Source organism: Pseudomonas sp. S3(2024), assembly GCF_036861315.1.
Taxonomy (GTDB): domain Bacteria; phylum Pseudomonadota; class Gammaproteobacteria; order Pseudomonadales; family Pseudomonadaceae; genus Aquipseudomonas; species Aquipseudomonas putida_A.
This window is the reverse complement of sequence record NZ_JAZAQQ010000012.1, coordinates 57,672-113,837: the sequence shown is the minus strand read 5'-3', so window position 1 is coordinate 113,837 and position 56,166 is coordinate 57,672. Positions and strand designations below refer to the sequence as shown.

Genomic DNA, 56,166 nt, shown 5'->3' with positions numbered 1-56,166 from the left:
GTCAGGGTCAAGGTTGTATCTGAAGGTTCATGACGATAAACGCCATTGATCGTGGACATGTGCAGCATCCTTGCTTGTGTTTGCGAAGAAATCTGGCGCTGGCTGCGCCTCATGCGTGGCGAACGAAGTCGCCCGGCAGGCTGCTGACCACGCCGTCATAGGTAACGCGCACGCAGTGCCCCTGCAGTTCATGAGTGCCGCGACTTGGCGAGAACAGGGTCAGGGCGAAATAACCGTGATCCTGGTTATTGGCAATCAGCGTGACCACGGTTGGCGGCTGGTAGCCGTTGAGGCTGGCATAACGGCCACTGACAATGCCGTAGTTGATGCCTTGGTGATGCAACGTGCCGCCGAAGACCCCGGTGCGGTCATCGGAATCGACAATGGTCAGAGAGGGCCCATCGAGGGTGTTGGAATAAAGCGCGTTTTGCATGTAAGCGTCCTGCTCGAATGATTGAGTTCACCTCGAGCTTAGAATCAGACGCCAGCAAACGCTGTCATCCACAGGAAACACAACCAACATGAAAATGACTTATTTCATGTAAGAAAAAAGCCGCCAGGCTCAATAGCATGACGGCTTTTTTGTGACACAAAATTACTGTTTAACAAACTCTCCAGCCAGGCCAACAACATCACCATCAAAGTTGGTACGCGAACCCACCGCACGAACTTTTGAGTAGTTGTGATCCGGCGAGAACAGCGTCCAGGATTGATAACCGGTGCCGTCATTCAGAGCCGCGAAGGTGATGATCGTAGGCTGCCCGGTGCTGTTCTGGAAATGGTAATGCCCGTAAGCGATGTCGTAGTTCACGCCGTTCTGACTGAACTTGCCGCTGAAGGTGCCGCTGGAATCGTTGCCATCGGTAATCGTCAGTTTGGCGCCAGCGTTAGCGTTTACATAATTGCCATTAATGCTCGACATAACGTGATTTCCTTTATCGTTGGATAAGTGTCTTCCGATGAGAGCAAGTTCCCTCCTGGAAACTCACGACACTCAGGATGGTTGGCCATTCACTTATTGTCCACGCGACTTTTCAACGAAATTGCAATAAGCAGTATTCAAACCGCACATAACTTATCGCCATTCATTCGAGCATTAATTCCTTTTCAACTAACGACTGGCACTGGTCTGCTGCACTGCCGATGTCGGGGCAATCACGGCGGTCTCGGAGCGCGGCGTACCCTTCGGCACCCAGTCGTAACTCACGGGCAACGCCCGATAGACCCAGTTGCTGATCGCGTCGCTGCCCGGTGCTTTACCCAGATAAGGACTGACGTATTCCCAGACGTTTTCGCCGCCGGCCGTAACCTGGAAAAAGCGCCCGTTCATGCCTTCGTCGATCAGCGTATTGCCGTTGGGCAAACGTCGCGCGCTGCTGATGAACGAGCTATAGAACGCCCACCCCGGCTGCTTCGAATTCGCCGCGCTGTACTGCCAGACGATTTCATTTTTCTGCGGGTCGATTTCCAGCACTCGCGAGCCGGAAATAAGCCCGAGGGTGACGTTCGGATACCCCGCCGAACCCTGGTTGTCGAACACCAGCAGGTTGCCCGCACCGGGCAGCCCGGCAGGGATGATGTGCGCGTCGTGCTGGCCGACAAATTGATCCACCGGACGCGGCAGTTTCTGTGCGGTTTTCGGGTTGATCAGCGGCAGGTTCGGGCCGAGGCGCCAGACCACTTTGCCGCTGTGTTTGTCGATGATCGCGATGAAGTTGGCGTTGCGTGAATCGAGCAACAGGTTATCTGGATTGAAGCGCTTGTCCCCGGCATCGAACCACTTGTTCGGCCCGACCACGCTGAGGTTGTTGATGTGCAGGTAATCCGGGTTGTCGCTGGCGCGCACCAGCTTCAGTTGCTCCTGGGTGAAGCCGAATTCGTTGAGGTGTTCCGAGGCCAGCCACTGCCATTTCACCTGCCCGTCGGGGCTGACTTCGTAGATCGCATCGTCGATCACCTCGGGCACTTTGAAGCCTTTGACCTTGTGCACCTTGTTCGCCAGCACCACGGTGTTGCCGTTGCTCAGGCGCCGCTGATCATGGTGTTGCTGCGCTGCGCCGCCGGGCGCCTTGTCGCCCCACTGCCAGACCACTTTGCCGTTCCAGTCCAGCTCGCCGACGCTCTGATTGCCCAGGCCGTTACCGGCGGAGCCGAGCTTGCCCGGATCCTTGTCGCTCAGTTGCAACAGCACATGCCCGCGCTCGCCGCCGACCAGTTGCGGGTCGATGATCGCCGACGGAAACCCCGCCTGCGGCCAGGTTTTCACCTCGTTGCCGTTCATGTCGATCAGGTGCGTCTGCTTGTCGGCACCACTGAAGATCACGTACTGATTGAACGCCTTGTCCGGGTCGTAACGGGTGACGCCGGTCGGGTACACGCTGGGTGCGGCGAACACCGTGGTACTCAACGCTGCGCCGGATAACAACAGCGCTAAAGCGGTTTTGCCTGGCAACATGATGCAGCTCCTTGAATGACAGATCAGAAGTCGTAGCGACCGGTAACGCCAAGGGTGCGCGGCGTACCGAGCAGGCCTTCATAACCGCCGTTGCCGCCGGTCCACAGGGTCGTGTAGTAGGTCTTGTCGAAGGCGTTTTTCAGCCACAGCGAAACGTCCCACTGGCCCTGATTGAAATCGCCGCGCAGACCGGTGGACAGGTTGACCACCGCGTAGCTCGGGATCTGCCCGTAATCGGAATCCTCGACCGTGCCCACCGCTTTGGAGCGGAACGCGTAACTGCCGGTGACGTAGGGTTGCAGACCGTTGGCCAGATTCCATTCGTATTTGCCGTTGGCGTTGCCGATCCATTTCGACGCGCCGACCACCTGGTGGCCGCTGAGGTCGCAAGAGGCCGGTGCGCCCGGTGCCTGGCTGACTTCCGGCGGGCACGGTGCATCTTTGTACGAGAGGTAGCTGACGTCGTTGTACGAGCCGTTGAAGTTCAGGGTCAGGCCGCGCAACGGGATCACCGTGCTTTCAAATTCGACGCCGCGCGAGCGCACCGAGCCGGCGTTGGTCAGGTATTGCACGCGGTTGAGGTCGTCGTAGGCGTTGGTCTGATAGGCGTTGACCTGAGTCCAGAAAACGTTGGCGTTGAGCTGCAGACGCCGGTCCCACAAGGTGCTTTTGAAACCGAGTTCGGCGTTGTTCGCGCGTTCGGTGCCGATCAGCAGCGAGTCGGCGCCGGCGGTTGGCGCCGAACCCACTGCGAGGTTCACCCCACCGGATTTTTCGCCGTGGGACAGCGTGGCGTAACCGAGCAGATCATCGGTGATGCGATAGCTGAGGTTGAGCAATCCGGAGGGGCTTGAGCTGTACTGATTGAGATCGCCGGAATCGTAGGCGCCAGTGCGTCCGCGGCGTGCCGTGGCCGCTGCACCGGTGACAGTGGCGCCACCGACCGGCGCATCGCGGGTGACCCAGGCGTTCTTCTCTTCATAGGTGCCACGCACCCCGGCAGTGAAGTCCAGGCGCTCGGTGAGGTGCCAGGTGCCTTGGGCGAACAGGGCGAAGCTGTCGGTCTTGATGTGGCCGTTGCCGACGCTGCCGACGTTGGCCAGGGCACCGCGTGGCGTGCCGTTCCAGATGTCGGCCTGCGGGCCGTAATAGGCGAAGGATTTGTTGTCCAGATCCGAGCCGAAGTAGTAAGCGCCCACCACGTAATCGAAGAACTCGCCCTTGGGCGAGGCCAGGCGAAATTCCTGCGAGTACTGTTTGTCTTCGACCGAAACCCCGGCATTGTAGGTCGCCGCGACGTTGAGACCGTCGTCGTTGGCCGGGGTGAAATTCCAGAAGCGATAGGAGCTGATCGAGGTCAGGGTGAAATCGCTCGGCAGCGTCCAGTTGGCCTCCACCGACGTGCCGCCCTGATGCACGGTGACGTGCTGGTCGTTGTCCAGATTGACCTTGCGGTGCGAGCCGTTGACCAGCGTCGCGCCGGCGGCATTGGCCCGCGATTGGTAGAGGTTGACGCCGTTGATGGTCGGCCCGGTGTTGTACAGCACGCGGGTGCCGGCGCTGGAGTCCTCTTCGTTGTAATCGCCGATCCAGCGCAGATTGAAATCTTCGTTGGGCTTGAACAGCAACTGCGCGCGGAAGCCATCGCGCGAGCCACCGTTCAGGTCATGGCCGTTGTATTCGTTCTTGATGTCGCCGTCGCTGCGGGTGCGATAGGCCGAAAAGCGTCCGGCCAGTTGATCGTTGAGCGGCCCGGAAATGGTGCCCTTGGTCTGGAAGTAGCCGTCCTCGCCGAACGAGGTTTCGATGCTGCGCTCAGGGGTGAAGGTCGGCGCGCGGGTGCTGATGTTGATCACCCCGGCGGTGGTGTTCTTGCCGAACAGCGTGCCCTGCGGCCCGCGCAGGACTTCGAGCTGTTCGATGTCCATCAGGTCGAACACCGCCATCCCCGGACGGCCCAGATACACGTTATCGATGTACAGACCGACGCTGCCTTCCAGGCCGTCGCTCGCCGGGTTGTTGCCCAGTCCACGAATCGACACGCTGGACTGGCGCGCGTGCATGTAGGCGACGTTGACGCTCGGCACCAGTTGCTGCAAATCCTGAATCCGGTAGACCCGCTGCGTCTCCAGATTCTGCCCGCTGACCACGCTCATCGGCGTCGGCACGTCTTGCGAACTTTCTTCGCGCCGGCGCGTGGTGACGGTCACGGTTTCCAGCTGCGAGCTGTTGGCCGCCGGTTTGCCGGCCGGCGCCGGTGGCGGTGCTTCGGCCTCGGCGGCGTAGCTGTGAGTCCAGCTGGCGCTCCCCGCCAGCAACAGGGCCAGAGGCAGGCGTTTGAGCCGTCGTGGCGTTAAGGGTGACGCAAGGTTCAACGGACTCATGGCGCGGCTCCTGGTCAAAAAACACACAGACATCTTCAGTACTGCATATTCTTTTCAGTTATTTATTTATGGATTTACAAATATTTACTGCATAAGAGATTGCCTTTATAAGGAGTCGACCTAATGCATATCCAATGCATTTCCCGGATATTTTTTATGTGAAAAATGCATATCGACTTGCGCCAACTTCGACACTTCATCGCCCTCGCCGAACAACGCAGCTTCGTCGCCGGCGCGCAGGCGGTGAACCTGTCGCAGTCGGCGTTCAGCCGCAGCATTCAGGCGCTGGAACACAGCGTCGGCTGTCAGCTGGTCGATCGTGGGCGCAAGGACCTGCCGCCGACCAAACAGGGTCAGGTACTGCTCGAACATGCACGCCGACTGGTCAGCGGCGCACAGCAGATGGCCAACGAGATCAGTCAGTTCAATGGTCTGGAAGCCGGCGAGCTGCGCTTCGGTTGCGGCCCGGCGCCGGCAGCCGGATTGATCCCGCGCGCGATCGGCGCGTTCATCGGGCGCTACCCGAAAGCGCGGGTGCAATTTCAGGTCGATGACTGGCAGAGCCTGAGCAAACGCCTGCTCAATGAGGAATTCGAATTCTTCGTCGCCGACACCCGGCACTTCGAAGCCGATCCGGATTACCTGACGTATCGCTTGCGGCCGCGCAAATGGCATTTCTGTTGCCGTGCCGGGCATCCGTTAGCGGCACTTGAACGGGTTTCGGCCGAACAATTGATGAGCTATCCACTGGCGGTGAGCATTCGTCCGCCGAACTTGCGCAAGGTCATCGTCGACCTCAGCGGTCGCCCGGATTTCACGCCAAATGTGGAATGCGAAAACAGCTCGAGCCTGCTCAGCGTGGTGCTGCGTTCGGATGCGATCGGCATTGTCGGGGCGTATTCCGATGCGCTGCATCAGGCCAAGGGTGAGCTGGTATGTTTGCGGATCGACGGCCTGGCGGATGATCTGGAGGAGCTGTACACGCGCTACGGGATTGTCAGTCGCGCGGGGTATCGGTTGTCGCCGCTGGCCGAGGCGATGATTGAGCAGATCAAGGCAATTGATGCGGTGGATGAGGAGGTGTGTTCGCTGGAGAATTTTGCAGTCTGATCCACCGCCTTCGCGAGCAAGCCCGCTCCCACATTTGGAACGCGTACTCCTGTGGGAGTGGGCTTGCTCGCGAAGGCATCGCCACAGGCACCGATGCATCCACTGCATAAAACCCATTCCCCAAATGCACTTGCCGAACACCCCCGCCGAAAGCGAAAACCCTCGCCTGTCTTTCTGACCGATGAACCCCATGTCCAACCCGCAAAACCCTGTGCGCAATGTGCTGTACATCATGTGCGATCAGCTGCGCCGCGATTACCTGTCCTGCTACGGTCATCCGCATCTGCACACGCCGAACATCGATCGCCTGGCCGCCGCAGGCGTGCGCTTCAGCCGTGCCTACACCCAGGGCACGATCTGCGGCCCGTCGCGGATGTCGGCCTACACCGGGCGCTACGTCAGCAGCCATCAGGTCGCATGGAACGCCGTGCCGTTGCCGCTGGAAGAACTGACGATCGGCGATTACCTGCGCCCTCACGGCATTCGCACCGCGCTGGTCGGCAAGACCCACGCCACGGCCAATGTCGACGCCTTGCAGCGTCTGGCAATCAACCCGGACAGCGCGCAGGCCGAGGTGCTCAACGAGGTCGGTTTCGAGCCGTACTTTCGCCACGACGGGATCTTCCCCGACGACCCACTGTTCGACGACAAGCGCGAATCCGCGCCCTACACCCATTACCTGCGCGAGCAGGGCTTCGACGGGCGCAACCCCTGGCACGACTGGGCCAACGCCGCCGAAGGCGAGAACGGCGAAATCCTCAGCGGCTGGCAGATGCGTCATGCGCATTTGCCAGCGCGAATTCCCGAGCAGTTCTCAGAGACTGTCTACACTACAAATCGAGCCATCGACTTCATCACCGAGCAAGGTGAGAAATCCTGGTGTTTACACCTCTCCTACATCAAACCGCACTGGCCCTACATCGTACCGGCGCCATACCACGCCTTGTACAGTACGAAATCGATTCTCGAACCGGTCCGCGCGACGCCCTCCGAAGCGAGCAAACACCCCGTATACGCGGCGTTTCGCCAGCATGAGGAAAGCCTCAACTTCTCCCGTGATTCAGTACGATTGAATGTAATCCCCACCTACATGGGCCTGATCAAGCAAGTGGATGATCAGCTCGGGCGGCTGTTCGATTTTCTGCAGAGCAACGGTCGTTGGGATGACACCTTGATCGTGTTCACCAGCGATCACGGCGACTTTCTCGGCGACCACTGGCTGGGCGAGAAGGAGTTTTTGCTGGAACAGGCAGTGGGCGTGCCCCTGATCGTGCGCGACCCGCGCGCCGCGGCGGACATCACTCGGGGCACGGTGGATGAGCGGCTGGCGGAAACCATTGATGCCTTGCCAACGTTTCTCCAGGCGCTGGGCCTTGCGGGCGCCGAGCATCGGCTGGAAGGACACTCGCTGATCCCGCTGTTGCACGGGGAAAATCCCGACTGGCGCCGCTACGCCATCAGCGAATACGACTACGCCTTTCAGGCCCCGGCACGCGAGCGACTTGGCCAGCCGATCGACCGTTGCCGCATGACCATGGTGCGCAGCGAGCGCTGGAAATACCTGGCGTACGACGGCTTCCGGCCGCAGTTGTTTGATCTGCTGAATGATCCGCAGGAGCTGCGCGATCTGGGTGAGGATCCGGCCTACGCGGCGGTGCGCGAGGAGCATGCGGGGTATCTGTTCGAGTGGGTGCGCGGCTTGAAGCGGCGGACCACGATCAGTCATCAGGAGATTGATTTGCGCGGGCAGCGGTTTCGCTATGGCGAGCCGGAGACCGAGAAAGTCGTGCAGATTGGCGTTTGGTGAATCAAAAGCTTCGCGAGCAAGCCCGCTCCCACAGGGCCATATGTTGTTCACATCCATCGTGTTCAACACACCTCCACTGTGGGAGCGGGCTTGCTCGCGAAGAGGCCCGATCAGACGCCGCCGATATCAAGTCCTTTGATTGTTTGACTGCGCTGCCCATTCACCCCAACCGGCACTTCACCCTTGAGCGTCACCCGCCGCACGATGCGATCCTGAGTGCCGTAATCATCAATCGCATAATGCTGAGTCGAACGGTTATCCCAGATCGCCACATCACCCGCCTTCCAGCGCCAGCGCACGGTGTTTTCCTGACGGATCACATGGCTCTGCAACAGGCCAAACAAATGTGCCGAATCGGCTTGCGAATAACCCTTGATGCGTTTGACGAAGTGCCCCAGCAACAAACTTTTCTCGCCGCTGATCGGATGCACACGCACCACCGGATGCTCGGTCTCGTAGACGGTCGAGGTGAAGACCTTGCGATAGCGCTCCAACTTCTCCGCCGACACGTCCGGCTTGGCCCCGGCGTAGTCGTATTCGTTGCTATGTACGGCGACCAGTTTGTCCGCCAGCTCGCGCAGTTCGCTCGGCAGTTCGTTGTAGGCGGTCGCGGTGTTGGCCCACAGGGTGTCGCCACCGAAGGCCGGCGCCACCACCGAGCGCAGGATCGAGGCTTTCGGGTAGGCGTCGACGAAGGTCACGTCGGTGTGCCAGGAGTTGGCGCGCTGGCCCTCGGCCCCGTCCAGCTCCAGCAGATACCGCGTGCCCTCACGCACCGGTACGGTCGGATGCGCCACCGGCTCGCCGAGCAGATGGGCGAAGGCTTCCTGGCGCTGATCGTCGAGCTGGGTCTGCTCGCGGAAAAACACCACCTTGTACTGGATCAGCGCTTGCTGAATGGCTTCGACCGTGGCGGCGTCCAGTTCACCGGACAGGTGCACGCCACGAATCTCGGCGCCGATACGGCCGGCCACCGGATGGATTTCCAGCGCGTGGACAGCAGGTTTTACAGCGAGTGCGGCATTGCTCATGGGTAGACCCTCATCGACTGCTTGCGGTTGGGCGACAGCGAAACATGGCTCTATCTATATTCCATTTACATCTAATAGATATTCACATGCTTCGTTGACGGAATAAGAGCTTGCATTTAAAACCTCAAGCAACCCTCGTCGCAAATGCCTTCGAGCTATTTTTAGGATGCCGGGAAAGCATATGGATCTTCGCCAGTTGCGCTACTTCATCGCCCTCAACGAACACCGCAGTTTTGTCCGTGCGGCGGACGCGATGGGCATCACTCAACCGGCGTTCAGCCGCAGCATTCAAGGGCTGGAGCAAGAATTCGGCTGCGTGCTGGTGGATCGCGGCAACAAGGATCTGCGCCCGACACCCGAAGGCCAGGTGGTGCTGCAACACGCCCTGACCCTGGTGCAGGGCGCGGCGTTGCTCAGCGCTGAAGTGACGCAAATGACCAAGCTTGATGCCGGGGAGCTGCACTTTGGTTGCGGCCCGGCGCCAGCGGTGAAACTGGTCCCGGATGCGGTGGCGCAATTCATCAACGCGCACCCGAAAGTACGCACCTGTTTTCAGGTGGATAACTGGGAAAAGCTCAGCCGCGCGCTGAGCCGCGAAGAGATCGAATTCTTCATCGCCGACATCCGCCATTTCGAGGCCGATCCAAACTTCCAGACCCAGGCCCTTACGCCCAAGCGCGGGGTGTTTTTCTGCCGGCCCGGGCACCCGCTGCTGGCCAAGGAGAGCTTGTCGACCAACGACATGTTCGACTACCCGCTGGCGACCACATTGATCCCGCCGGGGATTCGCAAACTGCTGGCGAACCTCAGCGGCCGGATCGATTTTTCCCCGACCATCGAGACCGAGCATTTCCCGGCGCTGGTGAAAGTGGTGCTGCAATCGAATGCCATCGGCATCGGTACGGAAGAGGCGTTTTACGAGGACATTGCTCAGGGTTCGCTGGCGCTGTTGCACTGGCGCAATCTGCCGCAGAACCTGGAGAGCATGAACGCGCGCTGCGGGATTGTCAGTCGCACAGGATTTCGCTTGTCGCCGGCAGCAAGAGCGATGATCGAGACATTGGTGGCGGTGGATAAGCAGGAAGTCTGCGTCGCGGTTTGAGGACGCCTTCGCGAGCAAGCCCGCTCCCACGGTGAATTGTGGTGAACACAGATTTTGTATTCACGCCGATCCACTGTGGGAGCGGGCTTGCTCGCGAAGAGGCCCGTCCAGACACTGGAGATTCAGAGCTTGGCCGCCGCCAGTTCAGGCGCCACCCAATCACTGACCTTGAACGGCTTGCGAATCAGCTTCTGCTGCGCCGCCAGGTCTACCGAGTCCTGCAATTTGCCGAGGAACACCGGGTCCAGCGTCGACGGGAACACTTCGCTGAGTTTCTGATCCGCCAGGTCCTGGGTCAGGATCACCGGTGGATAACTTGCCAGCCCCGACACCAGTTGCACGTAGGCAGCCTTGTTGCTGTCCTGAGTCAACCACTCCACCGCCTGCTGCTGCGCCTTGAGCAGTTTGGCCACGACCTCCGGGTGCCCGTCGACAAACTTGCCGGTGCCGACCAGCACCGATTGCACACTACCGGCACCACCCAGATCCTTGGTGTTCAGCGGCAACTCCGCCAGCCCCTTGGCTTGCAGCGCCGTCAGCCCTGAGCTGCCCCACGACGCGTCGATCTGTTTCGCCGCCAGTGCCGCGACCGCGCCGCTGAAGTCGAGATTGATCACTTTCAGGTCCTTCTCGCTCAAGCCCTGACTGGCCAGCGCCGCATCAAACGACAGCTGCGTGGCGGTGCCACGGAAGATCGCCACGCGCTTGCCTTTCAGATCCTGCAGTGTCTTTATCCCCGACCCCGGCACCACGCCCAGATACTGTTTCACGCCGCGCGCACTGGCGCTGAGCAAACGCGTGTCGAGGCCATTGGACTTGCCGATGATCGCCGCGAGGTCGCCCAGATATGCCAGATCGACCTGACCGTTGGCAAACGCCTCGTTGATCACCGGCCCGGCACCCTTGAAGAAGCTCCACTGAATCTTGATGCCCTGATCGGCGAAGGCTTTTTCGAAGATCTGCTGGTCACGCAGCACGTCCACCACACCGCCGCCGCTGTGCTGGGTGCCGGCGCTCAGGTCAGGCACGGCGATCCTGATTTCCTTGAGTTCGTCAGCCTGCGCGTTAAACGCCAGCAGGCCCGCCAGTGCCGGAATGGCAAACAGACTGAAGACTCGTTTGAAGGGAAGGTTCATGGGTTCGGCTCCTTGATCACGACAGGCGTTGAGGAGCCGAAAGTAGGCCGAAGCATGACCTTCGCTTAAATACTATAAATGCACATTTTTATAGCCTTTAGCGCTAAGCGTGAAATCACGCGGGCTGCAGCGGCGTATGCATTAACAGCATCGAAAATATTCTTCGAATGCATTGGATGCGCGTCGCGCTGCAAGCCTTAAATGGTCTTGCTTATCTCTCAATAGAATTGATTTAAATTTTTATAGATCGATTTTGCATATACCGCTAGCCAATTGTGGGAGCGGGCTTGCTCGCGAAGAGGCCGTGTCATTCACCATCATCGGTGCCTGACACTCCGTCTTCGTGAGCCAGCCCACTCCCACACAGGCACAGCGGTTCGCCATGCAACCCGACAACGGAGGTCACCCATGGCCCGTGATTCCCTGCTCAGCCTGCCGCTGCCCGCGCCACCTCTGAAAAGCCGGCGCGCGTGGCCGAGCCTCAACCAACGTCTGTTGCCATGGCTGTTGCCGATCAGCCTGTTCGCTCTGTGGTGGCTGGCCGCACGCAATCAATGGATGAGCGAGCAGATCCTGCCGGCGCCATCGCTGGTGTGGAACAGCGCCATCGAGCTGTCCCAGGGCGAGTTGTGGAGTCATTTGTGGATCAGCCTGCAACGTCTGCTCTGGGGCTTGCTGGCAGGGATCTCAGCGGGTGCGCTGCTGGGTGCCGCGCTGGGCTTCAGCCGTCGCCTCGAACGCCTGGTCTTCCCGACGTTCGCCGGTCTGGCACAGGTACCGACGCTGGCGTGGATTCCGCTGTTCATGGTGTTTTTCGGCATCGGCGAAGTGCTGAAACTGGTGGTGCTGATCAAGGCCATCGTGGTGCCGGTGACCCTGCACACCCTGGTCGGCGTTCGTGATGCGCAACCGAAACTGCGCGAAGCCGCCGCCGTACTGCGCCTGCCGTCGTACTTGCTGATCCGGCGTCTGGTGTTGCCTGCCGCACTGCCGGCGTTCATGGCCGGCGTGCGTCTGGCCCTGGCCGCAGGCTGGACTTCATTGCTGGCGGTGGAGCTGTTGGCGTCCAGCGAAGGCATCGGCTACCTGATGGTCTGGGCACGGCAACTGTTCATGCTCGACATCGTGTTCGTGTGCATCGTGGTCATCGGTGTGCTCGGTGTAGCGATGGATCGCGGCATCGGTTTTCTCGACCGCAAACTGGTGCACTGGCCGCACCCGGCGACTGCGGAAATCCGCCGTGGCCCGCACTATCAAGGCTGGCAGAGGCTGCAACCGTGGCTGTTGCCCCTGAGCCTGATTGGCGTCTGGCAAGTGGCGAGCGATCAGCAGTGGGTCGATGCGAACATCCTGGTCAGCCCGCTGGCGGTACTGGAAACGACCAGGAACGGTCTGCTCGACGGCACGCTGATCAGCGGCATGGCCTTGAGCCTCGGTCGTACCCTTGGCGGGTTGCTGCTGGGCGGCGGACTCGGTTTCGCCCTCGGCCTGTTGCTGGGTCTGTCGCGCACCAGCGAACGGCTGCTCGGCCCGACTCTCGCCGCCATTCGCCAGATCGCGATTTTCGCCTGGGTGCCGCTGCTCACCGCGTGGTTCGGATTGGGTGAATTGGCGAAGTGGGTGTTCGTCGCCCTCGCCGCGTTTTTCCCGCTGTTCATCGCCACCCAGCGCAGCGTCGCCAACCTCTCGCCACAACTCAACGAAGCCGCGCAGGTGCTGCGCCTGAGCCTCGGCCAGCGCCTGCGTCGTCTGGTGCTGCCGGGTGCGGCGCCGGGGATTTTCGCCGGGCTGCGCCTGAGTCTGATCTACGCCTGGCTCGGCACCATCGGCGCCGAATATTTCATGCCGTCCAACGGCGGCATCGGCAGCCAGATGATCGGCGCCCAACAACTGCTGCGCATGGACCTGATCATGGCCGGGATGCTGCTGGTCGGCCTCACCGGCGCCCTGCTCAACCTCATCGGCCAACGCCTGGAAATTCGCGCTACTCGCTGGAGACACGCATGAACGCACCGATTGTCAGCTTCACCCATGTAGGCAAATCCTTCGACGTTGACGGTTTCGAACTGGAGGCGATTCGCGAATTCAACCTCGACATCGCCGAGGGCGAATTTGTCGCCATCGTCGGGTCCAGCGGTTGCGGCAAATCCACCTTGCTGCGTTTGCTGGTGGGTCTGGATACGCAGTTTCGCGGGCAGATCAGCGTCGATGGCAAAGCCGTCAACGGCATCGGCGGCGAGCGCGGCATCGTGTTTCAGGAGCATCGGCTGTTCCCGTGGCTGACCGTGGCCGACAACATCGGTCTGGGCCTGGTCAACGAGCCGCTGAGCACCGCCGAAAAGCAGCAGCGCATCAACGATTTCATCGATCTGGTCGGCCTGCGCGATTTCACCCGCGCCTATCCGCACCAGCTCTCCGGCGGCATGGCCCAGCGCGTGGCGATTGCCCGTGGACTGGTCGCCAGCCCACGGATTCTGCTGCTCGACGAACCCTTCGGCGCACTCGATGCGCTGACCCGCCAGCAGATGCAGGACGAACTGCTGGCGATCCGCGACCGGGCGAAAATCACCACGATCCTCGTCACCCACGACGTCGAAGAAGCGATCTTTCTCGCCGATCGCGTGGTGGTGATGGAGCCGCGTCCGGGACGGATCAAGCAAGTGGTCGACATCGCCTTGCCGCACCCGCGTCAGCGCAGCAGTTTCGACTTCCATCAGCTGCGCGAAGAGCTGCTGCACGAACTGACCAGTGACGACCATTACCAACCGAGCCTGCCGGTCCAGATCCGCGATCTGCCGCTGTCGTTCATTGCCTGCTGAGAGGAGCTTTTCGATGCCGCAACGCCCCAACTTTCTGGTGATTCTGGCCGACGATCTCGGCTTCTCCGACATCGGCGCCTTCGGTGGCGAAATCGCCACGCCGAACCTCGATGCCCTGGCCAATAACGGCCTGCGCCTGACCGATTTCCACACCGCTCCGACCTGCTCGCCAACCCGCTCGATGCTGCTGACCGGCACCGACCACCACATCGCCGGCATCGGCACCATGGCCGAAGCGCTGACCCCGGAGCTGATCGGCAAACCGGGTTACGAAGGCTACCTCAACGACCGCGTTGTGGCCCTGCCCGAGCTGCTGCGCGAGGCCGGTTACCAGACGTTGATGAGCGGCAAATGGCACCTCGGCCTGACCGCTGAACTGGCGCCGCAGGCCCGCGGTTTCGAACGTTCGTTCTCGCTGCTACCGGGTGCGGCCAACCACTATGGTTTCGAGCCGACCTACGATGAACACACCCCTGGCCTGCTGAAATCGACTCCGGCGCTGTACATCGAAGACGACACCTTTATCGATGAGCTGCCCAAGGATTTCTACTCGTCGGACGCCTTCGGCGACAAGCTGCTGCAGTACCTCAAGGAGCGCGATCAGAGCCGGCCGTTCTTCGCTTACCTGCCCTTCTCCGCACCGCACTGGCCGTTGCAGGCACCGGCCGAGGTGGTCGAAAAATACCGTGGCCGCTACGACGCCGGTCCCGAAGTCTTGCGTCTGGAGCGCCTGGAAAAACTCAAGGCGCTGGGCCTGATCGAGCCGGATGTCGAGCCGCATCCACTGATTCAACTGAATGCGCAATGGGCTGCGCTGAGCGCTGAGCAGCGACAGATTTCTGCGCGGGCCATGGAGGTCTACGCGGCCATGGTCGAGCGCATGGACTGGAACATCGGCCGGGTGGTCGATTACCTGCGCCAGCAGGGCCAACTCGATAACACCTTCATCCTGTTCATGTCCGATAACGGCGCCGAAGGCGCGCTGCTGGAAGCGTTCCCCAAGTTCGGCCCGGAACTGCTGACTTACCTCAATCAGCATTACGACAACAGCCTCGACAACATCGGCCGCGCCAATTCCTACGTCTGGTACGGGCCGAGCTGGGCGCAGGTGGCGACGGCGCCGTCACGGCTGTTCAAGGCGTTCACCACCGAAGGCGGGATTCGCGTACCGGCGCTGCTGCACTATCCGCAATTGCCAATCAAAGGGCAGATCAGCCACGGCTTCGGCACGGTGATGGACATCACCCCGACGATTCTCGATCTGGCCGGCGTGCGCCATCCTTGCAAGCAATGGCACGGCAAACCGGTGGCGCCGCTGCGCGGTAAATCGTGGCTGGGCTTTTTGTCTGGCGAGACGGCGCAGGTGCATGACGAGCACACCGTCACCGGTTGGGAATTGTTTGGCCGCCGAGCGATTCGCCAAGGGTCGTGGAAAGCCGTGTGGATCCCCGGGCCGGTGGGGCCGGCGACCTGGCAGCTGTATGACCTGAGCAGCGATCCGGGGGAAATTCATGATCTGGCGTCGAGTCAGCCGGACAAGCTCAACAGCTTGATCGGGCATTGGCAGAAATATGTGGAGGAGACCGGGGTAATTTTGAGTGCTTCGCCGTTTCAGCCGGATTGAGGTTGCCTGATTCGGTGCCTTCGCGAGCAAGCCCGCTCCCACAGTTGAAATGCGTTCCCCTGTGGGAGCGGGCTTGCTCGCGAAGAGGCCCGCAAATTCACCATCAAGCCTGAGCCGTACGCGCCTCCTCCGCTACCACTTCATCCCGACGAACAAACCGGTTCGCCCGCCCAAACGTGCCGAAATCATTGAACCGCACGCCCATCTCGCGCATCACCTTGTGCGCCACCGGCACGGTCAGCTGCCGGATGTAAAACGGTTCCTTCACCACAAAATGGTGAATCCCGTGGCTGCTGCCGAAGTTGAAGCAGAATGCCTGCAACGGCCACAGCCACCATGGGTTCAACACCTGGCATTGCTGCAGCACGTTGCCCGCCTCGATGTCGCCGTAGTAATGCATGTTCGAGCTGATGAAGTGCAGGCAAAAGGTGCGCAGCACGTTCGGACCGATGATCACCACTGCCGCGATATCGATCACCTGCATCACCGACAGCGTGGTCGCCGACCATTCAATCGGCGAACCCATGAGGTAGGCGATGCCATTCGCCGCATGAAAACCGAGAAACACATACCACGCGCCCCAATGCACCAGCGCCAGTGGCGCATAGACTTTCAGCGTGCGCTTGATGATGTTGATTTTGTGCGCCCAGGTCTTGGCCCTTAGCATGCGGATGAACGCCGACATCACGTTGTCACCGACCATCAGCAACCGCGCAAAACTCCACGGTTCGCCGTTGGTGATCGCGCGTTCTTCCATATCGGTTTCGGTGCCGGAGACCTTGTGGTGATTGAGGTGCAGATGGCGGCGGATCCACGGGTTGATCGTGCTCGGCCGCGCCAGCCACACCAGGCCCATCATCAGGTTGTGCGGCACGCGCTGCTTGCGGAAATACATGCTGTGGATCAGGTCGTGCTCCAGCTCGTGAGTCAGGGAGGCGAAAAACGCGTTGAACAACAGGCATACCCACCACGCCATGTGGCCAGTGATGTACAGCGCCGCCGAGCCGATCATCCCGGCCAGGGCGAAGGCCAGAATGCCCGCGCCGAGGGCGTCTTGGTGTTGCAAAATCGGATAGCGCTGACGCAACTCGACGCCCTTGGCCAGCACCACTTCGCGAATATGCGCTGATCGCTGGGCAGCATTGTGTCGCTGGGGACTTGCAGAAGTACGGTCCATGCTTCCATCCTCTGGTTATTGATGTTCGCATCCTGCCTTGCGAAAGCTGTATTGATGGTAGCCGTGAACGCCAACCTGTTGACCGGAAGCGCCAATCAGCATGAAGGAACCGACCTCGCTCGCCAGCTGGACCCGTGCCTTGCGCAAGCAACTCGATGCGCTGGGGCTGGACAGTCTCGGCCTGTGCCAACAGGCCGGGCTCGATCCGCAGTTGATGGACGACCCGAACGCGCGTTATCCGTTGTCCGGCACCACGCGCCTGTGGCAACTGGCAGTACAGTTCAGCGGCGATCCGGCGATCGGCCTGCGAGTGTCGCGGTTCGTCAGCCCGACCACGTTCCATGCGCTGGGTTACGCGCTGGTGGCCAGCGGCAGCCTGCGTGAGGTATTCGAGCGCATCGTGCGTTATCACCCGGTGGTCAGCGATGCACTGGAACTGGAGCTGAGCCGCAGCGATGACCGCTATCTGTTTCGCCTGAAAATTCCGTCAGGCAATCCGGCGCCGGCCTTCGAAGCCATCGATGCCTTTGCCGCGATCTACGTGCGTACCTGCCGCAATCGCCTGGGTCGCGATTACGCGCCGCTGGCGGTGTACCTGCGCCGACCGGAACCGTCCGATGCGCATCAGTGGCACAAGGTGTTCCGCGCCCCGGTGCATTTCTCCTGCGCCGAAGATCGCCTGGAGTTCGCCCTCGCCGACTTCGACAGCCACCTCGACGACGCCAACCCGGAACTGGCCGAACACAACGAAACCGTGCTCAAGCGCACCCTGGCCCAGCTCCAACCGCTGACCTGGGAGCGCAAGGTGCGCGACGCCATCGAAGAGCAACTGCCCGAAGGCGAACCCAGCGCCGAACGCATCGCCCAGGCCTTGCACCTGAGCTTGCGCAGCCTGCAACGGCACTTGGCGGATGAGGGCTGTCGCTTCGACACGCTGCTCAACGAGAGCCGCGAAAACCTCGCGCTGCTGCACCTGCGCGATCCGCAGTGTTCGTTGAGTGAAGTCAGTTACCTGCTGGGGTTTGCCGACACCAGCAGCTTCAGCCGCGCGTTCAAGCGCTGGACGGGGATGACGCCGGGGCAGTTTCGCGATCAGTTGCGCTGACCATCAGCCCTTGACCAAGCTGCGTTGCAGGCCGGATGTCCACTGTTCGATCATCGCCTCGCCTACTTCGGCAAACTCGGGGTACTTGCGGCTGTGTCTGGCCATTTCCTCGATCGCCATCTGCATGCCGTGAGCCACTTGTTGCAGTAATTCGTTGCAACGCGCCTCGGTCAGGTTGCATGCCGTACGACCGAACCGCACCAGCATCTTGTACTTGGGCCAGGCTTTTGAACCGCCCAGCAGCAGCGCCATGCTGTCGCTCTTGATATAAACCGACGTTGTGATGATGTCGTATGCCGGCGCGAGCCTGACGGATGACTGCTCTGCACAATCTTCGTAAAGCACGCCGAAGTTCTTCAGATGCGCATCACCGTTTTTCAGCCCCGCAGACAACGCGACAATCTTGAAAAACGCTTCCAGGGCAGAGCCCAGCAACTGCGGCGAAACGAATGCCTTGATCTGCCGCGCGGCACCTTCATAGGAACCGTCGTATTTGGCTTTCGACGGCCACCCGTTCAGTACACAGAAATCCTCGAAACCGAGGTACCCCGAATCGCTCAGGTCAAAACGCTCGACCACCAGAAATTTGCCGCGCTCGCTGAGCTCGAATGTTGGCACTTCGAGGCCGCAGTGCTGTGCCGCCCGCATACAGAAATATTCATTGGTTGCCAGCTGCGGATACTCTTCGGCGCGAAAGGCCTTGACCAGATGAGTCGCCCCCCGATGGGTCAGGCGATCAATCGCGGCGGCGCTGTCACGCACCAGCACTTTGGGCTGCACGCCTGACACTCCGGAATACTGACCGTAGGTCTGTAACAGATCTTCGAACAGCCCCTGAGCACCATCGTGCACCAGCAGATCGCTGAGGGATGTTGCCGGAGGCTGATCAGTCGCCGGTGTGCTGGCAATTGCCAGACGGCCGAGCTGATGGGGGCCGACGATAGCCAACAAAGCAAAATCATCGAAGCCACGCACGGCTTTACTGAAGCGCCGCATCAACTCCTCACGCAGCGCGCCTTCGGGCAAGTTCATCTCGAAGACAGGGTGAATGCCATGTTCCCAGCCATAGCTGTCCAGGCGAGTGGGCATCGTCAGCGATACCGCATTGTCGGCGCTGGCATCTTCGCGATAACTGAACACGCTGTCGTCGGGAATCTGCCCGCGCCCCAGCGTCCCGACCACCTGCTCACCTACACGGATTTGCAACCTGTCCGGCGTTTCAGTCATGGAAATTCACTTTTTGCAGAGCGTCGAGGGTTGGGCGATTGGACTTGCGGGGAACAGCAACCAGCTCGTAACCGAAGCCATTGAGTATCGCCTCAACCTTGCGCAGGCCGATTTCGGAGACCGTGTTGTTTTCGATCCCCGAGATGGTGGCGCGGCTCATGCCGTATTGTTGAGCCAGTGCCTGCTGAGAGAGTTTGCGCGCCTTGCGCAAGCTTCTGATCACTTCGCCGATCTGTTCCATTGCGCAAACCTGCACTGTTTACGATGCATTTATAGATAAATCAATGAAATGCATCACATGTGATGCACTAGTTACCAAACTCTAGCTGAGTTTCAGAATACTTGCACGGCGCATCATTGGCTCAGGACAAAACCCAACTCAAACACTGTGCCACTCGCATCATTGCTCACCCTGACCCGCCCGCCATGCAACAGCATGATCGACTGCACGATCGCCAGCCCCAGCCCACCGGAATCCCCAGGCTGCGCCCGTGAAGGGTCGACGCGATAGAAGCGGTCGAACAGTTTGCCCAGATGTTCTGGCGCGATCACCGGGCCGTGGTTATGTACCTGTAACCAGCACACGCCCGGCTCATCGTGGCGGCGCAGGCTGATCAGTGTGCCTTCATCGGCATGACGCACCGCGTTGGCCAGCAGATTACCGAGGGCACGTTGCAGCAGTTGCTGGTCGGCCACCAGTTCGCCGTGCAGCGCATTTTCCAGACGGATATTGCGGTCGTCCGCCAGCGCTTCGAAGTAATCGCACAATTCATTGCCGACCTCGTGCAATTCCAGCGTGCGCAAGTCGAGCGCGAGCTCCGCCTGTTCGGCGCGGGCGAGGAACATCAGGTTCTCGGCCATGCGTTTGAGGCGTTCGAACTCTTCCATGTTCGACGCCAGCAGCTCCTGATACTCCGCCGTGCTGCGCGGGTGGTTCAGCGCCTGGCCGTTGCTGGCGAGCAAGGTGTGCAGCGGTGTGCGGATCTCGTGCGCCAGATCGGCAGAAAACTGCGACAGCCGCTGCACGCTGTCGTCCAGCCGCGCGAGCATGCCGTTGAGCGCCTGCACCGGTTCGAGCAGTTCGGCGGGGGTGCCACTGGCGGGCAGACGCTGGTCGAGGCTGCGCAGATCAATGCCACGCACCGCCGCGCTTAACTGGCGCAACGGTTGCAGACCACGGCGCAGCAAAACCAGGCCCAGCGCGAACGCCAGCAACGCGCCAAGCCCGACGGCCAGGTACAGGCGCAAGCGATAACTGGCGAGCATCTGTTCACGTTCGGTCAGTACCTTGCCGGCGATCACCGTCAGCGGTTCGCCGTTCGGCCCTTGGGCTTCACCGGACAACAGCGCCAGCTCGGCGCCGTCAGGCGCCTGCCAGGTCAGCACATCGCGACGCTGCGGCGTTTGCTCGCGTGCGATTGCGTTCAATGGCGGCAGCTCGCGCTGGCGCGGGTTGATCGCAATCACGTTCGAGCCATCGGCACGCCGCACCAGCAGCAGGCTGTCGAGGTTACCGAGCATGTTCTGGTACAGCCGTGGCCGCGCCTGCAAGGCGCCGAGGCTGTCACTGTCGGCGAGCAAGGCGCGCACCTGCTCCAGACGGCCGAGCAACGCGAGGTCGTCGCGGTAGGCGATTTCCGAGTCGAGCGAGCGGTAGAGAAACACACCGATCGCACTCAACACCAACGCGCAAACCACGGCGAACGCCAGCGCCAGACGCCAGGCGATCGACCTAGACCGCATCGTCGGGCGCCTCCAGCTGATAGCCGACCCCGCGCACGGTGTGGATCAGTTTCGGCATGTACGGGTCATCGACTTTCGCCCGCAAGCGGCGCACTGCAACTTCGACCATGTTGGTGTCGCTGTCGAAATTCAGGTTCCACACCTGCGAGGCGATCAGCGTGCGCGACAGCACTTCGCCCTGACGGCTGGCGAGCAATTGCAGCAGGGCAAATTCCTTGTTGGTCAGGGCAATGCGCTGACCGCCGCGACTGACCCGACGCCGCAGCACGTCGATTTCCAGATCGGCGATGCTGTAGGACTCGGCCTCGCGCAGCGGCCCGCGGCGCAGCAGGGTGCGCACTCGCGCGAGCAATTCGGCGAAGGCGAAGGGTTTGAGCAGGTAATCATCGGCGCCGAGTTCGAGGCCGCGCACGCGGTCTTCGATGGCGTCCTTGGCGGTGAGGAACAGCACCGGCGTGGCGCCGCGCTGGCGGATCAGTTGCAGCAGCTGCCAGCCATTGAGGCCCGGCAGCATCACGTCGAGGATGATCAGGTCATATTCCTGCTGCTCGATGAAATAGCGCCCATCGAGACCATTGAGCGCCACGTCCACGGCAAAACCCGACTCGCCCAGGCCCTTGGCCAGGAAATTCGCGGTTTTGGCTTCATCTTCTACGACCAGCAAACGCATGGCACACCTCGATTGATCAGGCACACAGGCTAGGCGCCTTCGGCCCGATTGCCCATTACAAACTTGTAATCCGACTGACGGGGTTCTGACGAAGAGCGGCGGCTAAGGTGATGTCCTTCGCTTTCGGAGCCTGTTCATGACCGTCAAATACCTTGCAGCCAGCCTTGCCCTCGGCCTCAGCGCCAGCGCCAGCGCTTTCGCCAGCGCCGAGCTGCCACGCCACGCTGACCTCGATCTGAAAACCGCACGCCTGCTGGCCGACACCGCGTTGAGCAATTGCACCGCCACGGTATCGGTGCTCGACCGTGGCGGCAACTTGCTGGTAACCCTGCGCGGCGACGGCATCGGCCCGCACAACATCGCTGCCAGCCAGCGCAAAGCCTACACCGCGCTGTCGACGAAAACCCCGACCCGGCTGTTCGCCGAGCGCGCCCGCAGCAATCCGGAAACCGCCAACCTCAACACCCTCGATGAGCTGCTGTTGCTCGGCGGCGGGATCCCGTTATTCGCCGGCAATGAGTTGGTCGGCGCCATGGGCGTGGCCGGTTCCGGCGGCGGCGAGCAGGACGAAAGCTGTGCGATCAAGGCCGCCGAAAAAGCCGGCCTGACCCTTACCCGTTCCCAATAAGGAGACTGACCATGACCACCCTGCGCATGACCTTCGCCGCACTCGGCCTGAGCACCCTATCCAGCCTTGCGTTGGCCGCCGGCAATCCACTGAGCGTGCACGTGCTCAACCTGGAAAACGGCCTGCCCTCGCCGGGCGTCAATGTGACGCTGGAAAAACACGTTGGCCAGAACTGGCAGCCACTGGCCCAGGGCACCACCAACGAACAGGGACGCATCGCCGAACTGTTTCCGGCCAAACAGCCTTTCGAAGCGGGCGAATACCGGGTGGTGTTCAAGACCGGCGAGTATTTCGAAAAGAACAAGCGCGAGACGTTTTTCCCGGAGATCCCGGTGATTTTCCAGGTGAAGCAGACTGACCAGCACTACCACATCCCGCTGCTGCTCAGCCCCTACGGTTTCTCGACCTATCGCGGCTCGTAAAAACAACAGCGATCATATGTGGGAGCGGGCTTGCTCGCGAAAGCGATGTGTCAGTGCATGATGTGCTGGCTGACACGACGCCTTCGCGAGCAAGCCCGCTCCCACAGGGATGGCAGTGTTCTTTAGAGTGTGGCCAGCGCGCGCAATCGCTCGGCATCGAGAATCTCGATCTCGCCATACCCCAACCCGATAATCCCCTGCCCCTGCAGATCCTTGAGGATCTGGTTGGTGGTCTGCCGTGACAGCGACAGCATCGACGCCAGCTGCTCCTGCGGCAGTTGCAGCACCCGGCGTGGCGCATCGATTTCACCGTAGCCCTCGGCGATCATCAGCAAGCGATGCGCCAGGCGTGCCGGGGCCGGCAGCAGGCTCAACTGTTCGAGATTGATAAAGGTCAGGCGCAGTTTGTGGCTCATCAGCAATGCCAGATGGCGCCAGTACACCGGCTGTTCGTCGAGGATTTTCAGCAGCGTGGCCTGCGGGATATTCAGCAGGCTGCACGGCCCGACCGCATACGCATCATGAGTGCGTGGCTGGCCGTCGAACAGGCAGATTTCGCCGAACCAGTGCGGCGCCTCCACCAGGCTCAGCAACGCCTCCTTGCCCTGCTCGCTCACCGCGCCGATTCGGATCGCGCCGTCGAGCACCGCGTACAGGCCGCAGGGCGGATCACCGCGCTGGAACAGGCGCTGCCCCGCCGTCAGCCGCCGCTCCCGGGCCGCCGCCAACAGACTATCCTGAAAGGATGCCGGCAGATGACTGAACCATTGCCCGGTCAGCAGCCGTGAACGCTTATCCATGATCACTCCCAATTGTCGCCTGCCTGACAGAGCGAACGCCGAACCCGAGGCATGCTGCACGCACCCTACAGGAGGAACAACAATGAAAAGCCTCGTCGACCATCTCAGTCAATACGCCGCCTACCACCGCGACCCGCGCAACATCGCCAGCCACTTTATCGGCATTCCGCTGATCGTGGTGGCGGTGGCGGTGTTGCTGTCGCGACCAGAATGGTCACTGGGCGGCTTGTGGATCTCTCCGGCGGTGCTGCTAGCGCTGGCGTCGGCGTGGTTCTACCTGCGCCTGGAACTGAAGCTCGGCGTGCTGATGAGCCTGTTGATGGGCCTGTCGGTCTGGGCCGGGCATGCGCTGGCGCAGCAGAGCACCATGGTCTGGCTGAGCAGCGGGCTGGCGATGTTTGTGATTGGCTGGGTGATCCAGTTTGTCGGGCACCACTATGAGGGGCGCAAACCGGCGTTCGTCGATGACGTGAGCGGGCTGATTGTCGGGCCGCTGTTTGTCGTGGCCGAAGTGGCGTTCCTGCTCGGCATGCGCCATGAGTTGAAAGAGCAGATCGAGGCGCGGGCGGGGGTGGTGCGGGTCAATCCGAATCGTGCGGCTGTGTAGAGCGCTTTCGCGAGCAGGCTCGCTCCCACAATGGAATGTATTTCCCTGTGGGGGCGAGCCTGCTCGCGAAGCTTTTGATCTTAAAGACTGGCGACTTTCTGCCAGACCTTCGGCTTGAAGAACAGCGTTTCACCCTTGGCCAGTCCGATCAGGCTGTCGTGATCCTTCACCACTTCGGCCTCGATCAAATCGGTCTGCCCTTCCACCTTCAACGTCACCCGCGTGGTCGCGCCCAATGGGCGAATATCACGCACTTCAGCGGCATGGTGATCTTCCAGCTCATGTCTGGACAACGACACTTCGTGCGGACGGAACAGCACATGGTTGTCATCGCTGAGCAACAAGCGGTTCGAGTCGCCGAGGAAGTGATAAACGAAATCGCTGGCCGGGTTTTCGTAGACGTCGCCCGGTGAGCCGATCTGCTCGATCACGCCCTTGTTCATCACCACGATGCGGTCGGCGACTTCCATCGCTTCTTCCTGGTCGTGGGTCACGAACACCGAGGTCAGGTTGATGTCTTCGTGCAGGCGTGCGAGCCAGCGGCGCAGTTCTTTACGCACCTTGGCGTCGAGAGCGCCGAACGGCTCGTCGAGCAGCAGCACCTTCGGTTCAACCGCCAACGCGCGCGCGAGGGCGATACGCTGACGCTGACCACCGGACAGTTGTTCCGGGTAGCGATCCGACAACCAGTCCAGCTGCACCATGTTCAGCAGTTCGTGGACCTTGGTCGCGATCTGGCTTTCACTCGGGCGCTGGTTTTTCGGTTTCATGCGCAGGCCGAACGCGACGTTGTCGAATACCGTCATGTGCCGGAACAGCGCGTAGTGCTGGAACACGAAACCGACGTTGCGATCACGCACGTCGTGGCCGGAGACGTCTTCGCCGTGAAACACGATGTTGCCCTGATCCGGGGTTTCCAGGCCGGCGATGATCCGCAGCAGCGTGGTCTTGCCACAACCGGACGGGCCAAGCAGCGCCACCAGTTCACCGCTGTGAATGTCCAGGCTGATGTTGTCCAGCGCCTTGAACGCATTGAAATTCTTGCTGACGTTACGCACTTCGATCGACATGAATTATTCCTCCGCGGCGCTGGCGCGCAGGCGGTTGATACGGTTTTCGCTCCACTGCTTGAGCAGCAGGATGAAGAGCGCCAAGATCAGCAACAGGCTCGCCACGGCGAACGCGGCCACGTGGTTGTATTCGTTGTAGAGGATCTCGACGTGCAGCGGCAAGGTGTTGGTCACCCCGCGAATGTGCCCGGAAACCACCGACACCGCACCGAACTCACCCATGGCCCGCGCGGTACACAGCACCACGCCATAGATCAGGCCCCATTTGATGTTGGGGACGGTGACATGCCAGAACATCTGCCAGCCATTAGCGCCGAGCAGCCGCGCGGCTTCTTCTTCCTGCGTGCCTTGTTCCTGCATCAGCGGAATCAGCTCACGGGCCACGAACGGCACGGTGACGAAGATCGTCGCCAGCACGATGCCCGGCAGAGCGAAGACGATCTGAATGTCGTGATCCTGCAGCCACGGGCCGAACAGGCCCTGAGCGCCGAACATCAGCACGTAGACCAGACCGGCGATCACCGGCGACACCGAGAACGGCAGGTCGATCAGCGTCACCAGCATGCTCTTGCCGCGGAACGAATACTTGCTCACGCACCATGCGGCGCTGACCCCGAACACCAGGTTCAGCGGCACCGAAATCAGCACGGCGATCACCGTGAGTTTCAGCGCCGACAAGGCGTCCGGTTCAAAGATCGCCGTGAAGAATGCGCCGAGGCCGTTCTTCAAACCTTGCGACACCACGATGAACAGCGGCAGTACCAGAAACAGGAAAAAGATCAGCCAGCCGAGACCGATCAGCACGCGCCGCGAAGTAGCGCTGCCACGGCGGGCAGCGTTGGCCGAGGACGCGGCCGCAATAGACGATTGGGACATGGTTCGCGCCTCCTTATGGGGTTTCGATGCGCCGCTGCAGCAAGTTGATCAGCAGCAACAGGACGAAGGAAACCACCAGCATCAGCACGCCGATGGAAGTGGCGCCGGTGTAATCGTACTGGTCGAGTTTGACCATGATCAGCAGCGGCAGGATCTCGGTTTTCATCGGCATGTTGCCAGCGATGAAAATCACCGAGCCGTACTCACCGACACCGCGGGCAAACGCCAGGGCAAAACCGGTCAGCCAGGCGGGCAACAGCGCTGGCAAGAGGATATGGCGGAACACCTGCAAAGGTTTCGCACCGAGGCAGGCAGCGGCCTCTTCGACTTCACGGGGAATGTCAGCCAGCACCGGTTGCACCGTGCGCACCACGAACGGCAGGGTGACGAAAGTCAGCGCCAGGGTGATACCCAAGGGGGTGTAGGCGATCTTGAACCCGAGGTCGGCGGCGAACTGGCCGACCAGACCGGTCGGGGTGTACAGCGCGGTCAGGGCGATACCGGCCACCGCCGTCGGCAGGGCAAACGGCAGGTCGATCATCGCGTCGATCACCTTACGCCCGGGGAAGGTGTAGCGCACCAGCACCCAGGCCAATAGCGTACCGATGATGCCGTTGATGATCGCCGCACACAGCGCGGTGCCGAAGCTCAGCTTCAACGCTGCCAGCACGCGTGGCGCGGTGATGATCGTCCAGAACTGATCCCAGGTGAGTTGGGCGGCGTGGACGAACATCGCCGCCAGCGGGATAAGCACAATCAGGCTGAGGTACACCAAGGTGTAACCCAGCGTCAGCCCGAAGCCGGGTATGACGGGGGAGATACGACGCGACATAAAAGTCCTTGGTTGAAAACGCATCAATGTGGGAGCGGGCCTGCTCGCGAAGAGGGAGTATCAGTCAACATCCCTGTCGCCTGAAATACCGCCTTCGCGAGCAGGCTCGCTCCCACATGTTTTGTGCCTGAACTTCAGGCTCGTTTCGAGTGAGATTACTGCGCCTGATAGATCTGGTCGAACACGCCACCGTCGTTGAAGAATTTCGGCTGGGCGGATTTCCAACCGCCGAAGTCCTTGTCGATGGTCACCAGTTCCAGTTTCGGGAACTGCTGGGCGTACTTCGCCGCCACGTCCTTGTCGCGTGGACGGTAGAAGTTCTTCGCGGCGATCTCCTGACCGGCCGGGCTGTACAGGTGCTTCAAGTAGGCTTCGGCGATCTGTTCGTTGCCCTTCTTCTCGGCGTTCTTGTCGACCACCGCCACCGGTGGTTCGGCAAGGATCGACAACGACGGCACAACGATGTCGAACTTGTCAGCGCCGCCGTCTTCTTTCAGCGCCAGGAACGCTTCGTTTTCCCAGGCCAGCAACACGTCACCCTGACCGTTGTTGACGAAGGTGATGGTCGAGCCACGAGCGCCGGTGTCCAGTACCGGAACGTGCTTGAACAGGGTCTGCACGTACTCTTTGGCTTTTTCTTCGCTGCCGCCGTTGGCTTTCAGGCCGTAGGCCCACGCGGCGAGGAAGTTCCAGCGCGCACCGCCGGAGGTTTTCGGGTTCGGGGTAATTACCGAGACGTCGTTCTTGACCAGGTCGCCCCAGTCCTTGATGCCTTTCGGGTTGCCCTTGCGCACCAGGAACACGATGGTCGAGGTGTACGGGGTGCTGGCGTCCGGCAGACGCTTCTGCCAGTCGGCCGGCAGGGTCTTGCCGAGCTTGGCGATTTCGTCGATGTCGCCGGCCAGCGCCAGGGTCACGACGTCGGCGCGCAGACCGTCGATCACCGCGCGGCCCTGCTTGCCCGAACCGCCGTGGGATTGCTGGATTTTCACGGTGTCGCCGGCATGATCCTTCTGCCAGAACTTGATGAATTCGGCGTTGTAGTCCTGATACAGCTCGCGCGTCGGGTCGTACGACACATTGAGCAGTTCGTAATCCTTGGCAACCGCGGAACCGGCAAACACAGCACTGGCCAGCGCGGCCAAAGCGTAACGGCGAATCGACGACATGGTGAAAGCTCCTGGAATTCTTGGTGGTGGCTTTTTCTTATGTGTTGCTGGAATCGGGTTGCTCATTCAAAGATCGCCGCCTGCGCCAGCGCTTGCGCACAGCCCCCTGCAAAAGCTGGCGCAGGCTGCGATCTTTTTCAGCTCGGCTTGTTACCCGGCTGCTGCAAACGGAATTTCTCTTTGCGTTCGATCTGCACGACCTGGGCGTTGTGCACAGTGATCTCCACCGCGCCAAACCGCAGATCGCGCAGGGCGCTCTGGATTTCACGCAAGATGGTGGTTTCGTCCTGACCGTCAACGCTGCGAAGGGATGCGCTCATGGTGCTGCTCCTTTGAATGGGATGTGCCTGGCAGTGGGCGGCACTGCGTTCGGCGTGGGAGCAATATAAGAGAGGCGCAGATATTCTTAAAAAGACTATTTAAGAATGTTTATATAACTAGAAAACATTATCTGACGGGGCAAGGGTTTGCGCGGTGTTCACCGTGTTTGAAGCCTTTATGAAACCTTGTGGTGAGGGGATTCATCCCCGATGGACTGCGTAGCAGTCCCTGTTTTTTAGGGCCGCTGCGCGACCCATCAGGGATGAATCCCCTCACCACAGGTTTTGTGTCAGCCATAACAGGACTGCTAACCGATAACAGGTGCTTTGGTCCAATCAATCTCCCCCGCCGGCACCGGCCGCCCAAACCAGTACCCCTGCCCCAGATCACATTCCTGCTCCAGCAGAAACGCCGCCTGCTCGGCCTGCTCGATGCCTTCGGCATGCACCTGCATGCCCATGCTGCGGGCCAGGGCGATGATCACCCGGACAATCGCCGCGTCGTCCTCGTCCCATGGCAGGCCGGCGACAAAACCCTGATCGATTTTGAGCTTCTGCACCGGCAAGCGCTTGAGCCGCAACAGCGACGAGTACCCGGTGCCAAAGTCATCGATGGCCAGGCGAATGCCCAATTCACGCAAGCGATGCATCTGCTCCAGCGCCACTTCCGGATCATCCATCACCGCGCTTTCGGTAACCTCCAGCTCCAGATACGCCGGATCCAGCCCGGTCTCGTGCAGTACCTGCGCCACCTGCTGATACAGCTCGCGCCGGGCAAACAGGCGTGACGACACATTCACCGCAACAAACGACAGCACAACCCCGGCCTGCTGCCACTGGCACATCTGCAAACACGCCTGGCGCATCACCCAGGCGTCGATTTCGGCGATCAGCCCGGTGCGCTCGGCAATCGGGATGAATTCCGCCGGCGACACCAGCCCCCGCTGCGGATGCTGCCAGCGCACCAGCGCTTCGACGCCGATCAGCCGACTGCTGTGCAAATCGTGAACCGGTTGGTAATAGACGCGCAGCTCCTGCTGCTCCAGCGCGCGGCGTAGCTCGAAGGCGATCTCCACCCGTTGCTGCGCATGCGCGGTCAGTTCTTCGGTGTACAACGCGTAACCGTTGCGTCCGCTGCTCTTGGCCTTGAACAGCGCGGCGTCGGCATTGCGCAGCAATTGATCGGCACTCAATGCATCACTGGGGAACAGGCTGATACCGATACTGGCGTTGATGAACAGCTGATGCCGCTCGATGCTGAACGGCTCCTTCAGCGCATCGAGAATGCGCTGGGCCAGCGCCGCTGCCTGAACCAGTTGTGGACAACTTTCCGCCAGCACCGCGAATTCGTCACCGCCGAGCCGTGCCAGGGTGATTCCGGGGCCGAACAGGTCCTGCAGGCGCGCCGCCACCGCTTTGAGCAGGCGATCGCCGACGTTGTGCCCGAGGCTGTCGTTGATCATCTTGAAGTGATCCAGATCGATCATCAGCAGGGCGCAGCCACGCTTGTGGATCTGCGCCGAGGCCAGCGCCTGCTCGGCGCGGTCGCTGAACAACAGGCGATTGGGCAGGTCGGTCAGCGGATCGTGGTGGGCAAGGTGCTTGAGTTCGTGTTCGGAGTCCTTGATCGCACTGATGTCGGAAAATACCGCCACGTAGTGACTGAGCCGGCCCTGATCATCGTGAATCACGCGGATGGTCTGCCACTGTGGATAAATCTCGCCGCTCTTGCGCCGGTTCCAGATCTCACCGCTCCATTCGCCCTCGCTCTCCAGCGTGGCGAACATCGCCTGGTAAAAGCCCGGCGGATGGTGGCCGGACTTGAACAGGCTTGGCTGATGGCCGAGAACTTCGTCGTACTGGTAGCCGGTGATTTCCATGAACGCACGGTTGACGTGCACGATCAGGCCCTGACGGTTGGTGACCAGCACCCCTTCGCGGGTGCAATCGAACACGGCTGCCGCCTGACGCAAGCGTTCACGGTCAGACTGACGCTCGCGTAGCCGCGCACCAATGCCGAGAAATTCGCACAATCTGGCCCGTGCCAGGAAAATCAGGCCAGCGCTGACGGCAGCCCAGACGTAACCGTTGATCAGTTGCCATCGCTGCAGATCGACAGACTCATCAAAGAAACTGTTCAATAAGTAACCAGTTCCCTGCAGCCAGACCACGGCAAGCAACAGGTAAAGCAGCGCTGCACGCAAGGCATCGCGGTAAGTGGCAGGCATTCGGCTGTCCATGTCCCTACAAAAAAGGTTGGAATTATAGGTCAAGAAACATCCAGCGACTCTTATCTGAAAGGGCGACTGGTTTTATCTGTGTGCTTGGTGATAATGCAACGGCTGTTTTTATCTTTATCGAGGGCCCTATAGCCTATGTGGTACGAAGGTTTTCTTGGCTTGTCGGCCTGGTCTCTGGTCGCGGTCACCCTGCTGATGACCCACGTGACAATTGTCGCCGTCACGGTCTATCTGCACCGTTATTCGGCCCATCGCTCGCTCGAGCTGAATGCCGGCCTGAAACACTTTTTCCGTTTCTGGCTGTGGCTGACCACGGCGCAGAACACCCGCGAGTGGACTGCCATCCACCGCAAACACCACGCCAAATGCGAAACCGAAGATGACCCGCACAGCCCGGTCATCAAGGGTCTGTCCACCGTGCTGCGCAAAGGCGCCGAGCTGTATCGCGCCGAAGCCGAGAACCCGGAGACCCTGCGCATCTACGGCAAGAACTGCCCGGAAGACTGGATCGAACGCAACCTCTACAGCCGCTACCCGTTGCTGGGCGTGGCGATCATGGGCGTCATCGACCTGCTGCTGTTCGGCACCATCGGCATCACCATCTGGGCGATCCAGATGATGTGGATCCCGGTCTGGGCGGCCGGCGTGGTCAACGGTCTGGGTCACGCCATCGGCTACCGCAACTTCGAATGCCGCGACGCGGCGACCAATCTGGTGCCGTGGGGCATCCTGATCGGCGGCGAAGAACTGCACAACAACCATCACACCTACCCCAACTCGGCCAAGCTGTCGGTGAAGAAGTGGGAGTTCGACCTCGGCTGGGCGTGGATCAAGGTCTTCAGCTTCTTCGGTCTGGCCAAGGTGCAGCGTGTGGCACCGATTGCCCACCGCGTCGAAGGCAAGGGCCATCTGGACATGGATACCGCCATGGCGATCCTCAACAACCGCTTCCAGATCATGGCCCAGTACCGCAAATTGGTGATCGGCCCGCTGGTCAAGCAGGAGCTGGACAAGGTCGATCATTCGGTACGCCATCAATTCCATCGGGCCAAGCGCCTGCTGTCGCGGGAAACCAGCCTGCTGGAAGACCGCCATCACTTGCGCATCCAGAACATGCTCGAGCACAGCCAGGCGCTGAAGGTCATTTACGAAAAACGCCTGGCCCTGCAGCAGATCTGGGTCAAGACCAGCGCCAATGGCCACGACATGCTCGCCGCCATCAAGGAATGGGTGCACGAGGCCGAAGCCAGCGGCATCCAGTCCCTGCGTGAATTTGCCGACCAGCTGAAAACCTACTCGCTGCGCCCCGCCGCAGCCTGACCGCCATGAACGAATCCCCTGTGGCGAGGGGATTCATCCCCGATAGGTAGCGCAGCTACCGCAAATTTGTCGACGCGTTCTCATTGCTGAAACGCGTCATCTCTACCGCCCGGCGGGAGCAGGCTTCCTCTCTACAAAAGCGCGGAACTTAGCACCGAAAGCCCTATCTCAAAGACACTTCGCCACCCCGGCGGGCTGTACTGTGGCCGTTGTCGAAATTGCGGCACACCTTTTGAGAAACGTGCCGATGGTCAACAACAATCAAAAAGACTCATCCCTTGCGCAGTGGCCCGAGGCCGCGCAAACCCTGATGGCGCTGATGCATGCCCAAGGCGAAGTCGCCCGGCTGAGCGAGCGCGAACAACTGTTCAGTTCATTGCTGGTGAGCGTCAACGCGGTGCTCTGGGCGTTCAATTGGGAAACCCGTCAGGTGCTGTATGTCAGCCCTGCCTACGAGCGGATTTTCGGTCGTTCCGCAGGCCTGTTGCTGGCTGACTACAACCAGTGGCGCGACAGCATCTACCCCGACGACCTCGACTATGCCGAACGCAGCCTTGCCGAAGTGCTGCACAAGGGTGCAGTGGAAGACCGCGAGTACCGGATCATCGCCGCCGACGGTCAGGTGCGTTGGCTCAGCGACAAGTGCTTCATCAACCGTCAGGACGAACCCGGGCAACCGGTGATCATCGTCGGCATCGCCGAAGACATCACCGACAAGAAGCACATGGAAACCGAGTTGCATCGCCTGGCGACCACCGACGTACTGACCCAGAGCAGCAACCGCCGCCATTTCTTCGAATGCGCCAACCGCGAGTTCGAAGAGGCGCGCCTGCAAGGTGCACCACTGGCCTTCCTGCTGCTGGACATCGATGATTTCAAGCTGATCAACGACAGCTACGGCCACCCGGCGGGTGACAACGTGCTGCAACGGATCGCCGAATGCGGACGTGGGTCGTTACGCCGGGGCGATCTGTTCGGGCGCATTGGCGGCGAGGAGTTCGCTGCGGTGTTTCCCGGTTGCGCACCGGACATGGCGCTGCAAGTGGCCGAGCGGCTGCAGCAGGAGATTCAGCGCCTGAGTTTCAACCACGAGGGGCAGACATTCGGCATCACCATCAGCCAGGGCCTGACCAGCCTCAGGGATGGCGACGACAGTCTCGAGAGTCTGTTCGCCAGAGCGGATGCGGCCATGTACGAGGCAAAACGGCAGGGCAAGAACCGGATCATTTCTGCCTGATCCAGAATTTCAGCCACCCAAATATCCAATGTGGGAGCGGGCTTGCTCGCGAAGGCGGTAGGTCATTCAGCATGTATGTTGGCTGATACACCGCCTTCGCGAGCAAGCCCGCTCCCACAGGGTTTTGTGAAAAGTCAGATTACTTACGCATCCGCATCAACTCCGGCAGCCCGATCTTCAGCAGTCGCGCCGTACGACTCTTCGCCAGTTCCTCAACGCCCTCATGCTCGGTCAGACGGGCCATCTGCGCGGCCATGTTCATCACCAGCGCCTCACGGGAATAGACCCCACCACCGAGCTGGTAGACCGACGCAATCAACTCGCGCAGCTCCAGCGGCAGGCGCCAGCGTGTCCGCAGCGCCGAACCGTAGGCCGCGCCAAACTCTGCCAGCGCGTCACCGACCTCCTCCCACTCATCCAGCTCGCCGCCAGCCTGCTTCCACTCCTGCAAACAGCGCAGCAAGGCCAAATCACCGAGACGATGCAGCATGCCCGCGCAGTAGCAGCGCTCCTGATCCAGATCGAGCAGGCGCGCCAGCGTACGCGCGTATTCCGCCGTGTGCAGCGACAGCCCCCAGTAGCGCTCGGCGTAGTCCGCCAGGCATGGGTCACTGAGCTTGGCGCTGCGTTTGAGCGCCAGGCCGAGGATCAGGTTCATGCTCTGCCCGGTGCCGAGGCGATGCAGCGCCTGCGCCAGAGTCTGCACCGCCGCGCCATGATGCTGTGCCGCGCTGTTGGCGGCGGCGATCAGCACGGCGGTGATCTGCGGATCGGTACGGATCTCTTCTTCCAGCAGCTTCAGGTCGAGGCCATTGGGGTTGAGGCTGCGTTTGACCGCCACTTGCACATCGGTCATCAACGGCGCGCCATCGGCCTGCTCGCGACGCCGCTCAAGGAACACCGACAAGGTCATGCCCGGGGCCAGCGTCGGCACTTCGCAGAACACCTCTTCACCCGCATTCAGCAGCAAACCCTGCAGCCGCTCGGTCAGATTTTCCATGTTCAGCGGTTTGGTCAGATAGGCCGTCGGGGCCAACGGGATGGCTTCGCGCACGCTGGCGCTGTCGTTGCGACTGCTCATCAGAATGAACGGCAGCGGCGGATTGCGTTTGCGCTGGCGCACGCTGCGCAGCACGCTCAAACCATCAATGCCCGGCAACTCCCAATCGACAATGGCCAGGTCATAAGGCACTTCGCTGAGTAACGACATGGCTTGCTGGCCATCGGCACACAAGTCCAGCCGCGCATCACAGCGCACGTTGAGCAACACTTGTTTAAGCAGGTCACGAGACCATGGATCAGCCTCGGCAATCAGCACTCGGGGTACGGCGGGTAAATCAACGGCGGTCATGCACGCTCTCCCTTGCAATGCCTGAACCTTAGCCAATGCTGGCCTATCGATACAGCGCAAAAGCGTTTGATGTGTATCAGGGGCATAAAAAAAACCCGCCGAAGCGGGTTTTTTGTCGAACGGATCACACAGCGCCGGAGCTTACAGCTCCGAGAAGCACTCTTCGATGATCGCCAGACCTTTGTCCAGTTGCTCGTCCGGCGAGGTCAGCGGTACGAGAACGCGCAGCACGTTGCCGTAGGTGCCGCAGGACAGCAGGATCAGACCCTTGTCGCGCGCCTTGGCCACGACAGCCGCAACGGCGGTCGGGTTCGGCTTGTGGCTGTCGCCGTTTTCGAACAGCTCGACCGCGATCATCGCGCCCAGCGCACGCACTTCGCCGATCACCGGGTACTTGGCCTGGATGGCCTTCAGACCGGTTACCAGACGCTCGCCGACAGCCTTGCAGCGGTCCAGCAGTTGCTCTTCTTCGAACACTTCCATCACGGCCAGCGCCGCCGCGCAAGCGATCGGGCTACCGGCGTAGGTGCCGCCCAGGCCGCCCGGAGCGATGGCGTCCATGTATTCGGCCTTGCCGCAGACACCGGCGAGCGGGAAGCCGCCAGCGATGGATTTGGCGAAAGTGGTCAGGTCGGCAGCAACGCCCATCTGTTCCATGGCGAAGAAGGTGCCGGTACGGCCAGCGCCAGTCTGCACTTCGTCAGCGATCAGCAGGATGCCGTGCTGGTCGCACAGGGCACGCAGACGCTTCATGAATTCTTTCGGCGCGACGTAGAAACCACCTTCACCCTGCACAGGCTCGATGATGATCGCGGCGATGTCTTTCGGCTCGGCGTCGTTCTTGAAGATGCGTTCGATGGACGCGATCGAATCGTCGATGCTCACACCGTGCAGTTCGTTCGGGTACAGCGCGCGGAAGATGCCGCCTGGCATCAGGCCCATGCCGGCCGAGTAAGGCACGACTTTACCGGTCAGGCCCAGGGTCATCATGGTGCGACCGTGGTAAGCGCCGGTGAAGGCGATCACGCCGGCACGGCCAGTGGCGGCACGGGCGATTTTCACGGCATTTTCCACGGCTTCGGAACCGGTGGTCACCAGCAGGGTTTTCTTCGCGAAATCACCTGGCACCTTGGCGTTGATCTTTTCGCACAGCTCAACGTACGGCTCGTAGGCCAGCACCTGGAAGCAGGTGTGGGTCAGCTTGTTCAGCTGTTCGGTCACGGCGGCGATGATTTTCGGGTGCACGTGGCCGGTGTTCAGCACAGCGATACCGCCGGCGAAGTCGATGAATTCACGACCTTCAACGTCAGTCACGGTAGCGTTCTTTGCCGATTCAGCGAAGATCGGGTGAATCTGGCCAACACCACGTGGAACAGCTGCGGTACGACGGGCCATCAGTTCAGCGTTAGTCTTGCTCATTACAGTCCTCATTCACCGCTCATCGGGCGGCGTGGTTCAAGGATTAAGCGGGAGGAATCGGCGGTGGCAGCATGCGATGATCGACTGCCACGGCGTTCCCGGCCGCAGAGAAAATTCCGGTTTGAAACGACGCAAAGGGACAGCGCTCTCGTGCCCTTTGCGTTTACAGCGATCTTCTACCGAGGCTTAGATGCCCAGGCAGAGGTATTTGATTTCCAGGTAATCTTCGATGCCGTACTTGGAGCCTTCACGGCCCAGGCCCGAGGCCTTGATGCCGCCAAACGGCGCGACTTCGTTGGAGATCAGCCCGGTGTTGACGCCGACCATGCCATATTCCAGCGCTTCCGCCACGCGGAACACACGACCGAGGTCACGAGCGTAGAAGTACGACGCCAGACCGAACTCGGTGTCGTTCGACATCGCGATCACTTCGGCTTCGTCTTTGAAGCGGAACAGCGGCGCCAGCGGGCCGAAGGTTTCTTCCTTGGCCACCGCCGCGTCTTTCGGCACGTTGGTCAGGATGGTCGGCTCGAAGAAGTTGCCTTCCATCGGCTTGCCACCGGCCAGCACGGTGGCGCCTTTGGCCACGGCGTCAGCGATGTGCTCTTGCACCTTGGCCACGGCTTTTTCGTCGATCAGCGGGCCAGTGGTGGTGCCTTCTTCCAGACCGTTGCCGATCTTCAGCTTGGCCACCGCCACTTTCAGCTTCTCGGCGAACGCGTCGTAAACCGAATCCTGAATGTACAGACGGTTGGCGCAGACGCAGGTCTGGCCATTGTTGCGGTATTTGGAAATGATCGCGCCTTCGACGGCCTTATCCAGGTCCGCGTCGTCGAACACGATGAACGGCGCGTTGCCGCCCAGTTCCAGCGAGACTTTCTTGATGTCCTTGGCGCATTCCGACATCAGCTGACGGCCGATTTCGGTCGAGCCGGTGAAGGACAGCTTGCGCACGATCGGGTTGCTGGTCAGTTCGCTGCCGATGTCGCCGGCGCTGCCGGAGACCACGCTAAACACACCTTTAGGGATGCCGGCACGCTGCGCCAGTTCAGCCAGAGCGAAGGCGGAGAATGGGGTTTGCGAAGCCGGCTTGAGCACCATGGTGCAACCGGCGGCCAGCGCAGGGCCGGCTTTACGGGTGATCATCGCCGCCGGGAAGTTCCACGGAGTGATGGCAGCAGTAACGCCGATCGGCTGCTTGATCACGATCAGGCGCTTGTCCGGCTGGTGGCCCGGGATCACGTCGCCGTAGATACGCTTGGCTTCTTCGGCGAACCACTCGATGAACGAAGCGGCGTAAACGATTTCGCCCTTGGCTTCGGCCAGCGGCTTGCCTTGCTCGAGGGTCATCAGGCGCGCGAGGTCGTCCTGGTTCTCGATCATCAGTTCGAACCAGCGACGCAGCTTGCCTGCACGCTCCTTGGCGGTCAGTGCACGCCAGGCCGGCAGCGCTTTGTCAGCGGCTTCGATGGCGCGGCGGGTTTCGGCGGCGCCCATTTTCGGCACGGTACCGAGAATTTCGCCGGTGGCCGGGTTGTTGACCTTGATCGTCTGACCGTTGTCCGCATCGACCCAAGCGCCATCAATGAAGGCTTGCTGGCGGAACAACTGGGTATCTTTAAGCTGCATGTCGGCTTTCCTTAACAGCACCGCGGCCTGCGCGGAGCAAAATTATGATTGTAGAAAGGCGCCTCGCAAGGCTGCCGTCAGGGAAATCATCTACCGGGTGAGGCGCAGCGATCGTGCGTTATTCACAGCACCTGCGCATCCACACCCCGTCAAAGAGCGTTTGAAATCTCAAACGGATCGTAGGAGCAAAGGGGGTAAAGGACAATAGGTCGTTCGAAAAAAAGAACAAAATCCCAGCGTTTGCTGGTTTTTTCAGATCAACGAGCAAAAAGCCCCGGCCGCAGCCAAACCATAGATCAGCCAGGAAAAAGCGCCAAGCGAGGGTTTTGCAGGACGTTACAGCTTTAAGGAATGCAGCGTCTGCGCACCGACACGCGCACTGACAAAACCCGCCAAAACCCGGCATGGACGCCCCGAGCCGACCTAGGTATGATGTCGCCCGCTGCACCAGTAGCTCAGCTGGATAGAGTACTGCCCTCCGAAGGCAGGGGTCGTGGGTTCGAATCCCGCCTGGTGCACCACTGATTTAAACGAGAAAGCCCCGGACTGTGATGGTCCGGGGCTTTTTTGTGGACGTTGGTTTTTTCTGGCAAATGATTACGCAAGACTTGGCCAGACGGGGCAGTTGTCAACTTAGAGTTGACAACTGCCCCGGTCGACGGACTAAACGTTATCGACGAAATCTTCGGCATTTGCCGCCCATGACTGAAGCTTCTACCTTATGCAATGCGCTAAGAGATGTCGGTCGGGAAAACTAGCAATCCCATTCGAAACTCAAAACCAAGGAGGTGATATGACCAAAATGTGGATGATCCGTGGCGAGTCTGGTCGCCTGTACGATGACTTCCGTGAGCGTGGCGTGGTCGCAATCGGGTGGTCGCAGCTCGCACCGCTTGCCAAGCCCGGGATGTCGCGCAAGGAAGTCACTCGCCTCTATCAAGACATTGAGCCCAACATCAAACCCGGCACCGCCATATCAGGCGCATCGCAGGTTTGGCGCTTCATCAACGAAATACAGCCCGGCGATTGGGTCGTTACCTACTCTCCCGCCAACCGCACCTATCTTGTCGGCAAGATCACGGGCGATTTCAAACACAACCCTGACTTGGCCGACCTCGGCATGTCCCTGACACGCCCAGTGCAGTGGATAGATCAAGAGGTTGATCGCGACAGCCTCACTTCAGCCAGCAAAAACAGCCTCGGCTCAACCCTCACGGTGTTCGTCGTTCCGGATTTTGCACTCCAAGAACTGAAAGCGATGGCAGCTGGCAACAAGCCTCCTGCGCTACCTCCAGTCGAAGAAGAATATCCGGACAGCGATCCTCTGGCAGGTATGGAAAGTCTGGCGCTTGAACGAATCAAAGATTTGATCAGCGCTTTACCGTGGGACGATATGCAGCACCTTGTCGCCGGTATTTTGCGAGCGATGGGCTACAAGACGCAGGTCTCTCCGGCGGGACCTGATCGCGGGAAGGACATCATCGCCTCACCGGATGGATTCGGCTTTGAGAATCCACGAATCATCGTGGAGGTTAAGCACCGCAAAGAGCAGATGGGCAGTCAGCAAATCCGCAGCTTCCTTGGTGGGCGGCACAAGGATGATCGCGGACTTTATGTGAGTACCGGCGGTTTCAGTAAGGACGCCTATTACGAAGCTGAGCGGGCAAATGTACCGCTAACGCTTTGGACATTGGACAACCTCGTACGCGCATTGATTGAGCATTACGGCCAGACCGATTCGGAGACCAAGCGGTTGATACCGCTAAAAATGACGTACCTGCCTGTTGCTGTCTGACATGCTGATGTACTAACTCTCGAACGATATCCGGCCAGACTTTCCAAAAAGGACAACCATCAAGTAAAACTTGACGGTTCGAGCCTCGTACTTGAGTCGGGTCAGGTAGCTTTCTTGGGTAGTTTCTGAGGTGGTTTCTTGGGCAGTTTCTTGGGTAGCCCCAAGAAAATCGATCGTTGTTTTTCTAGCATCGCTGTCCGACACCCTCAGCGCTCAGTACTTTGGGGGGAGCTCCATGGTTATCCGTCACTCCGTCGTCCAGTCAAACTCATCGTAATCGTCGTCTTCCTCTTCTTCCCCAACCTCCTCAAAAACCTCGTCTTCTTCCACGACGTCTTCTTCCGACTGGTTCAGCAGAAACTCCTTGCGCGCCTCGGTAATCGCGCGCCGCATCTCCTCGCCCTTCTGCGGGCAGTTGAGGAGTTGGGCGATGCGGTCGATTTTTGCTGCCACGTTGTTCTCCAGCGATTCAGCTATGGCCCGATAGTGCGCGTTTTTGCGGGGCAATGCCAAATGGCTGGGCGAACAGGGCGGTCAGTTCTTCTGGATTTTTTCCAGTCGGGCGTCGAGGTCGGCGTTCGGGTAGCGTTTGTGCAGGTTGTTGAACAGGGTGTCGGCCGCTTTCGATTGGCCGGATTCGCGCAGGCGCAAGACTTCGCGCAGTTGTTCGTCGAGGCCGTTGGCCGGGGCGGCGGCGCGTTTGCTGGTTTTGGCTTCATCGGCGCTGAACGCCTCGCTGTGCATTGGCGCGGCCATTTCTGCCATCGGCGCGGGGGCGGACAATGCTTCGGGGGCTTGTTTGCGCGCCAGTGGCGCAGCCGGTTTGGCCGCCGGTGCGAAGTCGAATTGCGGTTTTGGCTCAGGCGCACGTTGCACCAGCGACAGCATCAGTGCCACACCGACCACGCTGGCGAATGCGACCTGCCAACGCGGTTTCTGACAGGCCCGCAGCCAGCGTTGCCACAGGCCTGGCTTGGGCACGGGTGTTTCGCGGTGAGCAGCATTGAGGATGAACGCATCAAGGTGCGCCGGCGGTTCAACATTGTGCTGTTCGCGTACATGTTTGATCACAGATTCTTCGGGTGTCTGGCGGGCGTCAGTCATGTCAGTACCTCCTCGGCCAGCAGCCGACGCAGTTTTTGCTGGGCGTAGCGCAAGCGGCTCTTGACGGTTTCCAGCGGTGTTTCGGTGAGGCTGGCGATTTGTGCCAGGTCGAGGTCGCCGTGGGCACGCAGCAGGAACACTTCACGCTGGTCGGCAGGCAAGGTTTGCAGAGCGCTTTTCAGGCGCTGGCTGTCGCGGCTGAGGTTCAGTAATTGTTCGGGATCATTGGTCTCGTCGCCAATCGCATGCAGCTGTTCGTCGTAGCTGTCGTGCAGCGGCTGATGTGCGCCGTGTTTGCGCCAGTGATCGATCAGCCGATTGCGCGCAATCTGGAACAGCCATGTACGAAACGTCGCCCGTCCCTGTGGCTGACTCGTGCTGCGGATCAGGCTCAGCCAGGTGTCCTGAAACACTTCGTCAGCCAGTTCCGGTTTGCCGCTCAATCCAAGCAGAAACCGATACAAACCCTGACGATGGCGCGCGTACAGAATCTCGAACGCCGCGCCGTCGCCCTCGCGATAACGCGCCAGCAGGGTTTCATCGCTGCTGGCGGCCGGGCTGTCTGGCGTAGCAAACAGCTGACTGATGAAGCCTTGCAAGCGGCTCACTATTCAATCCGTCGCTCAGTGGGCATCGCGATCGATGCGGTTGAGGTGCGCAGGCTTTGCGCCAGTTCCACCAGTTGCACGAACTCGTTGCGCAAGCCGAAGCGGTCGTCGCCCCGAGCGCCACGGGCCAGGGTTTCGGTGTCCTTGAGGCTGAAGTCGCCGGTGTAGCGAGCGTCCTTGAGCTGCTGGGAAAACGCCGCCACCGCCGCCGCAAAACGCAGGTCCTCGCTGGCTGGTGCAACCTGATTGGCAATCGGCCGCTCGATCAGCAGACTTTTCCCACCTTCAGGCTGTTGATAACGCACACGCAGCATCGCCAATTCTCCATCCTTCGCAGCAACCACCTTCTCCGATTTACCGTAGCGCAGCGGTTCCAGCCAGCCCTGCTTACCTGCCGGGACAATTTCATACAGCGCGGTCACCGTGTGTCCTGCGCCGACTTCACCGGCATCGACTTTGTCATTGCTGAAATCCTCACGCTTCAAGGTGCGGTTTTCGTAGCCAAGCAGGCGATATTCACTGACCTGCGCCGGGTTGAATTCCACCTGCAATTTGACGTTTTTTGCCACCACCGCCAGGGTCGAACCGAGTTGATCCACCAGCACTTTGCGCGCCTCGCGCAGGTTGTCGATGTAGGCGTAGTTGCCGTCGCCGGCGTCGGCCAGTTGCTCCATCAAGTGTTCATTGTAGTTATCCACACCGAAACCCAGGGTGGTCAGGGAAATCCCGGTTTTGCGTTTATCCACAGCCATTTGTTTGAGGCTGTCGAAGTCGCTGACGCCGACGTTGAAGTCACCGTCGGTGGCCAACAGGATGCGGTTGATGCCTTTGGGAATGAACGCCTGCTGCGCCATTTGATAGGCCAGTTCGATGCCCGACGCGCCAGCGGTTGAACCGCTTGCGGTCAATTGCTCGATGGCTGTGCGAATTTTCGCCTTGTCGCGTCCGGAAGTCGGCTGCAGCACCACGCGGGATTCGCCGGCATACACCACCAGCGACACCCGATCCTCCTCGCGCAACTGATCGACCAGCAGTTTCAATGTGCTTTTGACCAGTGGCAACCCTTCGCGGCGATCCATCGAGCCGGACACATCCACCAGAAACACCAGATTCGCCGGAGCCAGTTCCGCCACAGCCCGGTCGGAGGCCTTGATGCCGATGCGCAGAAGGCGGGTGTGCGGATTCCACGGGGTGACGGCCAGTTCGGTGGTTACGCCGAAGGGCGAGCCATCGCTGGGCAGCGCATAGTTGTAGGGAAAGTAATTGACCATCTCTTCCAGCCGCACCGCACCTTCCGGAGGCAGGCGTCCCTGATTGAGCAGACGCCGGACGTTGGCGTAGGCGCCGGTATCGACGTCGGCGCTGAAGGTCGAAACCGGAGATTCGGCCACGCTATGGATCGGATTATCGGCCAGGGCCTGATATTGCTCGCGCTGCTCGTCGCGATAGCCTTGTGGATAACTTTCCGGGGCCGGCATCGCCGCGAAACTGGCAATCGACATCGCACGTGCGCTGCGTTTGGGCAGCACACTGTCGGCAGCGAGCGCTTCATGCTCAATCGATGCCTGTGGCTGGGCTGGCGCCGGAACGGCAGCCGATTCGGGATTGGAAGACACGCCGCAACCGGCGACGGTCAACAACACACCGACGGCAACGGGTCGCAGAAAAGGCAGGGAGCGGGACATGGGGGCTGACCTCGGGATGAAAGTGATCCATTCATCCAATGAGACGGGCAGCCCTTTCAGATCGGGTTAAACGCCGCTGAAAATTTTTTTAGCGGTGATAACGCCGCACCACGCTGCTGTTACGCAGTACGTGGCCTTTGATTTTGTCCATCAGTTCGGCGCGGGTCAGGCCGGCGGGCAAGGCGTCCGGGGCCAGATCCAGGGCGTAAATCTGAATGATGTAGTGGTGGGCGCTGTCGCCGACCGGTGGGCACGGCCCGATGTAATGGGTGGTGCCTTTACTGTTGGTACCGCCCACGCCTTCAAGACTGGATTTGGCGCCGACGCCGGCCGGGATCTGCCGGGTGGTGGCCTTGATGCCGTAGTGAATCCAGTGATCGACGCCAGCACCTTTCTGGCCGTCCGGGTCGTGCATGACGATCGCGTAGCTCAAAGTACCGGCAGGCCCGGCGTTCCACGCCAGCGCCGGCGACTGGTTCTTGCCACCGCAACCGGTCGCATCGCTCGCGGCGGCCGAGGTGAACAGACGGTTGTCCGAGACACCGGGGATGTCGAGGGTAAAGCGCTCGGCCGCCTGCGCCGGAAACTGCACGCAAAGGGCGACGGCGACGGCCGCCAGCCAAGGGTTGAGAGAGGTCAATCGGGTCATTCCGGGAGTACCTTGTGCAGTTGGGCCTTCGTCGGCCTGCAAACTATAGCTGTACCGTTCGTACCTTGGCAGTGGCAATTGGCTGAACCTCGCACTGCGGCGCAAACTCGTAAGAGAAATGCCTGTCAGGAGCACGAACATGAGCCTGCACCATGTCGCCCGTGTCGCCGATGTCCCCGAAGACCGTGGCCTGCAAGTCGAAATCGGCGAGCGCAAGATTGTCCTGCTCCACGCCAATGGCCAACTGCGCGCATTTCAAGGCGAATGCCCACATGCCGGGGCGCCACTGGCTGACGGCGCGCTGTGCAACGGACGCCTGATCTGTCCTTGGCATAAAGCCGCATTTCGCGTCGAAGACGGCGCGTTGTGCGAGCCACCGGCCCTCGACAGCCTCAAGCGTTATCCGCTGGAGTTACGAGGCGATGAGGTCTGGGTCGATGATCAACCGCTGCCGGATGCGCACACGCCTCCGGCCGATGATCCGCGCACCTTTGTGATTGTCGGCGCAGGTGCAGCCGGCACGGCGTGCGCGGCCGCATTGCGGGAGAAAGGTTTCGGTGGCCGGATCATCATGCTCGACCGCGAAGCGGAGGCCGGTTACGACCGCACGGTGCTGAGCAAATTCGTCCTCGCCGGCGAGATGTCGGCGCAGGAAACTCCGCCTCTGCGCGATGAAGATTTTTATCAAGAGCAGCGCATCGAACGCCGACAAGGCGCAATCACTGCCCTCGACGCTTCAGCGAAAACCCTGCATCTGAGCGACGGCCAATCCCTGCGCTACGACGCCGCGGTGCTCGCCACCGGCGGCAAGCCCAATCCGCTGCAACTGCCCGGCGCCGACCTGCCGCAGGTGTTTGTGCTGCGCTCGAAAGCCCAGGCCGAACAGATCATGCGCGAGGCCAAACCTGACCAGCGCGCCGTGATCATCGGCGACAGCTTTATCGCCCTCGAATGCGCCTCGGCCCTGCGTCAGTTCGGCCTCGACGTCACAGTCATCGCCCGCCACGCCATCCCGTTTGCCGCGCAATTCGGTGAAGCGGTGGGCAAGGCGATCCGCGCGCTCCACGAACAACACGGGGTGAAATTCATCACCGATCACGAAGCCCGGGAAATCACTGGCGACGGCAAGGTCGAGGCGGTGTTGCTGGACAACGGTTTGCGCATTTCGGCGGATCTGGTGCTGGCGGGGGTTGGCGTTCATCCGGCCACAGAAGCGTTCGCTTCGCTGCCAAGGGAGAAAGACCGGTCCCTGCGCGTCGATGCCGGTCTGCGGGTCTGCGAAGGTCTATGGGCGATTGGCGATATCGCCACGTTCACCCTGAGCGGCCAGCCGCAGCGCATTGAGCATTGGCGCCTGGCCCAGCAGCACGCACGCATCGCTGCCGCCAACATGTTGGGCGCCGATGAGCATTATCTGGATGTGCCGTTTTTCTGGACCTGGCACTTCGGCAGGAACTACGACTACCTGGGCCACGCCAGTCAGTGGGATGAAATCGAGTTCAAGGGCGAACCCGAGCATCCGCCCTTTATTGGCCTGTTCGGACAGAACGGCGTGGTGGTTGCCGCTGTGGCATGCGAGGAGGAGCGGGCCATGGCGATGCTGGCCGAACGCATGAAACAGCCGCTGACGATGGAAGACGCGTGGGAACTGATTCGCGGCTGAATGCTGAATGCTGAATGCTGAACGCTGAACAATGTAGGCGCTGCCGAAGGCTGCGATCTTTTGATCTTTAAAATCAACAGATCGCAGCCTTCGGCAGCTCCTACAGGGGAGTCGTTCAGGTGAGGCGGTTCACCGGGTCGCGATTATCGTCATCCTCGGCGTGCAGAAAGATCACCCGTGGATGTTCCAGCGGCGCCAGCGGTGGCGGCAATTCCGTCGGTGCCAGTGGACGAAAGTTCAGCACCACATGGCTGATATCACCTTCCTGGTCGTTGTGGATGGTCATCACCCCGGGTGTGCGCAGCTTCTCCAGGCGGTCATCGCACAGGCGGAAGCTCTTGCTCAGCCCTTCATCATCGACCACCGGTGCCGGCAAACGACGCTGGGCGAAGCTTCTGCTTTTGCGCTGCTGATAACGCGCCCAACCAATCAGGATCACTGCGTTGACCAGCGCCACCCACAGGTAGATCTGCAACGTACCCAGAGCCTCGAATGCCGAATTATCGATGCGCGGCCCACCGGCGTGGGTCTCGATCAACGGCCACAGTCCGCGAATCAGCAGAAACAGCAGGCCGACCCAGGCCAGCACGGTGAGGACCACATCGACTACCACCAGGAAGGGCCGCTGGCGGGTCCGGATGATTTTCATTTGATGACCTCCTCTTCGTCGTCGCCGACCGGTTTGATACCCCGGTCAGGGCTGACCCAACGCGCACGCTTCTGGTGTTGACCAAACAGCACTTTGGGGAAACTGACCAAGGTGGTGAGCAGGCTGACCAGCCAGAACGCGATCGGATACCAGACCACCCAGAACATGGTTCGGCCCAGACCCGGTTCATAGCGCCGGTCGATGATGATGCTGACCGCGAATTGCACCAGGCAGACGAACGCCAGCAACAGGCCGGTGAACGCCGGGGGCATCAGGTGATGCACGGCAATCGATTCCGGCATGACCACGAACTTGCCCACGCCCCAAAAGATCACCGATAGCAGGAAGGTGAAGGCCCACCCGGTCGACAGGCAGTACTCGAACAGCAGTGGCCACAAATAACGATGACGGTACTGCCAGATCCCGCGAATGTTCTTGAACAGCACCTCGGCACCGCCCTGGGCCCAGCGCAGGCGCTGCTTCCACAGACCGCGCAGGGTTTCCGGCATGAGGATCCAGCACAGCGCGCGCGGCTCGTAGAAGATGCTCCAGTGATCGAGTTGCAGCTTCCAGCTGATGTCGATGTCTTCGGTGATCATGTCCGGGCTCCAGTAGCCGACCCGGTTCAACGCGGTACGACGAAACGCGACGATCACCCCGGACACGGTGAAGATCCGCCCGAACACCCGCTGCGTGCGTTTGATCAAGCCGATGATCGACGAGAACTCGCCGACCTGCACCCGCCCGACCAGGGTCGAACGTGTGCGGATGCGCGGGTTGCCGGTCACTGCGCCAAGCCGCGCGTTGTCGAGCATCGGCGCCACCAGATAGGCCGCCGTGTTCGGCGCCAGCAGCGCGTCGCCGTCGATGCACACCAGATATTCGCTGCGCGCAGCAATCGCACCCATGCGCAGGGCCACGGCCTTGCCCTGGTTTTCCGCCAGATGCAGCACCCGCAGGCGTGGGTCTTCCTGAGCGAGCCGGTCGAGCACTTCGGCGGTGTTGTCCTTGGAGCCGTCGTTGATCGCGATGACTTCGATGTTCGGGTAGTGCTGGGCCAGCGCCGCGTGAATGGTGTCGGCAGCGTTTTCGCCTTCGTTGTAGCAAGGGATCAGGATCGAGATCAGCGGCTCGCCTTCCAGTGGCGGCGGCAAAGTGTCGTCCTTCCACGGCCAGTGGCGTTCCCAGTGCAGCCAGAAATACAGGCCGCCGGCAATCCACAGCCCGGACATGAACAACGGGTAGAAGAACACGAAGTCCATCAGGAACTGCCCGGTGACCAGGAAGATCAACCCCAGCGGCACGCCGAGGACGAGCGCCAGAACAAGCAGGGCTAACAGTCTATCCAGCATGTCATGGGTTCCATTTGTTGGAGAGCGCAGGCCTTACGGTTTTCAGGTCCGGCAGGTTGTCGAGGAAGTTGTCCGGGTAGTAACCGAAACTGGTCGCACCCTGACGCTTGAGCCGGCCCATCCAGTCGGCCAATTGGGCGCCGTCGATGTCGGCCTGATCCTTTTTCGTCCAGTCGCGGGCCTGCAGTTCGAAGACTGTGCGATCCAGTGCACCGGGGCGCTGTTTGATCTTCGCCACCAGTTCTTCAAGCCACGGGCCGGATTGCGCCTGGGTCTGTTTTTCCATCAGTGGCATGGCCATCGGCGCCGTCCAGTCGTAGGTCACGAGGAAATCGTCGAGGTTCTGCGCAAACCAGGCTTCGCTCTCAGGATTGAGCACCGGCTCGGCGAAGATGTTGCGTGCGGTCAGCACCTGCGGGCCACGGATCGCACGCACCTTGGCGGTCAGCTCATTGGTGAAGTCGATCAGGTATTGGCTCTTGAACCGCGTCCAGCGCTGCATGGCTGCCGGATCATCGCGAAGCGCAGCAATTGACCCCGGCAAGCCATGCGCGGCATAAGCCTTCAGGGCCTCGGGGCTGGCGTCTTCGAAGTCCGAGAGCACCGCGTCGTCGTGATAAAGGATGCCGTCGACCGAGGTCAGGCGCGCCACGTCTTCGTAGATTTCACCGATGATCCGCCGTACTTGCGGATCGAATGGCGACAGGCGTTGATACTGGCCCGGATCGACCGAAGTGGTGCCGGTTTTCGGATCCCAGCGCGTAACACGCGGCAGCTTCGCATCGAGGCCGAAACTCAGCACCGGCATCCACGCGAACACTTTCACGTGCGCCCGAGTCCGCAGTTGCCAGGCAACGCGATCGAAAATGTCGGCGCGCACCGGCAGGTGACGGTTGGGGAAGTACAGCGAGTGAACCAGTCCGTCGCCCTTCGGATCAGCGAAGGCCTGCAGGAACACGGTATTGGCGCCCATGTCGGCCATGCGCTGAATCAGCTTGCCGAGGTTGATTTCCTGCTGCGCCGGGTCCGGGTCATAAACGTTGTCGAGATCGACGTGCACCACACGCATGGCGAAATCCGACTGCACGCCAACAATGCTGTTGGCGAAATGCTCGCCGTCAGGATCGGAGGCCACCAGGAAACGCGGGCTGCTCATCAGGTTGTCGAGAGCGTCGAGACCGTCGTCCAGGGTCAGGGCCATTTCGTAGCCCTGCTCGCCGACCACGGTCAGCGAAGTGCCGTCCGCCGTGCCGTACGGCCAGACCCAGATGCGCGGTTTTTTGCCGGTGACCTTGCGGATTTTTTCCGAGATGGCCGCGACGTCATTGCGTATCCGGGCACGGAACTCCTCTTCGGATTCGTAGCGTTTGGTGAGCGGATCGTAGCGACGCGTCGCCGCCGCCGGCTGCAGGTTGCCCTGCGGGTTGGCAAGAACGCCTTTGTGGTTGGCGTCGGTGTGCGCGGCGATTTCCACCAGCCCCGATCGCGAAATCTCGCGCACCTGATCCCAGGTCAGGAAGTCGGAGCGTGCGCGGGGTGCACCGGCAAAATCCACTGGCTGATTGAGCGGGGTGTCGATCCAGGTGCCGACCGGCGCCAGCAAGGCGTGCCAGTTGTAGGCACGCAGCACCGGCAACACGCGGGTATAAAAGCTTGAGTAACCGTCGTCGAAGCTGAGCAGGATCGCTTTGGCCGGCAGTTCCGGGCCGCCCTTGCGCGCCGCCATGATCTGGTCGACGGTGACCGGTTGGTAGCCGTTCTCGCGCAGCCACGCGAGCTGCTCGATCATGCGCTCGGTGCGCACCGCCACCACGGCCTGATCAGGGTCACGATCTTCGACGTCGTGATAGGCGATGCCCAGCACATGGTTTTTCGGCCACGGTTTTTCACTGGCCGCCAGCGGACGTTGCGACGGCGGCGCGAAAGCCGGGGCTTGCTGGGCGCAGGCGCTGATCAGCAGCACTCCCAGCAGAAGGATGAAACGCGTCATCAAAGGCATCTTCAAACTCTTCTAGAAGCGGAAAGTGAGGTCGACGAGCAGACGCAGATCGGTCTCCCGATCACCGTCGTAGGGCCGGTTGATCACACTGAACAAGCCGCCCACCTCGAACACGTCGTTCCAGGCATAACGCTGGCCATAACCGAGCATCGCCATGCCGCCGGTGCCGTGGTCACGCTGGCTGTAGGTGCCCGCACCCGCCTGGAATTGCTGGCTCCAGGATGTTTCGTAGCGGTGGTAAAGCACATGGTTGACGTTGACCGTCGGCATCACGCTGAAGTCCGACTTCGGGTTGAAGTACGGCACGTCATCGGATTTCGAGTTGTGGCTGGTGCCGACTTCCAGACCGGCATCGACCTGCACGTTCGGCGCGCTGTAGACACCCTCGCGCCCGGTGAGCAAGGCCTCGAGGCGGTTGTTGCCATCACTGAAGTGCGACGGGCTGACCGACAGCCGCCACTCGCGGCTCTCGTTGGCGCGCCAGCGGATGAACGCGTTGCCGCCGTTGGCCTTGATGTCGCTGTTGAGCGCACGCAACGGCGTCTCGGCCGACAGATAGGCGAAGCTGCCGCCGTACTGCCAGTTATCGTTGATGTCGCGGGCAATCGCGATGCGCGCGCCCTGCTTGGCGCCATAACCGTAATTGTGGTTGGAGACCTCGGCTTCCAGGCTCATGTCGCGGGTACGACGTTCCAGGCCCACGCGCTGGAAACGGTCGGTACCGGTGCCTTCGGCGAAGTCGCCGGTGGCATAACCGGCGCCAACGAACACCCGCCAGTCTTCATCGATCGGCGGGCTGTACAGGGTGCTCTGGATGCCGAAATCGCGGCTGCCACTGACCGCGCCCGCACCGCCGCTGCCGCCGCCCCCATTGGCCTTGCCACCGTAGGCTTCGACGCGCAATTCGGACATGTCGTGCACTTCGCGCTCGCGGGCCGCGCGTTGCACCTGGCGGTTGTCGGGAAAACGCGCGACCACGTCATCGGTCAGCGCATCCATTTGCCGCCATTCCTGCAGGGTCATCGCGGTGCGCGCCTGAGCCAGTTCCAGGCCCATGTCGCGCGGGGCCATGCTTTCGGTTTCCTTGAGCTGGTTTTCAGCGCGGCGTGGCCACTGTCGGGCCAGGTACAGATCGGCCTGGGCCAGACGCAAACCGAGGTTGCCCGGGGCCTGATCGACCAATGTCTGCAGGCGCTCCTCGCCGTGCGGCAGGTCAGAGCCGTAGGTACCGGCCTGCGCCGCGAGCTGCTGGGCGTCCATCCATTCGTCGTTGGGGTTGCCGATCGGCAAGCCCTTGAGTTCGACGCGCGGCTTCTGGGTCTTGGCCAGATCCTCGGCGACTTTGCGCGCTTCATCGGCGCGGTCACTTTCCAGCAGCGAGTAGTACAACGCGGTGGTGTCTTCGAGACGATCACCGACATCAGCGTCGGGGGCCGACAGCACCTGGCGATACAGGTCAGTGGAGACTTCCGGCTGGCGCTGATCCAGATACGACGCCGCCACCCAGCGCAAGGCGTAGGTCGGAATCTTCACGCCTTCGCTTTGCAGCTTCTGATATTCATTGATCACGTCGGCGGTGCGCGCCCGCGCCTTGAGTGCGCCCATGCGGTCGATGCGCCAGCGAATCACGTCATCGTGGGCGCTGGCGTCCGGAGTCCAGGTGGCGAGCAGCTTGTCGTAATCGGCCAAGGCGCGGTCGGCGATCACAAAGCGTTCTTTTTCGCTGCGGGTGGCGAGTTCGGCCAGACGCACGCGTTCGGCAGCCAGATCACCTTCGAGGCGGCGCAAGGTGACCGGGTCGATCAGCCCCGGACGTTGGTTGGCCAGGCGCAGCGCCGGTTCCGGCAGCCGCGCCTTTTGCAGAGCGACCACGTATTCACGGGCGACTTCCGGCTTGCTGCCGGCACGCATGAACGCCTGATCGTATTCGAACAGCGCGTCGTACTGCTTGCCGGCGCGGGTCAGGGCATAGCCCAGTGCGAGACGGCGTGAGGGATCGTCGGGTTTGGCGGCAACCACAGCCTTGGCGCGGGTCACGGCTTCGTCGGGTTTACCCGAGTCAGCCTGAGTCAGCGCCAGCCCCAGTTGCAGGTCAGCGTTGTCCGGCTCCAGCGCCAGGGCCTTGTTGTAGACCTGGGTCGCCTGCTCCCAACGCTTGAGGTTGCGATAGGCGCGCGCGGTGGCGGTCAGTGCCTGCACCGGCAGCACCCGGTCACGGCCCTGGGTCTCATAGACCTGCACCACCTCGGCATCGAGGCCGGCCCAACTGGCGATCTGCAGGTGATCGCTGATCTGGCCGGTGGTCGATTGCCCCGGTGGCACCTGGCGCAGCACGTTCAGCGCAGGCGTGGTCTGCCCCGCACGGGCATCACGCACCATCTGATCATAGGGCGTATCGGCAAACGCCAGTGCCGGCCAGAGCAACTGGCTGCACAGCGCAACGCGAAACAACGGGCGTAAACCACGATGTAAAACAGGAACATCAATACGCGGCATTCGTCAGCATCCTTACATGGCCAGCCGGGTCGCAATGCCCCCCTTGCCCATTCGTAACGGAGACCGAGTCAAAAGAGACCCAGCCAAGCTTAGTCAGGCAGTCTTGCATGCAAGCGTAGTCGAATATCCAGAACGCAATAATTGTTCAGAATCGTGGCGCCGGCTCAGACGAAAACCCGCACACCAGACAGCAAAACGCCCGGCGTCTGTGGATCAGAGGCCGGGCGTTGTTATTTAGAACGCAGGATTACTGCACTTGCGTGACGCCAGCGAACTTGCTCATCAGGAAGCCGACGAACTGCTCAACGGTCATTTTCTGGCCGTTGAACTCCACCTGATTGGCGGCGTAATGCAGCTTGGTCACGACATTGGTGCCCTCGACGGTCGCCAACTGCGAACCGACGGCCATGCCGGAGAACATGTCGGCACCGGCGCTCGCCTGGTCGACGATGGCTTTGGCGTCAGTCTGACCGTCGAGCTGCGCTTGCACGCTGAGCAGATCGATCAGCATCGGCTTGGACACCTGAATGTTCAGGTCCAGCAGCGCGACCAACTGTTTACCCAGTTGATCCGGCGGCAGGTCCATCGACTGCGGCTTGGTCAGGTCAATCACCAGACTGGCGCGACTTTCACCGTTGGCGGTTTTCAGCGACAGGTTTTCCAGCGCGATCTGTGGACTGGCGGCCAGCAGTTTCTGCAGGTCAGCCTTGACCTGTGCCGACTCGGCTTCGGTCAGGTTCAGTTCCGGTGCCGGCAGGCCGGCTTCGGCAGCGGCCGCCGCTTCCTTCTCGTACGGCTGCAACTTGGTCTGGTAGATCTGCATCAGCGACATCGTCGACGGGATGTCGAGGTTCTTCAGGCTCATGGCCATGTTGGCCGAACCGATTTTCTTGTCGTTGAGGGTGACTTCACCCACCTTGTAATCAGCGCGGCCCGAGGCATTGCTGCCGCTCTCTTCGGTGAGGTTCTTCATTTCGAAGTTCTTCACGCCGAGTACCGACTGCTTGGGACCGAAAGTGGTTTTGCTGTTGGTCAGCTCCAGGGTGTTTTCCCCGGTGTAGTAGCCGTAGCTGCTCTTGGTAAGGTTGCTGGCCAGGGTCAGACCGTTGAGTTCGACCTGCACCGGCGCCTGATCCTGCGACACGGTGACCAGTTTCAGGTTGTCCATGTAGCCGTCAGCCTTGACCTTCTGCGCCTGGGCACTGGCGGAGATGTTCATGGTCAGGCCGGAGAATTTCAGGCTCGACTGCTCGTCCAGCGCGGTTTCCAGCGGCAGCAACTCGAGGCTGCTGGTGGTGGATTCGTCGTAGCCGATGTTGGTCACGCCCTTGAGCGGCGCGGCGCCCTTGGTGGCGGCGAACCATTTTTCGGTGGCCGGGCTCTTTTCCAGCTCGTAATTGCTGGTGGCCATGACCGGCAGCCACTTCAGCGACACCAGGCGCGAGAACGGCAGCGGGCCGTGCTCGATGTGGTCGACGAACAGCAACTCGACCGGCTGGTCGCCGAACATCTCGCCCTCGCCCTTGAGGCGGTAGTGCGCGGTGCTGGTGAAGGTGTGACGCTCCAGCGACACCAGCTCCAGCGACGCGGTGCCATTGGAGCCGGCCATCGCGGTCTGCAGCTCTTTGTTGGCGTTGCTGACGGCGTTGTTCAGTACGCCTTCAATCTTGGTCCCGGTGTACCAGGCCCCGCCGGCGCTGATCGCACCGATGGCAACAACAATCCCGAGAAGCACGCCTGCTGATTTATTCATGAATGACCTGATCAATGTCCGTGGCTGTAAGTGTCGTCGTCTTCCCTGAACCCGTGACCGGGTCGCGGCTCGACTCCGCTGAAATTAGCGGTGGAGATTAGCACTGGCAGCGCGAGGCGGCCCAATGTTTAAAGGTTAAAGAGTGTCTATGGGGAGTGTGGACAGCTGACAGGCGGGGAGAGTTGCAGTGTTTTTGAGGACGCTATCGCGAGCAGGCTCACTCCTACAATTGAAATGCGTTCCCCTGTAGGAGTGAGCCTGCTCGCGATAGGGCCACTGAATTCCCAGAAGATCAGGAATACTGAACCTCGATCTCATCGAGTTGATGATCAAAGCTCTTCAACCGCGCCGTCCAGGTATACACCAGCACTTCAAAATCCCGATCGATCACCGCCCCGCCCGGCCCGTCAGCGCGCGGGTCGCAGAAATCCAGCTGATAGCGCTCACGGGCCATGGCCGTGGCGACATCCGACAGCTCGCGGGCATTGTTGAGCCAGTGCCAGCCTTCATCGGCAATCTGCTTGTCGAGCTCCAGACACTGTTTTTTCAAGGCTTCGAGGCTTTTTTCCAGCGGCGTGCCGGTGAGTTCGCCCATGACTTCGGCGAAGGTGCGTCCCGGTTGCCAATAGCTGCCCCAGAAGTAGCGGTCGAACACGGTTTCGACCCGGCGCAGGGCGACTTTGGTGTCCCAGATCAGCACCAGGGTCTTGCCTTGTTCAAGTTGTCTTTTCTTGACTCGCTGCACCTGGATCGACGCCCAGGCCACCACGACAATTGCCATCACCGCGATCAACGCCGTGGCACTGTCGAGGAAGACCATGGCCTTGTCGATCTGATGGGCCAGCATGATGCCGTAGAAATAGGTGGCCGATAGCAGCACCAGCGCTACCAGGGCGCACCAGAAGCCGAGAGCGTAAGGGTTTTTCATTATTGGTTTCCCCTAGACCAGCGCTAGCAATGTGCGCTGAAAGGGTGCGTTGCACGTGGCACCCCTTCAACACTTCAAAGCATAGCAACGGCTTCAGGGTTTGCTGGCGCTTGAGGCTTGCGTTCGTCCGCTTTCCCAACCGCCACCGAGGGCGAGGAATAAATCGATCTGGCTCATGGCGACCTGGGTGTTGGCGGCGGCCAGTTGCGCGGTGACGTCGGTGTAGGTGCGGGTCGCCTGCAGGTCGGCGAGGAACGACTCGCGCCCGGCCTGGAAGAAGCGGTGGGTCTGGTCCGCCGCCAGTTTTGCCGATTGCTCGGCATCGGCCAGGGCGTCGCGGCGTTGCAGCAGCGCGCTGTACTGGGCCAGACCGGTCTGGGTTTCGCGGATGGCGTTGAGCACCACGCCGTCGAAATGCGCCAGTGCGGCCTGGGTGTTGGCCTCGGCTTCACGGATCCGCGCACGGGCGCCGTTGGTCGGCACCTTCCAGCTCAATGACGGGCCGAAACCCCAGCGGTTGGTCGACGGATCGCCCAAGTCGTCAATAAGACCGACGGTGCCGATAGTCGCGCCGATGCTGATGTCCGGATACAGCTCGCCCGTAGCGACGCCGATGCCCGCTGTCGAGGCCGCCAAGCGACGTTCCGCCTGACGGATATCGGGACGACGCTTGAGCAGCGCCGCACCGTCGCCCACCGGCACCAGTTGGGCAATTTTCGGCAGTTCGGCACAAGTGGCGGTACCGGCCGGCAATTGCTCGACCGGTTTGGCCAGCAGCATCGACAGGCGGAACAACCCGGCCTGACGCGCTGCCTCATAGCGCGGCAAGTCGGCGCGCAACGACTTGAATTGGGTTTGCGAACGGGTGACCTGGGTTTCATCACCACGCCCGGCATCGCGCAGGCGCTGGATCAGCGTAGTGCTCTGCGATTGCAGGTCGAGGGAGTGCTGGGCAATTTCCCGCTCTTCGTTGGCCGCGCAGACCTGGGTGTAGGCGCGAACCACGTCGGCCACCAAAGTGATGCGTGCGGTGTCAGCCGCTGCTTGAGTCGCATCGGCGTTAGCCTTCGCGCCTTCGATACCGCGTTGCAGGGTGCCCCATAGATCGAACTGATAAGACGCGCTGATGCCAATATCGCCGACGTTGTCGACCGGGACTTTTTCCGGCAGCAAGAACGCCTGCCCGGATTCCTGCAAACGCTGCGCGCCCATCTTCACGCCTGCGCTCCAGCCACCCGCCGCTTCAGCCTCATCGACTTGCGCGCGAGCCCGTTGAAGGTTCGCCGCCGCCACGCGCAAATCAGTGTTGGACGCCATGGCCTGCTGCACCAGTTGATCCAGACGCGGGTCCTTATACAGCCGCCACCAGTCAGCAGGTACCGGCGCTGAAACCACCGGTTTGCCTTCCACCGCCAGTTCGCCCTGAAAGTCCTTGCGCTGCACCGCGGCGTCAGCGGGCAGGTGATAGTCCGGCCCGACCATCTGACACGCCGAGAGCATCATGCCCAACCCGGCGATCATCAGGACCCTGTTCATTGCGCGGGCTCCTGCGTTTTATCGTCGATGATCGACACGGTAGCGGTACGCCCGGCGATCATGCGGAAGTCTTCCGGCACCTCGTCAAAGGCGATGCGCACCGGAATCCGCTGCGCCAGCCGCACCCAGCTGAACGCCGGGTTGACGTTGGGCAGCAGGTTGTTGCCGCTGGTGCGGTCGCGGTCTTCGATACCGGCGACAATGCTTTCAACATGCCCGCGCAGCTTGGCTTTGTCGCCGATCACGCGGATATCCACCGACTGACCGACATGAATGCCGTCGAGTTTGGTTTCTTCGAAATAGCCGTCGATGTGGAACGAGTTGCTGTCCACCACCGACAGCACCGGCCGCCCGGCGGTGACGAATTCCTGCACACGCGGCGCGCGGTCGTTGACGTAGCCGTCCACCGGGCTGCGGATCACCGAACGATCCAGGTTGAGCTGGGCGCTGTCCACCGTCACCAGCGCTTCGGCCAGCGCCGATTGCGCGCGGGCGACTTTCGACTGGCTTTCTTCCAGCTGTTCGGCCGGCACCAGGTTGCCCAGGCCACGGTTTCGCTTGGCTTCGCGCTGCGCCTGGGCCAGGGTTTCTTCGCGATCGGCGACCGCCGCTTTAGCCTGACGCAGAGCCAGTTTGAAA

The 56,166-nt window shown here is 61.0% G+C and carries 49 protein-coding genes and 1 tRNA gene (2 of these 50 running past the window's edge); 15 read left to right on the top strand and 35 right to left on the bottom strand.

Features of this window, described 5'->3' with window-relative positions; all coding sequences use genetic code 11:
* From VLA07_RS24250 to VLA07_RS24230, 5 genes are all read right to left on the bottom strand, one after another.
* On the bottom strand, positions 1-59 hold the 5' portion of the coding sequence (locus VLA07_RS24250) for a hypothetical protein (protein WP_247268415.1). Its footprint begins 277 nt before the window's first position; the window shows 59 of its 336 coding nt (coding positions 1-59); the start codon lies at positions 57-59; its stop codon lies off the left edge, out of view.
* A 50-nt stretch (positions 60-109) separates the two neighbouring features.
* On the bottom strand, positions 110-433 hold the full coding sequence (locus VLA07_RS24245; RefSeq protein ID WP_007963450.1) for a hypothetical protein: 324 nt from the start codon (positions 431-433) through the stop codon (positions 110-112).
* Between the two features lie 162 nt (positions 434-595).
* Positions 596-922 carry a hypothetical protein gene (locus tag VLA07_RS24240; protein WP_247268416.1) on the bottom strand — a complete coding sequence of 109 codons (327 nt, stop codon included), beginning with the start codon at positions 920-922 and terminating at the stop codon, positions 596-598.
* A gap of 189 nt (positions 923-1,111) precedes the next feature.
* On the bottom strand, positions 1,112-2,455 hold the full coding sequence (locus VLA07_RS24235) for an aryl-sulfate sulfotransferase (RefSeq protein WP_247268417.1): 1,344 nt from the start codon (positions 2,453-2,455) through the stop codon (positions 1,112-1,114).
* Between the two features lie 23 nt (positions 2,456-2,478).
* Positions 2,479-4,839, bottom strand: coding sequence for a TonB-dependent receptor (locus VLA07_RS24230; RefSeq protein ID WP_247268418.1), 2,361 nt, complete (start codon positions 4,837-4,839; stop codon positions 2,479-2,481).
* 165 nt (positions 4,840-5,004) lie between these two features.
* Here VLA07_RS24230 and VLA07_RS24225 point away from each other — a divergent pair, with 165 nt between their 5' ends.
* Both VLA07_RS24225 and VLA07_RS24220 read left to right on the top strand, forming a co-directional pair.
* Positions 5,005-5,949, top strand: coding sequence for a LysR family transcriptional regulator (locus VLA07_RS24225; RefSeq protein ID WP_247268419.1), 945 nt, complete (start codon positions 5,005-5,007; stop codon positions 5,947-5,949).
* A 190-nt stretch (positions 5,950-6,139) separates the two neighbouring features.
* Positions 6,140-7,756 (top strand): alkaline phosphatase family protein, encoded by a 1,617-nt coding sequence (locus tag VLA07_RS24220; protein WP_247268420.1) that lies wholly within the window; start codon positions 6,140-6,142, stop codon positions 7,754-7,756.
* Between the two features lie 110 nt (positions 7,757-7,866).
* Here VLA07_RS24220 and VLA07_RS24215 read toward each other — a convergent pair whose 3' ends face one another.
* Complete coding sequence (locus VLA07_RS24215; protein WP_097086838.1) at positions 7,867-8,787, bottom strand: TauD/TfdA dioxygenase family protein; 921 nt, start codon at positions 8,785-8,787, stop codon at positions 7,867-7,869.
* A 181-nt stretch (positions 8,788-8,968) separates the two neighbouring features.
* Between VLA07_RS24215 and VLA07_RS24210 the strand changes: the two genes are divergently transcribed.
* A complete protein-coding gene (locus VLA07_RS24210; RefSeq protein ID WP_330206703.1) occupies positions 8,969-9,889 on the top strand; it encodes a LysR family transcriptional regulator in 921 nt (306 codons plus the stop codon).
* Between the two features lie 122 nt (positions 9,890-10,011).
* On the opposite strand, the gene VLA07_RS24205 is transcribed toward VLA07_RS24210, so the two are convergent.
* Entirely contained in the window at positions 10,012-11,025 is a 1,014-nt protein-coding gene (locus VLA07_RS24205; protein WP_123585681.1) for an ABC transporter substrate-binding protein, read from the bottom strand.
* Between the two features lie 408 nt (positions 11,026-11,433).
* On the opposite strand from VLA07_RS24205, the gene VLA07_RS24200 reads away from it, so the two are divergent.
* Genes VLA07_RS24200 through VLA07_RS24190 form a run of 3 tightly spaced genes read left to right on the top strand, consistent with a single transcriptional unit; the run spans position 11,434 to position 15,468 of the window.
* The gene (locus VLA07_RS24200; RefSeq protein ID WP_247268423.1) at positions 11,434-13,032 is read left to right on the top strand and encodes an ABC transporter permease; all 1,599 of its coding nucleotides are present in this window, start codon (positions 11,434-11,436) and stop codon (positions 13,030-13,032) included.
* A complete protein-coding gene (locus tag VLA07_RS24195) occupies positions 13,029-13,844 on the top strand; it encodes an ABC transporter ATP-binding protein (RefSeq protein WP_096796901.1) in 816 nt (271 codons plus the stop codon). The genes VLA07_RS24200 and VLA07_RS24195 overlap by 4 nt, the downstream gene beginning before the upstream one ends.
* Before the next feature lie 13 nt (positions 13,845-13,857).
* Positions 13,858-15,468 carry an arylsulfatase gene (locus VLA07_RS24190; RefSeq protein WP_333991938.1) on the top strand — a complete coding sequence of 537 codons (1,611 nt, stop codon included), beginning with the start codon at positions 13,858-13,860 and terminating at the stop codon, positions 15,466-15,468.
* Between the two features lie 103 nt (positions 15,469-15,571).
* Here VLA07_RS24190 and VLA07_RS24185 read toward each other — a convergent pair whose 3' ends face one another.
* The gene (locus tag VLA07_RS24185) at positions 15,572-16,645 is read right to left on the bottom strand and encodes a fatty acid desaturase (RefSeq protein ID WP_333991935.1); all 1,074 of its coding nucleotides are present in this window, start codon (positions 16,643-16,645) and stop codon (positions 15,572-15,574) included.
* Positions 16,646-16,745: 100 nt separating this feature from the next.
* Here VLA07_RS24185 and VLA07_RS24180 point away from each other — a divergent pair, with 100 nt between their 5' ends.
* A complete protein-coding gene (locus tag VLA07_RS24180) occupies positions 16,746-17,750 on the top strand; it encodes an AraC family transcriptional regulator (protein ID WP_123585685.1) in 1,005 nt (334 codons plus the stop codon).
* A 3-nt stretch (positions 17,751-17,753) separates the two neighbouring features.
* Here the strand turns inward: VLA07_RS24180 and VLA07_RS24175 are convergent, their stop codons facing one another.
* The 4 genes from VLA07_RS24175 to VLA07_RS24160 all read right to left on the bottom strand — a co-directional run bounded on the left by VLA07_RS24175 (position 17,754) and on the right by VLA07_RS24160 (position 21,390).
* Positions 17,754-18,977, bottom strand: a complete 1,224-nt coding sequence (locus tag VLA07_RS24175) for a type II toxin-antitoxin system HipA family toxin (RefSeq protein ID WP_333991931.1) — start codon at positions 18,975-18,977, stop codon at positions 17,754-17,756.
* On the bottom strand, positions 18,970-19,218 hold the full coding sequence (locus VLA07_RS24170) for a helix-turn-helix domain-containing protein (RefSeq protein ID WP_103368632.1): 249 nt from the start codon (positions 19,216-19,218) through the stop codon (positions 18,970-18,972). The genes VLA07_RS24175 and VLA07_RS24170 overlap by 8 nt, the downstream gene beginning before the upstream one ends.
* Positions 19,219-19,331: 113 nt before the next feature.
* The gene (locus tag VLA07_RS24165; RefSeq protein ID WP_333991928.1) at positions 19,332-20,720 is read right to left on the bottom strand and encodes a heavy metal sensor histidine kinase; all 1,389 of its coding nucleotides are present in this window, start codon (positions 20,718-20,720) and stop codon (positions 19,332-19,334) included.
* Positions 20,710-21,390, bottom strand: a complete 681-nt coding sequence (locus tag VLA07_RS24160) for a heavy metal response regulator transcription factor (protein ID WP_027611153.1) — start codon at positions 21,388-21,390, stop codon at positions 20,710-20,712. Before VLA07_RS24160 ends, VLA07_RS24165 begins: the two co-directional genes overlap by 11 nt.
* 136 nt (positions 21,391-21,526) lie before the next feature.
* Here VLA07_RS24160 and VLA07_RS24155 point away from each other — a divergent pair, with 136 nt between their 5' ends.
* Together VLA07_RS24155 and uraH are read left to right on the top strand one after the other, a co-directional pair.
* Positions 21,527-22,018 (top strand): GlcG/HbpS family heme-binding protein, encoded by a 492-nt coding sequence (locus VLA07_RS24155; protein ID WP_333991926.1) that lies wholly within the window; start codon positions 21,527-21,529, stop codon positions 22,016-22,018.
* Between the two features lie 11 nt (positions 22,019-22,029).
* Complete coding sequence (uraH, locus tag VLA07_RS24150) at positions 22,030-22,440, top strand: hydroxyisourate hydrolase (protein ID WP_333991924.1); 411 nt, start codon at positions 22,030-22,032, stop codon at positions 22,438-22,440.
* 122 nt (positions 22,441-22,562) lie between these two features.
* Here the strand turns inward: uraH and VLA07_RS24145 are convergent, their stop codons facing one another.
* Entirely contained in the window at positions 22,563-23,240 is a 678-nt protein-coding gene (locus VLA07_RS24145) for a Crp/Fnr family transcriptional regulator (RefSeq protein ID WP_247268430.1), read from the bottom strand.
* An 82-nt stretch (positions 23,241-23,322) separates the two neighbouring features.
* On the opposite strand from VLA07_RS24145, the gene VLA07_RS24140 reads away from it, so the two are divergent.
* A complete protein-coding gene (locus VLA07_RS24140) occupies positions 23,323-23,847 on the top strand; it encodes an Mpo1 family 2-hydroxy fatty acid dioxygenase (protein ID WP_285373183.1) in 525 nt (174 codons plus the stop codon).
* Positions 23,848-23,927: 80 nt separating this feature from the next.
* Here VLA07_RS24140 and VLA07_RS24135 read toward each other — a convergent pair whose 3' ends face one another.
* The 6 genes from VLA07_RS24135 to dibA form a co-directional block, all read right to left on the bottom strand.
* Entirely contained in the window at positions 23,928-24,917 is a 990-nt protein-coding gene (locus VLA07_RS24135; RefSeq protein ID WP_115988479.1) for a sulfate/molybdate ABC transporter ATP-binding protein, read from the bottom strand.
* A 3-nt stretch (positions 24,918-24,920) separates the two neighbouring features.
* Positions 24,921-25,793, bottom strand: coding sequence for a sulfate ABC transporter permease subunit CysW (gene cysW / locus VLA07_RS24130; RefSeq protein ID WP_003220512.1), 873 nt, complete (start codon positions 25,791-25,793; stop codon positions 24,921-24,923).
* A gap of 13 nt (positions 25,794-25,806) precedes the next feature.
* Positions 25,807-26,625 (bottom strand): sulfate ABC transporter permease subunit CysT, encoded by an 819-nt coding sequence (gene cysT / locus VLA07_RS24125; protein WP_027611147.1) that lies wholly within the window; start codon positions 26,623-26,625, stop codon positions 25,807-25,809.
* A 155-nt stretch (positions 26,626-26,780) separates the two neighbouring features.
* Complete coding sequence (locus VLA07_RS24120) at positions 26,781-27,794, bottom strand: sulfate ABC transporter substrate-binding protein (RefSeq protein ID WP_027611146.1); 1,014 nt, start codon at positions 27,792-27,794, stop codon at positions 26,781-26,783.
* Positions 27,795-27,931: 137 nt separating this feature from the next.
* Positions 27,932-28,114: a sulfur starvation response protein OscA gene (oscA, locus tag VLA07_RS24115; RefSeq protein WP_003220508.1), complete on the bottom strand. Its 183-nt coding sequence runs from the start codon at positions 28,112-28,114 to the stop codon at positions 27,932-27,934.
* Between the two features lie 308 nt (positions 28,115-28,422).
* Entirely contained in the window at positions 28,423-30,342 is a 1,920-nt protein-coding gene (dibA, locus tag VLA07_RS24110) for a phosphodiesterase DibA (protein ID WP_333991916.1), read from the bottom strand.
* A gap of 147 nt (positions 30,343-30,489) precedes the next feature.
* Between dibA and desA the strand changes: the two genes are divergently transcribed.
* Positions 30,490-31,674, top strand: coding sequence for a delta-9 fatty acid desaturase DesA (desA, locus tag VLA07_RS24105; RefSeq protein WP_027611144.1), 1,185 nt, complete (start codon positions 30,490-30,492; stop codon positions 31,672-31,674).
* Positions 31,675-31,921: 247 nt separating this feature from the next.
* Positions 31,922-32,911 carry a GGDEF domain-containing protein gene (locus tag VLA07_RS24100; RefSeq protein ID WP_333991914.1) on the top strand — a complete coding sequence of 330 codons (990 nt, stop codon included), beginning with the start codon at positions 31,922-31,924 and terminating at the stop codon, positions 32,909-32,911.
* Between the two features lie 139 nt (positions 32,912-33,050).
* Here the strand turns inward: VLA07_RS24100 and VLA07_RS24095 are convergent, their stop codons facing one another.
* The 3 genes from VLA07_RS24095 to gabD all read right to left on the bottom strand — a co-directional run bounded on the left by VLA07_RS24095 (position 33,051) and on the right by gabD (position 37,310).
* Entirely contained in the window at positions 33,051-34,262 is a 1,212-nt protein-coding gene (locus tag VLA07_RS24095) for a response regulator (RefSeq protein WP_333991912.1), read from the bottom strand.
* 141 nt (positions 34,263-34,403) lie between these two features.
* A complete protein-coding gene (gene gabT, locus VLA07_RS24090; RefSeq protein WP_003220503.1) occupies positions 34,404-35,681 on the bottom strand; it encodes a 4-aminobutyrate--2-oxoglutarate transaminase in 1,278 nt (425 codons plus the stop codon).
* A 186-nt stretch (positions 35,682-35,867) separates the two neighbouring features.
* A complete protein-coding gene (gene gabD, locus VLA07_RS24085; protein ID WP_007963502.1) occupies positions 35,868-37,310 on the bottom strand; it encodes an NADP-dependent succinate-semialdehyde dehydrogenase in 1,443 nt (480 codons plus the stop codon).
* Between the two features lie 444 nt (positions 37,311-37,754).
* Here gabD and VLA07_RS24080 point away from each other — a divergent pair.
* A tRNA-Arg gene (locus VLA07_RS24080) sits at positions 37,755-37,831 on the top strand.
* 272 nt (positions 37,832-38,103) lie between these two features.
* Positions 38,104-39,105, top strand: a complete 1,002-nt coding sequence (locus VLA07_RS24075; protein WP_150369365.1) for a restriction endonuclease — start codon at positions 38,104-38,106, stop codon at positions 39,103-39,105.
* 246 nt (positions 39,106-39,351) lie between these two features.
* On the opposite strand, the gene VLA07_RS24070 is transcribed toward VLA07_RS24075, so the two are convergent.
* From VLA07_RS24070 to VLA07_RS24050, 5 genes are all read right to left on the bottom strand, one after another.
* Positions 39,352-39,582 carry a hypothetical protein gene (locus VLA07_RS24070; protein ID WP_414888209.1) on the bottom strand — a complete coding sequence of 77 codons (231 nt, stop codon included), beginning with the start codon at positions 39,580-39,582 and terminating at the stop codon, positions 39,352-39,354.
* 57 nt (positions 39,583-39,639) lie between these two features.
* A complete protein-coding gene (locus tag VLA07_RS24065) occupies positions 39,640-40,209 on the bottom strand; it encodes a hypothetical protein (RefSeq protein WP_150369363.1) in 570 nt (189 codons plus the stop codon).
* A complete protein-coding gene (locus VLA07_RS24060; RefSeq protein WP_333991972.1) occupies positions 40,206-40,787 on the bottom strand; it encodes an RNA polymerase sigma factor in 582 nt (193 codons plus the stop codon). The genes VLA07_RS24065 and VLA07_RS24060 overlap by 4 nt, the downstream gene beginning before the upstream one ends.
* Positions 40,788-40,816: 29 nt before the next feature.
* Positions 40,817-42,502, bottom strand: a complete 1,686-nt coding sequence (locus tag VLA07_RS24055) for a vWA domain-containing protein (protein ID WP_333991906.1) — start codon at positions 42,500-42,502, stop codon at positions 40,817-40,819.
* 88 nt (positions 42,503-42,590) lie between these two features.
* Positions 42,591-43,151, bottom strand: a complete 561-nt coding sequence (locus tag VLA07_RS24050; protein ID WP_115988485.1) for a YbhB/YbcL family Raf kinase inhibitor-like protein — start codon at positions 43,149-43,151, stop codon at positions 42,591-42,593.
* A 139-nt stretch (positions 43,152-43,290) separates the two neighbouring features.
* On the opposite strand from VLA07_RS24050, the gene VLA07_RS24045 reads away from it, so the two are divergent.
* Positions 43,291-44,814 (top strand): FAD-dependent oxidoreductase, encoded by a 1,524-nt coding sequence (locus tag VLA07_RS24045; RefSeq protein WP_333991903.1) that lies wholly within the window; start codon positions 43,291-43,293, stop codon positions 44,812-44,814.
* A 115-nt stretch (positions 44,815-44,929) separates the two neighbouring features.
* Here the strand turns inward: VLA07_RS24045 and pgaD are convergent, their stop codons facing one another.
* The 8 genes from pgaD to VLA07_RS24005 form a co-directional block, all read right to left on the bottom strand.
* Positions 44,930-45,463 (bottom strand): poly-beta-1,6-N-acetyl-D-glucosamine biosynthesis protein PgaD, encoded by a 534-nt coding sequence (gene pgaD / locus VLA07_RS24040; RefSeq protein WP_333991901.1) that lies wholly within the window; start codon positions 45,461-45,463, stop codon positions 44,930-44,932.
* Positions 45,460-46,815, bottom strand: coding sequence for a poly-beta-1,6-N-acetyl-D-glucosamine synthase (gene pgaC, locus VLA07_RS24035; protein WP_007961454.1), 1,356 nt, complete (start codon positions 46,813-46,815; stop codon positions 45,460-45,462). The genes pgaD and pgaC overlap by 4 nt, the downstream gene beginning before the upstream one ends.
* A gap of 1 nt (position 46,816) precedes the next feature.
* Positions 46,817-48,814, bottom strand: a complete 1,998-nt coding sequence (pgaB, locus tag VLA07_RS24030; RefSeq protein WP_333991899.1) for a poly-beta-1,6-N-acetyl-D-glucosamine N-deacetylase PgaB — start codon at positions 48,812-48,814, stop codon at positions 46,817-46,819.
* 12 nt (positions 48,815-48,826) lie between these two features.
* Entirely contained in the window at positions 48,827-51,310 is a 2,484-nt protein-coding gene (gene pgaA, locus VLA07_RS24025) for a poly-beta-1,6 N-acetyl-D-glucosamine export porin PgaA (RefSeq protein ID WP_333991897.1), read from the bottom strand.
* Between the two features lie 247 nt (positions 51,311-51,557).
* Positions 51,558-53,063, bottom strand: coding sequence for a YdgA family protein (locus VLA07_RS24020; protein WP_096796921.1), 1,506 nt, complete (start codon positions 53,061-53,063; stop codon positions 51,558-51,560).
* A 292-nt stretch (positions 53,064-53,355) separates the two neighbouring features.
* Entirely contained in the window at positions 53,356-53,991 is a 636-nt protein-coding gene (locus VLA07_RS24015; RefSeq protein ID WP_025113416.1) for a hypothetical protein, read from the bottom strand.
* Positions 53,992-54,084: 93 nt separating this feature from the next.
* Positions 54,085-55,527: an efflux transporter outer membrane subunit gene (locus VLA07_RS24010; RefSeq protein ID WP_333991893.1), complete on the bottom strand. Its 1,443-nt coding sequence runs from the start codon at positions 55,525-55,527 to the stop codon at positions 54,085-54,087.
* Positions 55,524-56,166, bottom strand: the 3' portion of a protein-coding gene (locus VLA07_RS24005; protein WP_097086795.1) for an efflux RND transporter periplasmic adaptor subunit. It continues 245 nt past the right edge of the window; 643 of the gene's 888 nt are visible here — the last part of the coding sequence; its start codon lies off the right edge, out of view — the gene reads right to left on this strand; it ends in the stop codon at positions 55,524-55,526. The genes VLA07_RS24010 and VLA07_RS24005 overlap by 4 nt, the downstream gene beginning before the upstream one ends.

What these genes read in the sequence shown, in the direction of transcription:
- VLA07_RS24230 (WP_247268418.1), bottom strand. Translation starts at nt 4,839, where the DNA reads ATGAGTCCGTTGAACCTTGCGTCACCCTTAACGCCACGACGGCTCAAA.
- VLA07_RS24050 (WP_115988485.1), bottom strand. Translation starts at nt 43,151, where the DNA reads ATGACCCGATTGACCTCTCTCAACCCTTGGCTGGCGGCCGTCGCCGTC.
- VLA07_RS24140 (WP_285373183.1), top strand. Translation starts at nt 23,323, where the DNA reads ATGAAAAGCCTCGTCGACCATCTCAGTCAATACGCCGCCTACCACCGC.
- VLA07_RS24065 (WP_150369363.1), bottom strand. Translation starts at nt 40,209, where the DNA reads ATGACTGACGCCCGCCAGACACCCGAAGAATCTGTGATCAAACATGTA.
- VLA07_RS24240 (WP_247268416.1), bottom strand. Translation starts at nt 922, where the DNA reads ATGTCGAGCATTAATGGCAATTATGTAAACGCTAACGCTGGCGCCAAA.
- dibA (WP_333991916.1), bottom strand. Translation starts at nt 30,342, where the DNA reads ATGCCTGCCACTTACCGCGATGCCTTGCGTGCAGCGCTGCTTTACCTG.
- VLA07_RS24075 (WP_150369365.1), top strand. Translation starts at nt 38,104, where the DNA reads ATGACCAAAATGTGGATGATCCGTGGCGAGTCTGGTCGCCTGTACGAT.
- VLA07_RS24020 (WP_096796921.1), bottom strand. Translation starts at nt 53,063, where the DNA reads ATGAATAAATCAGCAGGCGTGCTTCTCGGGATTGTTGTTGCCATCGGT.
- VLA07_RS24195 (WP_096796901.1), top strand. Translation starts at nt 13,029, where the DNA reads ATGAACGCACCGATTGTCAGCTTCACCCATGTAGGCAAATCCTTCGAC.
- uraH (WP_333991924.1), top strand. Translation starts at nt 22,030, where the DNA reads ATGACCACCCTGCGCATGACCTTCGCCGCACTCGGCCTGAGCACCCTA.
- gabD (WP_007963502.1), bottom strand. Translation starts at nt 37,310, where the DNA reads ATGCAGCTTAAAGATACCCAGTTGTTCCGCCAGCAAGCCTTCATTGAT.
- VLA07_RS24015 (WP_025113416.1), bottom strand. Translation starts at nt 53,991, where the DNA reads ATGAAAAACCCTTACGCTCTCGGCTTCTGGTGCGCCCTGGTAGCGCTG.
- VLA07_RS24225 (WP_247268419.1), top strand. Translation starts at nt 5,005, where the DNA reads ATGCATATCGACTTGCGCCAACTTCGACACTTCATCGCCCTCGCCGAA.
- VLA07_RS24045 (WP_333991903.1), top strand. Translation starts at nt 43,291, where the DNA reads ATGAGCCTGCACCATGTCGCCCGTGTCGCCGATGTCCCCGAAGACCGT.
- VLA07_RS24155 (WP_333991926.1), top strand. Translation starts at nt 21,527, where the DNA reads ATGACCGTCAAATACCTTGCAGCCAGCCTTGCCCTCGGCCTCAGCGCC.
- pgaA (WP_333991897.1), bottom strand. Translation starts at nt 51,310, where the DNA reads ATGCCGCGTATTGATGTTCCTGTTTTACATCGTGGTTTACGCCCGTTG.
- gabT (WP_003220503.1), bottom strand. Translation starts at nt 35,681, where the DNA reads ATGAGCAAGACTAACGCTGAACTGATGGCCCGTCGTACCGCAGCTGTT.
- pgaB (WP_333991899.1), bottom strand. Translation starts at nt 48,814, where the DNA reads ATGCCTTTGATGACGCGTTTCATCCTTCTGCTGGGAGTGCTGCTGATC.
- VLA07_RS24190 (WP_333991938.1), top strand. Translation starts at nt 13,858, where the DNA reads ATGCCGCAACGCCCCAACTTTCTGGTGATTCTGGCCGACGATCTCGGC.
- pgaD (WP_333991901.1), bottom strand. Translation starts at nt 45,463, where the DNA reads ATGAAAATCATCCGGACCCGCCAGCGGCCCTTCCTGGTGGTAGTCGAT.
- VLA07_RS24170 (WP_103368632.1), bottom strand. Translation starts at nt 19,218, where the DNA reads ATGGAACAGATCGGCGAAGTGATCAGAAGCTTGCGCAAGGCGCGCAAA.
- VLA07_RS24010 (WP_333991893.1), bottom strand. Translation starts at nt 55,527, where the DNA reads ATGAACAGGGTCCTGATGATCGCCGGGTTGGGCATGATGCTCTCGGCG.
- pgaC (WP_007961454.1), bottom strand. Translation starts at nt 46,815, where the DNA reads ATGCTGGATAGACTGTTAGCCCTGCTTGTTCTGGCGCTCGTCCTCGGC.
- VLA07_RS24145 (WP_247268430.1), bottom strand. Translation starts at nt 23,240, where the DNA reads ATGGATAAGCGTTCACGGCTGCTGACCGGGCAATGGTTCAGTCATCTG.
- VLA07_RS24100 (WP_333991914.1), top strand. Translation starts at nt 31,922, where the DNA reads ATGGTCAACAACAATCAAAAAGACTCATCCCTTGCGCAGTGGCCCGAG.
- cysW (WP_003220512.1), bottom strand. Translation starts at nt 25,793, where the DNA reads ATGTCCCAATCGTCTATTGCGGCCGCGTCCTCGGCCAACGCTGCCCGC.
- VLA07_RS24185 (WP_333991935.1), bottom strand. Translation starts at nt 16,645, where the DNA reads ATGGACCGTACTTCTGCAAGTCCCCAGCGACACAATGCTGCCCAGCGA.
- desA (WP_027611144.1), top strand. Translation starts at nt 30,490, where the DNA reads ATGTGGTACGAAGGTTTTCTTGGCTTGTCGGCCTGGTCTCTGGTCGCG.
- VLA07_RS24120 (WP_027611146.1), bottom strand. Translation starts at nt 27,794, where the DNA reads ATGTCGTCGATTCGCCGTTACGCTTTGGCCGCGCTGGCCAGTGCTGTG.
- VLA07_RS24220 (WP_247268420.1), top strand. Translation starts at nt 6,140, where the DNA reads ATGTCCAACCCGCAAAACCCTGTGCGCAATGTGCTGTACATCATGTGC.
- oscA (WP_003220508.1), bottom strand. Translation starts at nt 28,114, where the DNA reads ATGAGCGCATCCCTTCGCAGCGTTGACGGTCAGGACGAAACCACCATC.
- cysT (WP_027611147.1), bottom strand. Translation starts at nt 26,625, where the DNA reads ATGTCGCGTCGTATCTCCCCCGTCATACCCGGCTTCGGGCTGACGCTG.
- VLA07_RS24165 (WP_333991928.1), bottom strand. Translation starts at nt 20,720, where the DNA reads ATGCGGTCTAGGTCGATCGCCTGGCGTCTGGCGCTGGCGTTCGCCGTG.
- VLA07_RS24160 (WP_027611153.1), bottom strand. Translation starts at nt 21,390, where the DNA reads ATGCGTTTGCTGGTCGTAGAAGATGAAGCCAAAACCGCGAATTTCCTG.
- VLA07_RS24205 (WP_123585681.1), bottom strand. Translation starts at nt 11,025, where the DNA reads ATGAACCTTCCCTTCAAACGAGTCTTCAGTCTGTTTGCCATTCCGGCA.
- VLA07_RS24055 (WP_333991906.1), bottom strand. Translation starts at nt 42,502, where the DNA reads ATGTCCCGCTCCCTGCCTTTTCTGCGACCCGTTGCCGTCGGTGTGTTG.
- VLA07_RS24175 (WP_333991931.1), bottom strand. Translation starts at nt 18,977, where the DNA reads ATGACTGAAACGCCGGACAGGTTGCAAATCCGTGTAGGTGAGCAGGTG.
- VLA07_RS24200 (WP_247268423.1), top strand. Translation starts at nt 11,434, where the DNA reads ATGGCCCGTGATTCCCTGCTCAGCCTGCCGCTGCCCGCGCCACCTCTG.
- VLA07_RS24245 (WP_007963450.1), bottom strand. Translation starts at nt 433, where the DNA reads ATGCAAAACGCGCTTTATTCCAACACCCTCGATGGGCCCTCTCTGACC.
- VLA07_RS24095 (WP_333991912.1), bottom strand. Translation starts at nt 34,262, where the DNA reads ATGACCGCCGTTGATTTACCCGCCGTACCCCGAGTGCTGATTGCCGAG.
- VLA07_RS24180 (WP_123585685.1), top strand. Translation starts at nt 16,746, where the DNA reads ATGAAGGAACCGACCTCGCTCGCCAGCTGGACCCGTGCCTTGCGCAAG.
- VLA07_RS24235 (WP_247268417.1), bottom strand. Translation starts at nt 2,455, where the DNA reads ATGTTGCCAGGCAAAACCGCTTTAGCGCTGTTGTTATCCGGCGCAGCG.
- VLA07_RS24135 (WP_115988479.1), bottom strand. Translation starts at nt 24,917, where the DNA reads ATGTCGATCGAAGTGCGTAACGTCAGCAAGAATTTCAATGCGTTCAAG.
- VLA07_RS24215 (WP_097086838.1), bottom strand. Translation starts at nt 8,787, where the DNA reads ATGAGCAATGCCGCACTCGCTGTAAAACCTGCTGTCCACGCGCTGGAA.
- VLA07_RS24210 (WP_330206703.1), top strand. Translation starts at nt 8,969, where the DNA reads ATGGATCTTCGCCAGTTGCGCTACTTCATCGCCCTCAACGAACACCGC.